We start from the raw sequence: 54,884 nt of genomic DNA on the forward strand, positions 1-54,884 counted from the left end.
ATCTTTGCAAATCTGCCTGAAGCCCTGGAAAATGTGTAGCAGCTAAAGCCTCCCACTAAAGTGGGTAGTTTTGACTAGCGTGCTGGGACAATAAAGCAATACGATGAAATTAAAGCTGGTGGTAGCCATACTAATAAACTAAATTTAGTTGACATCCCAAAACTGTTTTTCCCCCTTCCTCCCCTTGCTGAACAACGTCGCATTGTCGCCAAAATCGATCGCCTCATGGCTCGTTGTGATGAACTGGAAAAGTTGCGGGCAGAACGCAACCAAAAACGAATCACCATCCACACCGCTGCCCTCAACCGTTTGCTTTCGTCGCCCTCGTCCTCTGCTTCGTCACTCCCGTCCTCGTCTGCTTCGTCACTCCCGCGCAGGCGGGAGTCTAGTTCCCTGGATTCTCGCCTGCGCGGGAATGACGCGAAATTTGCGGGGTCTAGTCCCCTGGATTCCCGCCTGCGTGAGAATGACGCGAAATTTGCGGGGTCTAGTCCCCTGGATTCTCGCCTGCGTGAGAATGACGCGGAATTTGCAGAGTCTAGTCCTCTGGATTCCCGCCTGCGCGGGAATGACGCGGAATTTGCGGGGTCTAGTCCGCTGGATTCCCGCCTGCGCGGGAATGACGTGGAATTTGCTGAGGCTTGGCGCTTTATCACGCAACACTTTGGCGAACTCTACTCGGTCAAAGAGAATGTGGCTGAACTGCGTAAGGCGATTCTGCAACTGGCTGTTATGGGTAAGCTGGTGCCGCAAGATCCAAATGATGAGCCTGCTAGTGAGTTGTTGAGGGCGATCGAGCTTGAGAAACAACAACTGGTGAAAGAAGGGAAAATCAAACAGACTAAGCCATTGCCGGGAATTAAACCGGAAGAAATCCCTTATGAGTTGCCTAAGGGGTGGGTATGGGTACGATTGGGAAGCCTAGCTAAATCAATAGACTATGGCACGTCAATCAAATCGAATGATGACTCTTCAAAAGTTCCTGTTTACCGAATGGGAAATATAGTTAATGGACAACTTATAAATACTGGCTTCAAATATGTTGATCGTGAAATTGACGATTTACCAAGGCTTTACCTAAAGAAGAATGACATACTGTTCAACCGGACAAATAGTTATGAGTTGGTTGGGAAAACGGCTATTTATCTTGAAAAAGATGATGATGCCACTTTTGCGTCGTATTTAATTAGGGTCAGATTCACTGAGAAGTATTTAGTACCTACCTACTTAAATATAGCGATGAACGCGTCATATTTTCGTAGAACACAAATCGAACCAGAGATCGTTCAGCAGTGCGGTCAAGCTAACTTTAATGGTTCAAAGCTATCGGTAACTTTAATTCCTTTTCCTCCCCTTACCGAGCAACATCGCATCGTTGCCAAAATTGACCAGTTCATGGCTCTTTGTGATCATCTAGACCAGCAAATCGATGCTGCCACCAGCAAACAAACCACCCTGCTCAATGCGGTGATGGCTCAGGTGTAACGGAAAAACCATGTGCCTGAAATTGGTTTACATCAGCCAGTACAAACACTTCAAAGACTTCAGCCTGAACTTTGACGGCAGTAGCTTTATCGATGTCTCGGTTGGCAATGGGGTACTTTGAGTGGAGGAGTTCTTTCAGCTTGTTGAATGTGGAATTGTCTGGCTTTGGATTGGGCTGCTTCATTACAACAATCAGTGCTACACAACAGCGCCTTCCAAAAAAAGGAGAACAATCGCTGAAGTGCCTGTTACACAACAATTACAAGTCAAGGACAAGAACTTGTCACGACAACATTTAATTCGTCACTGTACACCTGTTGTACAGCAACTAAAACAACCCTTTCCTCTCAGGATCCCAGGCTAACTGGCGACAGCTTTACTTGGTGCGGTCAAGATGCTTGATATTGCCCTGAATCGCTGGGCAGCATTTGTCCCCGATAGCCTGTAATAATCCGGCTACCATCTCTAAGAATGTGGATTTCAACCTGGTCGCTTGCCCAGGTGATTTGATCTTGGAATGCCGGGTTGAAAATATGAATACGCTGATTACTGGATGAAACAGGCGATTCGGGAGAGTGGATTGCCAGCCTTTCGATGTAAGGACCATCAATCAAAATATCCAGTTGCTCTAGCAAATCCCTGGCACCTGCTGGAGCGTAGCTCTCCTCAAGTTGCTCCAGGGTGAAGCCTGTGAAAGACATGACGCTTAAGCCTGCTGCTTTTAGCTTCCGTGCCAGGGCTGCCAGGGCAGGCGCTTGCCAGAACGGTTCGCCCCCAGAAAAAGTGACTCCTTCGTTCCGGGGATTGTCTAGGATTCGTTCAACCAGACTATCGACATCCACCAGTTCGTTGATCTCAAACGACCAGGATGCCTCGTTAAAACACCCCCCGCATTCTCTCAGGCAGCCTTGAACCCAAATCACCGCCCGACAGCCGGGACCGTTGACCTCAGATTCATCCACATAGCCCATGATATTGAGGTATCCGGGAGGAATTTCTAGCAGGGAGAGGTAGGGGTTGACGTGAGACATAGGGAGACTCCTTACAGCATGACGACAGCGATCGCCTTGCCTTTAAGAAATACCACCCAAATTTGAGAATCCTGTGAGGATCAGGTTTGAGGAGTTTCCGGCGGTTCGATACAACCAATGGTAATCTCAGCGGTACGTGGATATGCTTGCAACAGAGACATAAACCGGGAAACCTGGAAACTACGCGGATCCATGCGGGAGGATGAACGATCCACGGCTTTATGGGTTGTAATGCGGTCATCCATAACGCCAGTTTTGGCAACCAGCCATGCTAAGGACTGATATTGCGCCTGGGTGTAACCACTGTGGCTACTGCGATTATTGTTACCATCGCGAGGGGTTTCCAGGGAAACGTGGTAGGCAAAGTTGTTGATCGATCCTGCGAGAGCAGGGTTAGTTTTTACGGTTTGCCCATTAAAGGAGGAGTTGCCCGCCCCAAATGCCCGTTTATCCGGCGGAACCAGGTACACAATCGTGCCATTCAGGCGGATTAGCGTGTGATAGCTTGCCTGGTCTTGATCCCTGGGGTGGGGGGTGCGGAAAAAGTTGATCGCACTGTTGGCAGAACCAACCGTTTCATGGACCACAATCATTGGTTCAAACAGGGCGGGATTGCCGTTAAAATCCCTCAAATAGCGATCGCCATAGTTGGTCGGGTCAATTAAGGCAATCTCCTCTTTAGGCGTATAAGTAGTTAGATGATTCAACAAATTAGCTAAAGGTGCCTTTGTCTCAGTCTCCGTTTTGCTCTTTTCTTGCCGGAAGCGACTCAATGTAATTGCATTGGGGGCAATTCCTAATGCCTCAGCCGTGGACCTGATTTGAGGTTTTTTCTTCTTTTCCGGTTGAATGGCACACATTCTGGAAACCACAGACTCCGATGGTTGAATTTCTACCTGGGGTTTCAGTACAGCACTTCCTGGAGACTCAAATCCAGCTTCGTTAAGAAGCTGGGCAAGACCCGAATTCATCGTCACCGTCAAGGTGATGACACAGAGCGCCACCAGCGCCACAACTGCGAAAAACTTTCGTTTCATATTGCTGCCCAACACTGTCCATCCGTCACGCCACACCCGTCTGAAGAAAAATTCTTCGATGTAATCCTACCCCAAACTGAAAACTCAAACTCAAAATTTCGTTACAAAATGGTCGCTATTTTACCCATCCATTGCGCCTATCGCCTTTAAGGTATCTTTTGGAGCGACAGTCCTACCTCTAACATCAGGGATATTTGGGCTTTGATAGCAGCAAGAGTGGATGATGCATTAGTTAAGGATCTCTGCTAGTTAAGAGGATCTCTGCTAGTTAAGTTAAGTAAACAGACCCCCATCCAACCCTTGAGTCAGGGGATTATAGCCACTAGATATTCTTCCTTTGGTTACTGCGGCAATGGTTTTGGTGGTTCTGCTCATGGTTTGCAGCGATCGCCCCGTGAACCTTATCCCTCACAAGTCTTATATAGCCGTTTCCCCTTGCATAGGCCCCATACCCATCCACTCATCCATCCCTCTCTCCCTTTCCCATCTCACCCAGTTGTGGTTGACTCATCTTAAAATCGCTGCAAAAACCCCAATTTGAATCCCTAATTGGTTTCCCTCTGCAACCATCCCCTCATTCACAAAGTTTGTCGAACTGTTAAATCGTCACATTTAGCACATTCGGTTGGCGTGTTTTCCCATAGGCTGACAAACATCTTCGCAAAATTCCAAGTTGGGTGAATATTACTGGTGCCGTGTGGCTTTTCCCCCATAAGCTTCTAAGGAGAATTGACCGTGAGTACAAGAAGACCTATATATATTCCCCGACGTCAGGTGGTTCGGGGTCTTTTGGCAACCGCTGCCTTTGGGGCAACCTCCAAACTCTGGACTGGTTGCTCGTCTACCCCCTCAGAAACGCAGGCGGGTACAGGTGGGGAAGCCAGCCCAGTTTCCGATAAACCTCTGGTCATGGGTTTTATCTACGTCGGCGCAAAGGATGACTATGGCTGGAATCAGGCGCAGGCAATGGGTGCCACCGCAGCTTCTCAACTTCCTGGAGTCAAAATTATTGAGCAGGCAAGCGTTCCTGAAACCAAGGAGGTGCAGGAAGTCATGCGTAACATGATTGAGCAGGATGGGGCAACGGTTGTGTTTCCCACCTCCTTTGGCTATTTTGACCCCCACATTCTGGAAGTGGCAAAAGATTTTCCAGAAGTGCAGTTTTTCCATGCTGGAACCCTCTGGAAAGAGGGATTGCCGGATAACATTGGCAGCTATTTTGCGCTGGTGGACGAGGGGCAGTATCTCGCTGGGCGCGTTGCGGCTATGGCTTCTAAGTCGGGTAAGTTAGGATTTGTCGCCGCCAAACCGATTAATCCGGTTTTACGCAATATCAACCCATTTATTTTGGGTGCCCGCAGTGTCAACCCTGATATTAAAATGCAGGTTATTTTCACAGGAGACTGGTCAATGCCTGTGAAAGAGGCGGAAGCCACCAACTCTTTAGCAGACCAGGGAGTAGACGTGGTCGCTATGCACGTTGACAGTCCCAAGGTTGTGATTGAAACTGCCGAGAAACGCGGAATTTACTCCAGTGGGTTCCATGCCGCCCAAAATGATTTGGCACCGAAGGGTTACCTGACAGGAACCGCCTACAAGTGGGGCACTATTTTCAAGAGCTACGTTGAAATGATTCGGGGCGGCAAAACGTTGATGAATGGCGGCATTCCCCATCAGGTTATCGGTAGCTTGAAGGAGGACTTCATTGAGCTGGCACCCTTTGGTCCCGCTGTATCCGCTGATGCGAAGAAGGATGTAGAGGAGGCAAAAACCAAAATTGTGGATGGCTCAATGATGGTCTATACCGGGGCAATTGAAGACAATTCCGGCTCGGTCAAGATTCCGGCAGGCACGACCTATAAGATCACAGATTCCCAACTGACCCAAATTGACTGGCTGGCTGAAGGCGTGATTGGTAAGGCAAGTTAAACGTTATGGTACTAAGTCGTTCTAACTGGCGCTCGATGGCGGAGTCGATCGTCATCCCGATTGGCGCAATTCTATTTGCAATGGTTTTGTTTGGGATCTTCTGCGCCTTCTACGGTAAAAATCCATTTGAGATTTACGCAGCAATTTATAAGTCAGCCTTTAGCAACTGGCGAACCTTCCAGGGTTCCCTGCTACGGGCAGCTCCCCTGATGTTGACAGCCCTTTGTACTGCCCTGCCTGCCCGTCTGGGTTTGATGATTATTGGCAACGAAGGGGCACTAGTCATGGGTGCTCTGGGGGCAATCACGGCGGGACTGTTACTCTCCTACGGCGCTATTTTGCCCTCTCCTGAGCAGGTGCAAAATCTGTTGGGGTTTCCTCCGGCGGTGGTCATTATTGGCATGGCACTGGGAGGAATGGTTGCTGGTGGCATCTGGATCGGGATTGCGGGCGCACTGCGGCACTATCGGGCAGTGAATGAAACTATTAGTAGTTTGCTGATGAACTACATTGCGATCGCCCTGCTGAATCACCTGGTCGAAGGTCCCATGAAGGACCCAGCTTCCCTGAATAAACCCTCAACCTTTCCCCTACCTGATATTTACAAGCTGGGCAGCATTCCCTCCAGCCGCATTCACTATGGGTTGATTTTTGGGTTGATTGCCTGTGCGATCGCCTATTTCCTGATCCAGCACACTACTTTTGGGTTTGCCGCCCGCACCGCCGGAGGCAACGTCAAGGCAGCCCGCATCGCCGGTCTGCCAGTTGGTCAACTGACAGTAACTATCTGTTTCCTGGCAGGTGCCTGCGCTGGTTTGGCAGGTATGGTTGAAGTCGCCGCCGTCCAGGGACAGGCAAACGCCTCCATCGTCGCGGGCTACGGCTACGCCGGCATTCTAGTTGCCTTCGTTTCCCGCTATAACCCGCTGGCTGCTATTCTCGTCTCGATTTTGCTAGGCGGCATTGTTGCCAGTGGTGGGGCATTGCAACGCACTTTTGGAATGCCAGATGCCACCGTGTTATTGTTCCAGGGATTAGTTTTCCTCGTGGTTCTTTACAGTGAGTCCCTTTACGGGCGCTTCCAGATCTTTAAAGACAGACCACCCACAGTGGCTGCTCCACCATCAACATCAACAGCAGTACCCATTTAGCGGCTATGGGGGCGTGCATTCGTTGTTAGCTGTTAGATTAACCCTCTAATCCCCTAACACCTGGCATCTCACACCTGCCCCCCTAGCACCTCATACCTAATCTATTCAGGAGGAAAACAACACAATGGCAGCAGAAGCATTGGGATGGTGGGGGGTTCCTTTAGGAATCTTTGCTGGAACCCTGCGGGGAAGTGCCCCTTTCCTGTTTGTCAGTTTAGGGGAGTGTTTAACCGAGAAGAGCGGCAAAATCAACCTGGGATTGGAGGGGACTTTATTGACTGGGGCGATGAGTGCCTATGCGGTTTCCTACCTGGGTGTTAGCCAGTGGGGGTTACCTGCAACCGTATCTCCCTGGTTGGGGGTGCTGGTCGCGGGATGTGCAGGTATGGTTTTGGGCTTTATCCATGCCTGGTTGTCTCAACAGCCAAAGGTGAATGACATTGCGGTTGGCATTGCTATGATTATCTTTGGTAGCGGGGTTGCCTTCTTTTTTGGCAAACCTTTCATTCAACCCCAGGCTCCTGCCCTGCCCACAATCGACCTTGGTGGATGGAGTTCAATTCCGGCGGTTGAGTCCGCTCTCAAGATCAGCCCTTTATTCGTTTTGGGAATTCTGATTGCCCCTTTGATGGCGTGGTTCTTTAAGTCCACCCGCTGGGGTTTATTTGTTCGTGCGGTGGGTGACAGCCCGGATGCCGCTCTGGCGATGGGAGTTTCGATCAAAAGGGTACGGATGCTTTGCATCATTGCAGGTAGTTTCCTGGCAGGCATTGGCGGTGCTTGCCTCTCGCTCTACTACCCTGGTATCTGGTCGGAAAGTATTTCTAGCGGACAGGGTTTAATGGCAGTCGCATTGGTGATTTTTGCCCGTTGGAACCCAATCCAGTGTCTATGGGCATCCCTCTTTTTTGGGGGGGCGCAGGCGATCGGTCCGGCGCTGCAAGCCGTGGGAATTGAGCAGGGACGCTATTTGTTCAACGCTGCCCCTTACGTTTTGACCTTGCTAATTATGATCATTACCTGCTCACCCAAGAAAACCCTCTCTGGCGCACCTGGGGCATTAGGAACGATTAGTGGGTAGTAGGAAGGGGAGTTAAGAGTTGAGAGTTGAGAGTTTTAGTCCACTGGCCGCTTCTAATAACCCACCACTTTTGACTACTGATTCCCCTACTCCCTATCCCTTGCCTCGACTCAAGAGCCAATGACCATGACCGATGACTCCCTTTTTTATATCTTTGTACTGGTTTGAAATCTTTAATCTAGAATTCCTACTCAGGAGGCAGAATGGCAGAAGTTGCACATCCCGTCACTCAAGAAATGAACGATATGCATAGTGCTATCGCACCTCCTGATCTGGAAGTGGTCAACATAAGCAAGCACTTTGGCTCGTTGATTGCTTTAGACACGGTCTCCATGAAGCTGCAGCCAGCAACCTTTCATGCCCTGTTGGGTGAAAATGGGGCAGGAAAAAGCACCCTGGTCAAATGCATCATGGGATTCTACAAGCCTACCTCTGGGCAGGTCCTAATTGATGGGCAGGTTTGTCAAATTGACAGTCCCCGCAATGCTCAACGCTACGGCATTGGCATGGTGTATCAGCACTTCACCTCCGTTCCTTCAATGACCGTTGCCGAAAATTTGGTGTTGTCTCGCTACGACAGCCCCAATCTGGTGAATTGGAAGCAAGAGTACGAGGAACTCGCGGCATTCATGGAAGCGGCACCATTTAAGGTTCCCCTGGATGCCACGATCGCCCAACTGGCTGCCGGTCAAAAGCAAAAGTTAGAAATCCTCAAACAGCTTTATCTCAGAAGCAAAATCCTGATTCTGGACGAACCCACCTCAGTTTTGACCCCTGCTGAAGCGGACGAAGTGCTGGGCTTAATCCGGCAGCAGGTGACAGAAGGCAAAATCAGTGTGCTGATGATCAGCCACAAATTCCGAGAAATCATGGCATTTGCCGATGAGATTACAGTGCTACGCAAAGGCAAGTTTGCCGGTTCCGGTCAGGTAAAAGACATGACGATCTCAGAAATGGCTGAGATGATGATGGGCGAAAAACGGGAACCCCAGCCAGTTGAAAAAGTCACCCACCCTGATCCGATTCCTGTACTTGAGATTAAGGGCATTCACGCCAATAAAGACAACGGCTTAGAAGCGGTGGGTGGAGTCAATTTAAACGTCCACAGTGGTGAAATCGTCGGTATTGCAGGCATTTCTGGCAATGGTCAGCGAGAGTTAGTCGAGGTTTTGGCGGGTCAGCGTCCAGCGACCGCAGGTGAGGTTCGGGTCAATGGCGAAACCTATACTATGACTCGTGCTGAGATGTATAAGCACCGGCTCTTTGTGTTACCAGAAGAGCCTCTCCGTAACGCCTGTGTTGCCCATATGAGTGTGGCAGAAAATCTGGCACTTCGTACTTTCGATCGCCCCCCCCAGGCAAAAGGTTTCCTTGTGATCTTCAAAGCGATTCGTGAGATGGCAGTCGGTTTGATTGCTAGCTTTAAAATTAAAACTCCGTCGCCTGAAACACCCGTTGGCAATCTCTCTGGCGGCAATGTTCAGCGAACCGTGCTGGCACGTGAACTTCACGCAGACCATATCAAGCTCCTGATTGCAGCTAACCCCTGCTTTGGTCTTGATTTTGCGATGGTTGATTACATCCATAGCCAAATTTTGGAAGCTCGCAATCGTGGGGTTGCGGTTTTACTCGTCAGTGAAGATCTGGACGAATTACTCAAACTATCCGATCGCATCCTGGTGATCAGCGGCGGAAAATTTGCCTACGAAAGCCCCATCGAAGAAGCTGATTTTGCCCAAATCGGTCAAAGCATGGCGGGGCACTAGGGAAGGATGAAGGATGAAGGATGAAATTTAACGATTCAGCCTTCATCCTTCAGCTTTTATCCTTTATTCTTGAGCTTGGTTTTGGTTTTGCCTTTGCCTTTTTGGCACAGGCGGTGAAAATAGCAGTTAGCTCGTTGGCTTCCTGTAAAGACTAATTAACTTAGGTTGCTGGATTATGTTTAGTTCTACTAGAAGTTCTAGCCAGTAATTCGTCTCCTCAAGTTCCTGAAGCCCAAGCTCTATTTTGCTAATGAATTCAGCTTTAGATCCGCTACGACTAGCTTCTTTGTAATGATCACCTAATAGATGTGCCACTTCTTAAAAACTGCTTCCCAATCACCTGAGCTTCGGTAGTTTCTGGCAAAGCTGTATACAACCTGACAATTCGGATCGCAAACTTTTTTGTCCTTTGCTTTAAATCCTCATTCTTTCACCTTTCGTCCTAATTCTCATTCTTCCTATTCACTCTTTTTCATCCCTCATCCCTCATCCTTCCCTATGCCTACTATCTCTGCTCTGCCCTATGAATACGAACTGCCGCAATCGAGCAATGTTGCTTTGATTGTGATTGACATGCAACGAGACTTTTTGGAGCCAGGTGGATTTGGTGATGCCTTAAAAAATGATGTGGCTCGGTTGCAGGCAATTGTGCCAACCCTGAAGCGATTGATTGAAGGGTTTAGGGCAATGGAGTTGCCAATTATTCATACGATCGAATGCCATCAGCCAGATATGTCTGATTGTCCGCCATCGAAAGTTAAGCGGGGCAAAGGAACGCTTAAAATTGGTGATCCAGGACCGATGGGCCGGATTTTGATTAAGGGTGAACCTGGAAATGGCATTATTCCTGAACTGGCTCCTATCCCCGGAGAATTTGTGATTTATAAACCGGGCAAGGGGGCGTTTTATGCCACCAATCTAGAGTTAATTCTAAAGGAACAAAATATTACTCATCTGTTCATTACTGGAGTGACCACCGAGGTCTGCGTCCAGACAACCATGCGAGAGGCAAACGATCGCGGCTATGAATGCCTCATGGTCGAAGACTGCACCGAAAGTTACTTCCCTGATTTCAAGCAGTCCACCCTGGAAATGGTTCGTGCCCAGGGTGGCATTGTGGGGTGGACCAGCACAGCCGATGAAGTACTTAAGGGATTGGAAGCCTGGAAACCCTCCAAAGCATTGGTTTAAATATCAAGGCGACTACTCTCTCGCTGGATGGGTGATCAACCCATCCTTTTTTTTGACAATAAAAAACTATGCTCTTCTCACTTCAGCCTGACCCCTGACCCCTGATACCTGACACTGTGAATTCGACGAACCCTTCCCTTGACCTATCTACCCCAACCAAACTGCTTCAGCGAGCCGTTCTGGTCCACGATCGCCTCTGTGCTGAATATGGTTGCCCGATTCCCTATTTCCATAGCTTAGATCCGTTGAGTGAACTGGTTTCCTCCCTCCTCTCCCACCGCACCCGGAATCAGGCTTCCGGCAAAGCATACAAGCAATTGCGAACACGTTTTCCGACCTGGGAGATGGTACGAGACGCCCCTGTAGAGGAGGTGCAACAGGCGATCGCCCCCTGTACCTATCCCGAAGTTAAAGCCCCCCGGCTAAAGCAAATTTTGCAATTAATTACCCAGCAACGGGGCGAGTTGAACCTGAATTTTCTGGTAGATCTCTCTGTTTCAGAAGCCAGGGCATGGCTGGAAACCTTTCCCGGTGTGGGTCCTAAAACCAGTGCAGCGGTGCTCTGTTTCAGTAACCTGCGTCGTCGTGCTCTGCCGGTAGATAGCCACCACCATCGAGTTGCTGTGCGATTAGGCTTGATTGCTCCCAATGTGGCAGTCGGTCCTGCCCACAGATTCCTGGAGGCACAGCTTCCCCAGGATTGGGATGCTCAACAAATTTACGATAACCATGAGGTTCTGATGCTGCATGGTCAGCGGTGTTGTTTTTACCGGGAACCTGCCTGCGATCGCTGCCCCATCCTCGACCTTTGCCCATTTGGTCAAGCCCGGATGAATTGACCATCAGTTCAGCCTTAACCCCATAATCACCAGATCCCGTTCAACCATGCCAAACTCTGCCACCTTGGGTAAGTAGCCCCACCGATGAAAGCCAAACTGTTCAAACAGGCGTAAACTGGGACAATTTTCAGCAAAAATGAACCCCAACAAAGTCTTGATGCCGTAGGTGGGACTATGGGCGATCGCCCGCTGCAACAGCATTTTACCAGCTCCCTTCTGGCGGTAATCTGGCGACACATAAATGCTCAGTTCAGCGGTCGTTTCATAGGCAGGACGACCATAAAACGACTGAAATCCTAACCAGGCAACGACTTCTCCTTCCACCTCCAATACCCACAGGGGTCTCTTTTCCGGTGTATGGGCAAGAAACCAGCCTAGACGACTCTCCACCGTCACTGGCTCCAGATCTGCCGTCACCACTTGAGCGGGAATCGTTGCGTTGTAGATGCCTACAATGGCAGGCAAATCTGCCTCTACTGCATTTCGGACGTTCATGCCACCCAGTCCTTCACCTGGCTGAACCGTATCACAAAGAGTTGTTAGCATTCGTTTCTGGAAATCATAGTCGAAAGATAATCGCAACTTACAATTCTCGTAATCCCTGACACAAAATTCGGTGGCACAGGATACGGGAATGAGATCTACACGATGTATAGCAGGTGTCAGGTGTTAGGTTCCAGGGGAGCAAGGACGACAGGATAAGGTTTTGTGCTTGCTAATTTGTCCTGACTCTGACGGTTGCCGCTATATAACTTAGTCAGATCCGCGGTGTCTGGGAAAATTGTTCGGTCAATCAGAATAACCTCAATGAGACACCGCGGATCTTGGGAATGAGGATTGAATTAAACCAAAATCTTTTGTACGGGCGGGTTTAGCTCAAAGCTTGAGGTCCAAAGGCTGAACTCCTGCCAAAACCCGCCCCTACCGTTACACCTTATTTAATCCATAATCCTTAGGGTTGCACCAAACAGTTGATTTCACCTGCTCAGTTCAGCGACATTCCAAAAAATATTTGACAAAAGTACCAGCGATCGCGAGAATGAAGATCGCCTCTTATGAGGGACTGTAGTTCAATTGGTTAGAGCACCGCCCTGTCACGGCGGAAGTTGCGGGTTCGAGCCCCGTCAGTCCCGTAGAAAACCGTTCTGTAAAAATCATTTCTGTAGAAGTAACTGTTTAGCCCTTTGCCCATCCACAGGCAGAATGGAAAGCGTGTTCTGAACTGACATTTGCCATCAACCGTTAGAATTTTAGGGTAAATTTGCATTTTTTCCCTTATGCCTGTTCGCGTTCGGATTGCTCCCAGTCCTACTGGAAACCTGCACATTGGTACAGCCAGAACTGCTGTATTCAACTGGCTGTTTGCTCGTCACAATGGTGGGCAGTTCATTTTACGGATTGAGGACACTGACCTGGAGCGATCGCGTCCCGAATTTACCCAAAACATTCTGGATGGCTTAACCTGGTTGGGCTTGACCTGGGATGAAGGTCCTTTCTTCCAGTCCAAGCGAATGGATTTGTACCAGCAGAAAGTTCAGGCATTACTGGAACAGGGCTTGGCTTACCGTGCCTACGACACTCCAGAAGAACTGGATGCTATGCGGGAGTCCCAAAAAGCCAGGGGGGAAGCACCCCGCTACGATAACCGCCATCGTCACCTGACCCCAGAACAACGCACTGCGTTTGAAGCAGAAGGGCGGACTTCGGTAATCCGGTTCATCATCAACGATGACCAGGAAATTAGTTGGAATGACCTGGTACGGGGTAAAGTCACCTGGAAAGGGCGGGATCTGGGGGGCGACATGGTGATTGCCCGTGCTGCCTCAGGGAACGAGGTAGGTCAGCCCCTCTACAATTTTGTCGTCGTCGTGGATGACATTGATATGAGCATCAGCCACATCATTCGAGGGGAAGACCACATCGGTAATACGCCAAAGCAGATTTTGTTGTACCAGGCATTGAAAGCCAAAACGCCTGAGTTTGGTCACACCCCGCTGATTTTGAATGAGAAAGGGGCAAAGCTGTCCAAACGGGATGGGGTCACGTCGATTTCAGAGTTTCAGCAAATGGGTTACACGGCAGAGGCGATCGCCAACTACATGACCCTGCTTGGCTGGTCACCCCCGGAAGGCATGAATGAAATTTTTAACCTGGAAGATGCCGCCAAAGTATTTGGCTTTGAACGGGTGAACAAGGCAGGGGCAAAGTTCGACTGGGACAAGCTCAACTGGATTAATAGTCAGTACCTCCATGCCATGCCTGCCGATCACCTGACGGATCTGCTGATTCCCCACTGGCAGTTGGCAGGGTACGAATTTGATTGGACAGAAAATCGCCCCTGGTTGGAGCAGGTGACTGCGTTAGTTGGTCCCAGCCTCGCTCGATTAGATGAAGCGGTTGCCATGACCCGCTATTTGTTTATTGAGACCGTAGGCTTTACAGAGGAAGCAACTAAAAAGCTGCGTCAGGATGGTTCGGCGGCGATCGTCCAGGGGGTTGCGGATGCCCTGGCTACCGCTGAACCGCTCTCAGAAACCAGTGCCCCAGAACTGGTGAAGCAAGTCGCTGCCCAATTAGGGCGTAAAGAAGGACAACTCAAGCCGATTCTGCGGGTCGCTTTGACTGGGGATACACGCGGTCCCGATTTGATCCAGTCCTGGTTACTTCTAAACCAACGGGGATGGGACAAAACCCGGTTACAAACAGCACTGGAGGTGGCGCAGGCTTAAGCGGTCAGGAACTCTCTGCCTCTCCTATCGTCCCCCTCAATTAGGACCGTTAACGTCTAGGATCATGCTTGAGAAACATCACCTGAAACAAACGTTAGGAATTGGGCTGCTGGCGGCGATCGCAAACGTGCTGATCAGTCAGCCAATCTTCTCCAGGGGGTTCTTTCTTTTGCCTGCCCTGGCTCAAGCTCCTCCCAATCTGGACAACATTACCATTGGTCCCCGGTTTTCTCCCAATCCCCTAGAGGTTCGAGGGCAGGCGGGGGGAGCCACTTCGATGAAGGAGGTGGTCAGTCTCTCAGAAACACCCACCGGTCCCTGTGCCGGTTTTGCCTCTGCTAACCCAAATCACACCCTGGTGCTGACTTCATTTTTCGACTCGCTCAGTCTGCAAGTCCAGGCATCAGAAGATACTGCCCTGGCGATTAAAGGACCTGGCGGCGTTTGGTGTAACGATGATTACCAGGGGCATAATCCTGGAGTCGCTGGTCAGTGGCTACCCGGCACATACCGCATCTGGGTTTCCTCCCACGAAAAAACCCGTCGTCCTGGCTACGTTCTTCGCATTGGTGAAGGTCGATAAGGGGCGTTGCTGATTTTGGGTATGAATTAGAAGTTGTATGAATTGAAACTTCGTTCCAATTCATACGGCTATTCAGCACCACCCGATAAGTGTAGAAGGTGAGGAGGGTTTTTCCCTCATCCCTTAAGTTGCTTCGATCCTGATAATTACGTTAAATTTAATTAACAATTGTTTTTCACTTAAAGTTACTGTCTTAACCGGACTGGCAGCTTGTGAAAGGTCATTCATGTACGGAAATCGATGGTTTGGGTCCTTTGCACCTTTACCGAAGGTTTAAGGTTTCTGGTACTGATGTTCAGATGGCTGTATCAAGAGGGCGCTAATTTATGAAATTTTCTTGGAGAACAGTTTTACTGTGGGCGTTGCCCGCATTGGTGATTGGGTTTTTCATCTGGCAAAGTTCGATGGCTCCATCGCCGATGAATATGGGGCGCAATGCCGCCAGCACCCGGATGACCTATGGTCGGTTTTTGGAATACCTGGATGCAAATCGGGTTACAAGTGTTGATTTCTACGATGGCGGGCGAACAGCAATTGTGGAAGCGGTTGACCCAGAACTGGATAACCGCCTGCAACATCTGCGGGTAGACCTACCGGGCAATGCCCCAGAACTCATCTCCAGGCTACGGGAATCCAAGATTAGCTTTGACTCTCACCCGATGCGCAACGATGGGGCGATTTGGGGTTTGTTGGGCAATTTAATCTTCCCAATTCTGCTGATTGGTGGTTTGTTTTTTCTGTTCCGTCGTTCTGGCAATGTTCCCGGCGGTCCTGGGCAGGCGATGAATTTTGGTAAGTCTCGCGCTCGCTTCCAGATGGAGGCAAAAACGGGCATCATGTTTGATGATGTTGCCGGGATTGAAGAGGCGAAAGAAGAGCTTCAGGAAGTGGTGACTTTCCTCAAGAAGCCAGAGCGGTTTACGGCGGTAGGTGCCCGCATTCCCAAGGGGGTGTTGTTGATTGGTCCTCCAGGGACGGGGAAAACGCTCCTGGCAAAGGCGATCGCCGGGGAAGCTGGGGTTCCGTTCTTTAGCATCTCTGGCTCTGAGTTTGTAGAAATGTTTGTCGGGGTCGGTGCGTCTCGTGTGCGTGACCTGTTTAAGAAAGCGAAGGAAAACGCGCCCTGCATCATCTTTATTGATGAAATTGATGCCGTGGGTCGGCAGCGGGGTGCAGGCATCGGTGGCGGTAACGACGAGCGCGAGCAAACCCTCAACCAGTTGTTGACCGAAATGGATGGCTTTGAGGGCAATACGGGCATTATCATCATCGCTGCGACCAACCGCCCTGATGTGCTGGACTCAGCCCTGCTGCGTCCCGGTCGGTTTGACCGTCAGGTTTCGGTGGATCCCCCCGACATCAAAGGTCGCCTGGAAATTCTGAAAGTTCACGCTCGGAACAAGAAACTGGCTCCCGAAATTTCACTGGATGCGATCGCTCGCCGCACTCCTGGCTTTACAGGTGCCGATCTGGCGAACCTGCTGAACGAGGCAGCCATTCTGACTGCCCGCCGCCGTAAAGAAGCCATCGCCATGGTGGAGATTGATGACGCGGTGGATCGGGTAGTTGCAGGGATGGAAGGCACTCCGCTGGTGGATAGCAAGAGTAAGCGCTTGATTGCCTACCACGAAATTGGTCATGCCATTATTGGGACACTGGTTAAAGACCACGACCCAGTGCAGAAGGTAACTTTAGTGCCTCGCGGTCAGGCACGCGGTCTGACCTGGTTTACTCCCGGTGATGACCAAAGTCTGATTTCCCGTGCCCAAATCCTGGCACGAATCACGGGTGCTCTGGGTGGTCGTGCGGCTGAGGAAGTCATCTTTGGCGATGCCGAAGTAACCACCGGCGCAGGAAATGACCTGCAACAGATTACCGGAATGGCGCGGCAAATGGTAACCCGCTTTGGTATGTCCGATCTGGGTCCAATGTCTCTGGAAAGCCAGACGGGTGAGGTATTTTTGGGACGGGACTGGATGACCCGTTCGGAATACTCCGAAGAAATTGCTTCCCGAATTGATGCCCAGGTGCGCTCTATTGTTGAACACTGCTATGACGATGCGCGTCGCCTGATCCGGGATAACCGGGCAGTGATTGACCGCCTGGTTGATCTGCTAATTGAACGCGAAACGATTGATGGCGAGGAGTTTCGCCAGATCGTTGCTGAGTATACAGATATACCTCAGAAGGAGCAGTATACTCCACAGTTATAATCTCGAAACTCTCAGTAAGTAGCTGAACGGGGATGATGGTTTTCATCCCTGTTTTTGTGTTTATGGGAACTTTGTAGAGAGAGTATACCTTAAAATTTCTCCAGGTCAAGGGGTGAGAATAAGTTGAAAGTTCAGAGTATTCACTGACCAGTGACCAGTGACTATTGCCTCCTGCCCCTGCGTCCCTCTAAGACCTCCTCCCTCCGTCTGCCATCTATCACTCTCACAACTGATGGGATACAGGCAAACACCGTTGCGCCCGCCCGTCCTTGGAAAATTTAACCGAGATGCCGGGGTCTTCCTGGCGCAGGATCTGGTTATCTGATCCCAAAATTCGCACTTCACAGACCCCCGTTGCACCGGGTGCAATTAGAGCAAAAACGCCATTGTTGCTGCGATCGCGTAGAATTAGCCCGTTATTAAAGGTGGCTTCTACCACCGCCACTTTGGGTTTTAAGACCTGTCCATACAAAATGGTGTAGCGATCTCCATTCTTTTTTTCAGATCGGCTGATATTGTAATCAATTAACTTTTCAGGTTTCCCTTGGAAATTTTTGGGACTATAACTGTCACTGCCGCTTACCTGCCAGCCAATTCCATTTCGCTTAACCAGCTTATGCCCGAAGATGCGTTTCATGGCAGCTTTACGGGTATCTCCAGGACAGAGTCCACTAAAAAGAACCACTACCCCCTTGGACCAGCGTTGGGTACTGAGCACCTGAAACCCCTCAGCCCTAACTTTGCTATCCGTAGGGCAGAAAACACTCTGCTGAATCAAATCTTTCGGCAGGGCGGTTGCCAGGATAGAAAGGGCACAGCTAGAAGTGGTTAAGCCGACAAGTCCAGTGATGCTAATCAGCAACCGTTTCATGGGTAATTGTTGAAAGAGTAAAGCCTATACTCCTCAAGTCTGCCCTAGTCATGAAACGATTTTGCTGATCTTTGGATATAGTTTATAAAGCTTTAACTCCCTGGGTGAGGGAATCCTAACAATCTCATCTAAGCGTTTGGCGGGCTTATTGTACCCTATCATACTGAAATTCTACACCTTTGGAATTACCAAGTTTTTGAATTTTATGCAACTGCTTGTGGAAGTGGTATAAAGTCTTTACACAGATTTAAAGACACCCTGAAGGAGTAGATAAAATGCCGCTTTCAAAACGTTGTCTTGCAGAATTTATTGGCACTTTCTGGCTCGTCTTTGGTGGCTGCGGAAGTGCTGTGATCGCCGCTTCGTTCCCCTACACCACCGATACTGCCCAGGGTGGTAATTATTTTGGACTGGGTTTTCTGGGCGTATCGTTAGCGTTTGGTTTGACGGTATTAACAATGGCCTATGCGATCGGGCATATCTCCGGTTGCCACCTCAATCCCGCCGTTTCATTTGGCTTGTTTGCTGCTAAACGGTTTCCTGGGTCTGAGTTGCTGCCCTATATTGTGGCTCAAGTGTTAGGCGGTATTGCCGCTGGCGGACTTTTGTTATTGATTGCAGGTGGTCGTGAAGGCGGTTATGTACTCGAAGGGACGAACCCTCTGGCAACGAATGGATTTGGAGCGCATTCTCCAGGTGGTTATTCTTTGCTGGCTTGCTTTATCGCTGAGGTTCTGCTGACCTTCTTTTTCCTGCTGATTATTTTAGGTGCAACCGATCGCCGTGCCCCTGAAGCGCTGGCTCCCGTTGCGATTGGCTTTGCCTTGACCTTGATTCACCTGATTAGTATTCCGATCACCAATACCTCGGTCAATCCAGCTCGTAGTACGGGTCCGGCATTGTTTGCGGGGATTGAACTCATCGGTCAACTCTGGCTATTCTGGGTTGCGCCCATTCTGGGAGCAATTCTGGCAGGGCTGCTTTACTACTCTGTGTTTGAAACACCCCTCCGGGAAGAGGATCGCGAAACGGCTGCCGTTTAGACGAATAGTATTGATTTGAGCAAAAAACTCTACCCAGACCTCCGAGGTTTTCAAAAACCTCGGAGGTCTTAGCGCTGCTAATCAGAGCAATAACGTCACCATTCAACTCTCAGTCTGCTTCTCAAACTGAATCCGAAGCCGATAGATCTCGTGCTTTCCAGTAGCCTTTAAAGTTGCTACGAACTCTTTTAACTCCGCGATGGCTGCCTCATCAAGGGCTTTGTCGCCAGTTTTGACTTCAAATGATGGATTAATCATCTTCCCATCTGGATTCACTACGATCAAGAAGGCTGGCGTCGCTGGCAGCTTTGAAACTTTCTCATCACAGGCTTCAATCGGGCAGGAAACAGCTAGATCCTTCTTATTGGACTTTTCGAGGGCTTCATAAAGGACAGTGGGAGCAACAGCTTCTGCCTTTGCAATCTGATCCAACCAGGGAATAAGTTTACCGGATGCCTCTGCTGGAGTTTTTGCCTCTACTGCCTCTTGTTCAGAAGGCTGTTGAGCAACTTTCTGCTCCTCAAGTTGCTTCTGAAGTGCTCTTAAACGCTCGATCGCCTCCGGCGGAATTGTCGCAGTACGGGTAGGAGTTGTTGTATCGTCCTTCGGTGTTTCAGCCGCCTCGGATGGTTCAGGAGTGGGTTTGGCAGGCGCTTCTGGTTGCTTTTGTGCTGGTTTTTGAATAGGGGGAGTGGGGCGGGAGCGGGCGGGAGCATCCTGGATGGGTGGCAAACCAAAATCAGGCAGGATCGTGATTGGCGGTGGTGGGGACAGGAACGGCAGGTTGTAGATAGAGGAGTTGTCAAATATTGAAGGAGGGGAAGATTTCTTGGGGTTTGACCGGGAAGGGGACGGCGATCGCGGCTGGGTGGCAGTGGGAGGCAGGGTAATCTGGGGATTCGCAAAGTCCGGCAATCGTAATTGTTCCGTTGGGCTTAGCTCGATCACTCCCACCGTCTGCTGAGGATCGATTTCCCTGGGGTTAGCAGAAGGCAACATCGGCAACACAGCAAACAGCGCTCCATGAATTCCGACGGAAGCCAGAGCTGCGATCGTCAGCGGATTGCGCAGGATCTCTAAAGCCCTCTCTTGGGTTTTGGGGTTAAAGAATTCTGGCAGTTTTTTGGGAGAGAAGGAGTCAGTCATGGCAGGTAGGTTCTCAGTCGTGGAGGCTGCGGTTGAAGAGTTTTGGAGTTGTTCTGGCGGTGAATGAAGATATAGCGTTTCCTTTCTGGGTGAGGTACATCTCATCTGTTTGACTCAAGGATTCTACGGCTACCCATGTACCTCACTGGATTCAAAAACGCTATAAGCTGACTTCTAGTTTAGTAATACCTTGTCTAGTTATATCGAATCTGGGGGAGGGGAGGGTTGAGAGGGGAGGGTTGGAAAGAAAGGGGTAGGTCCGGATGTTTCGGGTAAGAAACAGGTGGTCGATGGTAGAGGGGAGGGGCGATCGCGATATTCCTAAGCCCAGTAGAAAAGGCTGCATCACCATGACTCTGAAACGAGCAAAAAAGTTGCCTCCATCCTGGACAAACCAAATCCACGTTGAGAACCGTAGTTCTACGCCCTCACCCCCAGCCCCTCTCCCAGTGGACGAGGGGATCCGGAAGAACCATTCAAAGTCCCTCTCCACTCGGGAGAAGGATTTAGGGTGAGAGCTAACCTGGCACACTCCAGGTTTCAAGTTGGACGGGGTTTAGTAGGGAATATGGGACAGGGGACAGAGTGAAAATGCCTGTTTGACAATGGTTTACCCTTGCTGGCTTGCCCTAGCCCTCATGGCTATAGCTACAGTGAAACTCACCCCTCTAACAACCAACAACCAACAACCAACAACTAACAACCCCACCCTACGGGAACGCCAAAGGCGAACACTCCTCACTCCTCACCCCTCACTCCTCACCCTCCGAGGCTGTCCCCAAATGACCTGTTCATGCTTATAAACTGTTATTCCAGGCTTTGCGCCTTTTGGTTTATAAACGTTTTTGGGTTCGGTGTAAATGACAGGGACCTGTTCACTCTGACGGGCGCGGCTGTGGTAGGCGGCAACATTGGCAGCAAATTGCAGGTCGCTAGAGTCGGGGGGTTCTCCGGGTCGCAGCCTCAGCAGGACGTGGCTACCGGGGATCTCCTGGGTGTGGAACCAGAGGTCATAATCTCCAGCGGTGCGGAAGGTTAGCTGGTCATTCTGACGATTGTTGCGCCCCACTAAAATATCAAGACCGTTAGCGGTTTGATAGTGATAAGGCTCGGTGACGGAGTCTTTCTGGCTGGAACTGGCGCGATCGCGATATTCTGAGTTCTGCAAATAGCCCTGCTGAATTAGCTCATCCCGGATTTCCTGTAACGTTTCCAGATCTCCTGCTGCCTGGTAGGCAGTGAGTTCTGAAAGGGACGCTTCAACCTGCTCCAGATAGTGTAGTTCCGTCTCAACTTCTGCCAACAGAGGGGCGATCGCTGCCCGTGCCCGTTTTAATTTCTGATGCTGCTTATAGAGTGACTGAGCATTTTGAACCGCATTTCTTTCTGGATTGAGGGGAATGGTGACGGCTTCTCCCGTGGTGAAATCGGGCAGGTCAATCGATTTCATTCCTGGCTGCCACTGGTGCAGATGCGCCATTAGCAGATCTGCCTGTTCCCGGTAAGTGTCTGCCTGGTCGGACTGCCGGAGGCGATCTCGAAATCCCCTCGCCTTCACCTGGAGCTTTTCCAGGGAATGATTCAGCTTCTGGCTGATCTGGTGGCGAAGTTGAACGAACTCCTGGCGATCGAGTTGGGCAGTGTAGTAGAGATTGACCATTTCCTGCACACGGCTGACAGGATGAGTCATGCCCCAGCCCATCACGGTGTAGCCCTGCTCAGTCCAACCGGGATGGAAATCCTCTTTCTCCAGGGCATGGAGCCATTCTTGCCAGCGTTGAAATAGGGTTTGCCATTCCGATTCGAGCAAGCGTTCAGTCGGCTGATCCGGCTCCAGTTTGGCTGCCCAAATCATTGAATTGACCATTGCCGAACTTAATCCCCGATAGCTTTTCAGTAAATTCTTTCGGAGTGGACCAGGCACCAGGCTGACCCGTTCCTGCCAGCGCTCCAGGGATTCGCTCAACATGGGGGTTGGATCGGTAAGGGCAGGCGGAACTTCGTAGGGTTGCCCGGTCAAAATGGGACGGACACTCGACTGCTGGGCACTGACCTGGTGAGCCGCTGTCACAATCTGGTTATCCTGGTTTGCCAGAATGACATTACTGTATTTCCCCATGATCTCAATATAGAGATGCCAGAGAGCAGGCTCACCCGGACGACGGGCAAATTGCAGGTCGATCGCTCGCTCCCAGGGAGCAACCGCTTCGATTGCCACCAGTGCCAGCCCCCCCAACTGGTGCCTGAGTTGCTGACTAAAGGTAAAGGTATCTGGAACACGGGGCGGCGGTTCGCTGATGCAGAGATGGGCTGCCTGGGGATGCCAGGAGATTTTTAGCCATCCCCGATTATCCATAGTTCGCAGTGCCAGGTAGAGCGTGAAGCGATCGCGTTGAAAAGCCTGCTCAAACCGGGCAGGCAACCAATTTGCCCGCAGTTCAGCACAAATAGCAGTAAGGGTCGTGAAGTCAAGAGGTTGCAAAACAGCAAAAGTTCGCCTTGTTACGCAGAATTTTTCCAGATACGATCGAAAGACTAAGCCTTACACCTAAACACGCAATCAGCCCCCATGGACATTAAGCTGATCAACATCGGTTTTGGTAATATTGTGTCCGCTAACCGGGTGATTGCTATCGTTAGCCCAGAGTCTGCCCCCATCAAGCGTATCATTACCGATGCCAAAGAGAGCAAGCAGCTCATTGACGCTACCTATGGTCGTCGCACCCGGGCAGTCATCATTACCGACTCCGGACACGTCATTCTCTCAGCTATCCAACCGGAAACGGTTGCGAATCGGTTTATTACAAGGGATGAGGGATGAAAGGGGAAGGATAAGGAATGAAGGATAAAGGAGGAAGGATGAGGGAGGAAGGAGGAAGGCTAACAGCCAACAGCTCTCAACCAAAAACTAACAACTAACAACCCCTTACCCCTCACTCCTCACCCAACTTCTCTACTAGACTTAGCGTTAAGAGATTGTTAAATTATTTACAATTCAAGGAATGGGAAGCGCGGAATGGGTAAGGGTAAACTGATTGTCTTAACGGGACCCAGTGGAGTGGGAAAAGGTACTCTGCTGCGATCGCTGCTGAAGCGGCATCCCGATTTGTACCTGTCGATTTCGGTGACTACCCGAAGTCCTCGTCCAGGTGAGGTGAATGGAAAGGACTATTACTTCGTTACACGCCCTGAATTTGAGCGAATGGCGACTAATGGCGAACTATTAGAGTGGGCAGAATTTGCGGGTAATTACTATGGCACTCCACGGACTCCGGTGCTTGACCAGATCAATCAGGGTAAATGGGTGATTCTGGAAATTGAACTCCAGGGTGCCCGCCAGATCCGCCAAAACTTTTCCGAGGCACTGCGAATTTTTATCCTGCCGCCTTCTATGCTGGAACTGGAAGACCGCATTCGCAAGCGGGGACAGGATGCCGAAGATGCTATCTCTCGTCGCCTCAGTCGGGCACGGGAAGAAATTGTGGCGGCAAAGGAATTTGACATTCAAATTGTGAATGACAATTTTGATAAAGCCTTAGAGCGAATAGAAGAGACCCTGTTTGCGACAGCCGCCTGTTAGCCGATCGCGTCTCATTCTCACCAGGATTGAGGACGGCTAGATTGGCTCAGACTAAACTCTAAAATTCCAGGTTGGACTGAGGGTGGTGCGATCGCGCCCGTGTTTCTTTGATTCATAGAGAGCTTTGTCTGCTGCCAATACGAGTTCATCCACGCTCATGTCCAGCTTGGGAATTGTTGTAGCAACTCCCAAGCTGATCGAAACCGATGAATTCGGTAGCCCCATGTACTTGGAGGTGCTAAAAGGAAGGGCAATCTCTTTGATCGCCAGTCGAATATTTTCAGCAATTTGCATAGCACCTGTGGTATTGGTTTGAGGCAGAATAATCGCAAACTCTTCGCCACCATACCGGGCTGCTAAATCACCAGGACGTTTCAATGCTGCTTGAATGGTCTGAGCTACTTGTTGTAAACAATCATCACCTGCCTGATGCCCAAAAGCATCATTGTAAATTTTGAAATAATCAATGTCACACAGGATCAACGATAAGGGAGACTGCTGACGGAGCATTCGGGTCCATTCTTTGTAAAGGCAACTGTCAAAGTAACGGCGATTGGCAATTTGGGTCAGGGCATCTGTATTGACTAAATCCTGAAGTCTCTGGTTCTCCTGCTCTAACTGGCCAATCCGAAGGATATTCATCGGATCGTCCGCTAAATCTTTTTCTTGAAAGAAGAGGCGGTATAGCTCACAGGAAAATTGACACTCGTATCCCTTGAGTCTGACTAGTCCTAAACTGTTTAACTGATAAGTCAAAAGTGGTTCTAAACAAACACTCCCCTGAATGACTAGCTGATTCAGAGCAGCTATCAGTTCGGCTTTTCCTTGTAAAACTGCCCAGCAATCCTGGAGATGATTTCTATAAATACTGCTAAGGGTTGGAGCCTCTTGCAGTAATTGCTCCAGCGTTAACGTTTGCTGCGCCAGGTGGTAAAGGGCTAAATGGACTAAATAAGGATGCCCTCCAACCATTTGCATTAAGGATGCGGCATTGATTCCGTTATTCCAATTTAATCCGTAGCGTTGGGCTAAATCTTGAACTTGCTCCAGGGTAAATTCTGGCAATTGAAGGGGTAAACCGACATTAAACGGAGACTGATTTGCATTTAAAGGAACCTGAATTTCCGTCGAATGGGCAATCACCAATCGGAGTTTTTGCCATACCGGAATATATCTTGCTTTTTCATACCAGACTCGCAGCAATGAAAGAAAATCTTGGGCAATGGCGGCATGCTGGAATATACGATTAATTTCATTCAGAATCAAAACAACCGGGCTATCCAATTGCTCTAACAAATAACTTTCAAAATAACTGGTGCAACTGACCTTATTCCCGATCGTGCTATCCCAAAATTCATCCAACTGGGATTTGAGTTTTAGTTGATATGAAACAACGTTGCAAAACCAGCGCAAAAAGGTATCCAGGTTCTCAAAGCAAGTCGAATCAGCTTCTTGAAAATCGATTTCAATCGTTGAGTACCCCAGAGTCCTTGCCTGGTGCTGAATGCGGAGCAACAAAGAACTTTTCCCCATTTTTTTGGGCGCTTTGATGCGAACCAGACTACCGGGTTTGCCAATCTCAGCATAGGCGTGGGATTCAACAGCCGCTCGCTCGATGTAAAATTTAGAGCCAAGCGCGAGGGGACCATCAGGAAACAGGAGTGTTTTAGCTCCACTGACTGCGGTTGGAGGGCAGGAGGAGATTGGGTTTATGTTGGCTTCTGATTGATACCGTCTCAGGGCTGTTTTAAGCGTGACGTTTAAATCCTGCTCCTTAATCGGCTTTAGCACATAGCCAAAGGGTTCAGTCGCCATTGCCCGCTCAATAGTGGCGTTATCGGAATAGCCGGTTGAATAAATCACGGGAATATTCAGGTCTTGCCAAATGCGTTGAGCTGCCTGGATCCCATCAATTTCTCCTTCCAGATGAATATCCATGAGAACGATGTCGGGATGGATGGCGGTTGCTTGTTCAATCGCTTCTATCCCCGACACTGCAATTGCCGGAACGCCATACCCCAGGTTTTCTAAGCAACCTTTGAGGTCTCTAGCAATCACTCTCTCATTTTCAACTACCAGGACCTGAACCCGCTTGGGTGAATCATGTTCTGATTTTGCTGTTGCTGCCATTGTTCACCCCTGGAAACGCACTCTGGAAGTTAAGCTCCTGAATAAATTTGGATCAATTGAATCATTTGCTGGAAATCAGGGGTAGCTCAACCATGAAATCTGTCTGTCCTGCTCCACTTTTAGCCCAGAGAGAACCATTAAGATGATTTGCCAATTTTTTTATTAATGCCAATCCTAAGCCGGTGCCACCGTGTCCCCAGCGATCGCTGGCTGGAATTCGGTAGAATTTGTCGAAAATGCGAGATAACTCTGGTTCTGGAATTTCAATCCCAGTATTGCTGATGCTAATTTGAAAAAACTGGCGAGAGCTAGAACTGGAAGCGGTCACGGTAGCATCCTCCGTTGCTCTGGTTGCCTCACTCCCAATCATTTGAACCGTGACCGTAATGTGTTCATTAGGAGGAGTATATTTACAAGCATTGGTCAGCAACTCCGTAATAATACGGGTCAAAATTGAGCGATCGGTGACTAACAGCGGCAAATTAGGGGAAAGGACGGCTTGTAATTGCTGTTGATGGCTGGCTGCCCGTTCCTGAAAATTCTCCAATATCTGGGGAATCCAGTTTGTCAGGTCAAGTTCTGCTGGCTCTAGCAGATGGGTGCCTGCTTCAATTTCCTGGAGTTCCAGTAAGTCATTGACGAGATTCAGTTCCTGGTTGCATTGGTCTTTCAGGATATTCAAGTAACGATTCATCTGCGCAGAGGAGCGGGCAGGATCTAAATCTGGCAGATTTTGCTGCTCCAGGGTGATTTCTAGCATCTGAATTGCCATTTTGATATTTGCCAGCGGCGTTCTCATTTCATGGGAAACCGTACTGAGAAAATCTTCCTTGAGTCGGTTTAAGCGTTGCAGTTCTGCCATCTGGCGTTCTAATAGTTGAGCGCGTTGAACGGTTAAGTGTTGTTCCTCTGCCAGTCGTCGCTCAGTAATATCTCGAAAGACCAGAACGGCTCCAGTGATTTGCCCTGCTCGATTGCTGAAAGGGGCTGCACTGTCGGCGATCGGGATTGTTTGACGGTTCTTGGTCATCAATAGGGTATGGTCTGCCAGATAGAGAATGGTACCAGATTGGAGAACCTCTGTAACTGGGTTTGGCAGCGGTTGTTGAGTCTGCTCATGAACCAGGGGCAATACCTCCGAGAGCGGTTGATTGATCGCCTCTTCCTGCTGCCAGCCGGTCAGCACTTCCGCTGCGAGGTTGAGAAACCGGACTCGACTTTGAAGATCCACTACAATCACGCCATCCCCGATCGCCCTCAAAATAGTGGTCAGCCATTGCTCCCGTTCTTTGAGTTGGGTTTCCAGATGATGGCGCTGGAGTGCGGTTTTAACCGCGACATAAAGATCCTGCTCTTTGATCGGCTTGAGGATATAGCCAAAGGGTTCGGTTGCCGTTGCCCGCTCTACGGTGGCGTGATCGGAATATCCAGTTGAGTAAATCACGGGGATATGCAGATCTTCCCGAATTTGCTGGGCTGCCTCAGTCCCATCCATTTCTCCTTCCAACCGGATATCCATCAGCACAACATCCGGGTGGAGAGCTTTAGCTTTTTCAATCGCTTCTGACCCAGAGCAAGCGATCGCAGGAACGCAGTAGCCCAGGTTTTCTAAACAAGCTTTGATGTCTCTGGCGACTACTCGCTCATCTTCAACCACCAGGATTTGAACCGTTTTCGATTCGTCCGACTCTGGATGCACACGACGATTCATTTTTTGGTACCAGGGAAAATAACTTTAAAGGTTGTTCCGACTGAGCTATCAATCGCTATTGTTCCCTTTAGCTGGGCGACAAAATCCTGAACTAACTGAAGCCCTAGAGAATTGGTTTGAGCCAGATCAAATTTCTCAGGTAATCCAATTCCATTGTCGCTCACCATCAATTTGATATTAGAATCCTTATCGGCATCAAGCTCAACCTGTAGGTGCCCAATTACCTCCTGCGGAAAAGCATATTTTAAGGCATTAGAGATTAATTCGTTAATAATTAGCCCCCAGGGAATTGCTTTATCAATATCTAAGCAAACATGACCGACTTTTGTTTTAACCGTAACTTTTTGATGACCGATGCTGTAGGAACTCCATAAGTTCCTGATCAGGCTGAGAATATATTCACTGAAGTCAATTTGTGCCAGGTTATCAGTCCGGTATAGCTTTTCATGGATCAGGGCGATCGACTCAATCCGATTCTGGCTATCCAATAGGCTGGCGGCTGCCTGGGGATCTTTGAGCGATCGCTGTTGCAGGCGCAGCAAGCTATAAATAATCTGCAAATTGTTTTTCACCCGATGGTGAATTTCCTTCAGCAGCACCTCTTTTTCCTTCAGGTCTTTTTCCTTCAGGGAAACCTGAAGTGCCTGTTCCATTTGGTTGTGTTCTCTAATTATTGGCACCCGCTTCTAAACCAGCCACGATCGCTTCCACCTGGTTTTTGGCACTGAGTAAAATAATCCGCGAGTTGATCGGACGGATAGCGTTGACGAATGGTGCGAGTGACTTCATATTTTACCCAGGGTATAGTCGATCGCTCGTTTAAAGATAGGAGATAGCACTAATTTTTTCATCACGTTTGACTTCCTGGAAACGTGATTTTGAATTGGGTTCCCTGGTTGCGATCAATATGGATTAGCCCCTTCAACTGATTCACAAAATCCTGGACTAGCTGAAGCCCCAAGGACTTGGCTTCAAATAAATTAAAGTTTTCCGACAAACCGATACCGTTATCTCTCACAAGCAGTTGAATGTTGAAGTCATCATCTGCATGTAGTTCAATATTAAGCTGGTTCACCGCTGTTGCAACAGGAAAGGCATACTTCAGTGCATTGGAAATTAATTCATTAATAATCAGTCCGCAGGGAATTGCCCGATCAATATCTAGAAAAATAGGTTCGACTTCGATATTGATGGCAACATTTCTGGACTGTGAGGAGTAGGCGCTGACTAAGTTGGATACCACACTGGAAATGTATTCAGCGACATCGATCCGGGCTAAATTGCCTGTCCGGTAAAGCTTCTCGTGAATTAGGGCGATCGACTCAATCCGATTCTGGCTATCCAATAAACTGGCGGCGGCTTGGGGGTCTTTCAGCGATCGCCGTTGCAACCGCAGCAGGCTATAAATAATCTGCAAATTGTTCTTGACTCGATGGTGAATTTCCTTGAGCAAAATCTCTTTCTCTTTCAAGGAAGCTTTAATCTGTTTTTCGGCTCGTTTGCGCTCTGTAATATCAATGGCAATTCCCCCCACTAAACATTGTCCATGCAAGTCTAGAGTTGGAAATTTATAGACTAAAAATTCGCCAATGCTATCATCTGAAAGCAGACCCGGTTCAATCGCCTCCAGCACTTCCTTTGTTTCAGCCACTAAACGGATGTTTTTGAGATACTCTTGGGCAAATTCATCCGGGTAAATGCTGAAATCAATTTCTCCAGGAACGTAATTTTCTGGCAGCTTAAACAGGCGGGAATAGGTCGGGTTGATATAGAGTAAGCGTCCATCGGCATCGGAAATCCAGCAAGCCGCCGGGTTATGGTTCATAAATGCCTGGAAGCGTTGCTCACTTTCCCGCAGAGAAGCTTCAATTTGTTCGCGCTCAACGATTTCACGGGCAAGTTCCTGGTTGGTCTGTTGCAGAGCGGCTTCTACCCGCTTTCGGTCGGTAATGTCAGAAAATGAGGTCACGACCTCATAGGGAAGGGATTCACCGATGCGAAACAAGGGTTGGGAGTTAATTGAAATCCAGGTGAGGCTACCATCTGGTTTGTAGATACCCATGACCACGTTAGAGCAAGGGTTGCCAGTTCGGAGAGTGACCATCACAGGATACTCGTCTGGGGGGAAGGGTAAGCCATTTTCATGCACGACTCGCCAACCGGACTTGACTGGGGCTTTGTCCTGCATTTGAGCCAGGGATAGACCAAGGATCTGCTCAGCACTGGCATTACAGGTCTGGATCACCCCGTTGGCATTGTGCACCAGAATGCCCTCTGCCATGACCGTGATAACGGAGCGGTAGCGTTGTTCACTTTCCTGTAAGGCCAGTTCGGCTTGTTTGCGATCGTGAACGTCATAGCAGGAACCAATGTAGCCAGCAAAATTGCCATCCAAATCATGGAACGGTCTACCCACATCAACAATCCAGCGATACTCACCGTCACAATGGCGCAGACGATATTCCATCTCAAACGGTTGGCGGGTTTCAAATGCCTGGGTATAGGTTTTGTTGCAAAATTCCCTGTTATCTGGATGAACCCCTGCAAACCAACCACCATTCAACTCCTGTTCCAGCGTTCGACCTGTGAAATTGAGCCAGGCTGAATTGAAGTAGTTGCATCTACCATCCAGTCCTGCCTGCCAGATGAGAGTAGGAAAAACCTCAAATAACGACAGGTAGAAATCTCGTGACCGGGCAATCATCTCTTCTGCCTGTTTGAGTTCTGTAATGTCTCGCCCGACGGCTTGGATTTCAACGATTTGACCCTGGGGATTGCAAATTGCCTGGGTAATCCACTGTTGCGTGCGAACTCCATTGGGGCGAATGACCTGACTGGTTATAGTTGCCACGGGGTTAGCTTGACTCAGCCGGGCAAGGTGCCCTTCCATTTTTGCCAGGTCTTCTTCAAGCACCACAGGTAGGTAGCTCTGCTGAAGCAACTCCTCCTGCGATCGCTCAAAGTAGCAACTGTAAGCATGGTTAGCAAACGTCAGCGTCCCATCCGGCAAAAAGCGGCAAATTAGCTCCGTTTGCTCTTCTACAATGGCACGATAGCGGGCTTCGCTTTGTTGCAATGCCGCTTCACTCTGCCGCAGCCGTACTTCCGTTTGCTGCCGCTCAATAATTTCCCGCTGCAATTCTTGATTGGCTATCCTTAACTGAGCGGGGCTGGGAAGTGCCAGTGCTTTTGGCACCAGCGAAACCAGCATGACGGCTGTGTATAGGGAAGCGATCGCCGCTACCGCTTTCACACTTCCCGATAACCAGTAGGTCGGATACCACAGCGTCCAAACTTCTAAAAGGTGGCTTGTACCACAGGCAGTGATGAATACGGCAAATAACAGAAATACCCAGTTGAAGGGTAAGTCTTGCCGCTTGCGGACGAAGTAGAACAACGTCAACGGGATAGAGTAGTAGGCAAGGGAGATAAACGAGTCTGATAGAACATGAAGCCAGACCAATCCAGGTTTCCAGAGGTAACAGTGCCCATGGGGAATAAACGCTCCAGAACTAAAGAAATCCCTGATGAGGTCTATCATGAATTTGGCTTGAATTAGGACTGACGTAGGGTGTAGAACTTCGACGTGAGCTTTTGCCCTAACTACTCAGCCGAACGGCAGGAGTTATAGGGCATATGCCTTAATCGGTATCGTTTACATAGCATTCCTAAATTATTTGTGAGATCAACGACTCTGTGAGAAAGGATTTCCTGATTCTAAATTAGTTTGTGTTGTGTCAGGGGAATGCGCTCGTTGTCGTAACGTGTTGTTGAAGCGTTTGCAAAAGCTTCCAGCGGTTTTCTATTTTTGACAGTGTGGTTTTATACGCGAAGTCTGAGATGGAACGGGCACAAGGGTTTCAGAATTCGCTAAAACTCTGGTGAATAATCCAGGCTAGGCACCCGTTGGAGGGGCGATCGCCATTTTGGAAGTGCCAGGACTAATTGTATGGATAGGGTAGCCCTACAGCCAATTGCCCACCAGAACATAGGGTGCCCAATAGCTGGGACGACTGTATTGGGGATACTCCTTTAACAGCATCAGTTGGGCGCGGCGGAGTGCTTCGGCTTTGGTGACTTTTGCGGTTGCCAGTTCCCGGTAAAATTTGCCAATGAAGATAGCCGTCGAGCGATCGTCAATATGCCAGAGGGATGCCAGTGTACTGCGTGCCCCGGCTCGGATGGCAACCCCTGCCAGTCCTAAGGTCGCCCGATTATCTCCAGCGGCGGTTTGGCAAGCGCTGAGAACGAGTAACTCCACCGCTTCCGAGGCAGATTGGGAACGACTGCGAAGGAGGTTATCTAGTTGGCTGACGTTGATGGCTCCGTCTGCTGCCAGGATGTAGGTGTCTTTTGCCTGGGAACTGAACTGACCGTGGGTTGCCAGATGCACAACCTTAAAGGGCACTGCATTGATTTGCTGCTCCAGGGCTTTACTGGTAAAGCTTTGATCCAGGAGAGTGGTCGTGTTCACCCCTGCCTGCTCAATCAGATTAAGTTCTGCTTTGACTTCCGGTAGGGGCGCAAACTGGGCATAGTCTGGCGGCGGCTGGGTCAGTCCTGCGGTGAGAGCTGTCAGTTTTGTGGGAGCCAGCGCGCGCGGGGTAAAAAGTTGTAGACCAGGGCTGAGCGCCACCGCGTACTTTTCAACCAGGTATTGATTGCCGTCATAAAGAGCTGCCATTGGAAGATTACGAAGCAATCCGTCCTGCACGAAAACCAGGGTATCCACCTTCGTTTGTTTCAAATCAGCTTCAACTGGTTGGATCAGCCAGCCATAGACCTGTTGGGAGAGCGATCGCACTTCCCTGGCTGTATCCGGTTCTTTCATTGCCTGCTGTAACCGAGCTAAAACGCTTTCCACCTCTGCTTGCGGTAACAGAACGGCATAGTAGCGTAGCGGTTGCCGGGGAGCTTTGAGAATCACAGCTAACTGGTTTTCCAGAATGATCGGGTAAAAGATAGCTGCCGTAGGGTTATCCTGATCCACCACCTGATCGAGCAAAACAGACTGGGCATTCAGGCAGGCTTCTCGGAAGAAGTTATCCAGTTCGGCAAGTTGGAGGGACTCAATCAAACGGCGGGCTTTGTCCAGAGTTTGTTGACTCGGCTTTCCCTGATTGGAAGTGAGCAGCAATTCCACAGTTTGGCGATAAACAGGTTCAACGCTGTCTCGAAAGGTGAACTGCACATCTCGGTTAACGGCAACCAGGTCACTCCGGAGGGACTGGAGGGTGGTTACAGCCGCTTCATAGGTGGTAGTAGCGCGTACCAGGTCTCCCTGTTGCTTGAGCAATCGCCCAAGCTGCCACTGCCAGCGATAGGAAATATCCAAGGCGTTGACCGTCTGGGATAGCAGTAATGCCTGCTCTGTCAACCTTTGCGCCTCTGACCACTGGCGCGTTTGCTCATACAGTCCGCCTAAACTGCCGAGGGCAAAGGATTCAGCACGACGATCGCCCAAACTCTGGGCTTGCTGGACTGCGATCGCAAGTTGTTTTGCCATCAGCTGATTCACTAGAACTGGGTTCGCTCCCCGATTCCAGCTTTTGCTTACGGTTTCTGCCAGGTTAATCCGGGCGTAGATTGCAGGGCGGCTGGGAGGGAGGGCTTCCACCAGTGCCCAAACCTGGGGCAGCAAGCTTTCTGCGTCTCCGCGGCGATTGGTTTCTAGCAGCAGACTGAGCCAGTTGAGGCGCGCCTGTGCCGCCAGGATCGGGGCAGGAGAAAGTTTCGCCGCCTGCTGATAAAAAGCGATCGCCGCTTCTCCTTTCTGCTGGGCACGGGCAGTATTGCCCAGGCTAAACAGAGCGGCACTCTCTTCAGAGACAGATTGCAGTTTGCGGGAGACTGCCAGACTTTGTTCCAAAACCTGACGGGACTGGTCCAGATCACCCACCAGTTGTAGAGCATCCCCCAGAGATCGCAATCCCACCGCTTTCACCGGGGAATCCGGTTGAGGTTGCAAAATTCGGTTGAGCGCCGTTAGTGCCTCCAGCGATCGCCGGTAGAACCCCATTGCCTGCAAAGCCTGTGCCTGATTGAGACGGCTACGCACTTCTCCCGCCCGATCTTCCGCCTTAAGATACACTTCCGTTGCCCGCTTCCAGGTTGCTAAAGCCTGTTCTGCCTGTCCCATTTCCAGTTGCAGCCGTCCCTGAATGTCCAGGGTTTGAGCCAGAACTTTCACCTGCCGCCGGTTGCCGGTTGCTGGTTGCCCACCCCACAACGATAAACTTTCCTCCATTGCCCGACTCGCCTCTTCCCAGGCACCCAACTGCTGGTATGCCAGGGAAAGATTGCTCAAAGCCGCTGCCTGTCTGAGTTCATCTCCCTGCGATCGATAGTCCTGAACTGCCTGCTGTAAAAGCTGAACGGCTTCTGCATACCGTCCGGCATTGTAAAGCGCCTGCCCCTGATCAACACGCTCCTGGGACGCGGCGAAGGGAGCAGCAGATGGCTGAGGAACTTGAGTCAAAAGGGTTTGATTCGATTGCTGAGATTCCTGCGCCAGCACTGCGCTACTCACCAGTGGCAAACCCACCACACTGATCAAAACTGAGATGACCGTCGAAGAAGGGAGCATGGTTCAAACTCCTGGGGGCGAGGAGGGGGAGGGATCAGACGGGAAGAGGAGAGTTGAGAATCAAAGCTAATCCAAATTCACGTTGAGAACCGTAGTTCTAAGCCCTCACCCCCAGCCCCTCTCCCAGCGGGTGAGGGGAGCCGGAAGAATCCTTCAAAGTCCCTCTTCCTTCGGGAGAGGGATTTAGGGTGAGGGCTAACTTGGCAAGCTCCAGGTTTCAAGTTGGATGGGGTTTAACAACTAGTAGCGCAATATTGGTCGTCAGGTTTAGACCTCGGAGGTTTTCAAAACCTCTGCGGTCTGGGAGGCTTTGCGTCCTTGACAAACCAGCTTGATCCTTAACCGTTTAAAGTTGCCTCAGACTTCAGACCTACATACACTCTCCGCTTCCTCTTTTCCTAATTCTGGATAAGAATCTCAAAAGGGACTGCCGACAATGGAGAAGTACAATCCTTTTTCCTGCAAGGTGTTCTTATCTCCGGGAACATTGATCAGGGGAATGCCCCAATCAAATCGGGCAGTGACGCGATCGCTGATCTGCAACCGTAGTCCCACCCCCAAGGACACCAACGTTCTGGGGTCGGGGTCCGCAAAGCCAGAGCGGTTCCAGCCAGTACCGAGATCAAAGAAGGGGGCAATCTGCAACAGCCCATTGATTTGAGGTAAGCGCCAGATGGGAATCCGAACTTCAGCCGAGGCGAACAGCCCGCTATCGGTCAGCAGTGCATCCTGACGGTAGCCCCGCACACTGTCAATCCCACCCAGGGAAAACTGCTCGAAGGGTAACAGCGCCCGGTTAGCAATCTGCATGTCGCCGCGCAGCAGAAATAGCGTATCGGGAGCCAGCAACCGCACCCACTGCGCCTGTCCCCGCCATGCAAAAAAGCGGCTATCGGGGGGTTCTTCGTTGATGGTGGAACCCAGGGCATTCAACCCAACACTAAACTGGGAACGCAAGGCAATCACTTCAACTCCACTGCGCCAGGTGGCTTCCTGGAAGAAGCGGAGAGCAGTCAGGCGAGTCCGCCCGTCCTCATCGGCACCCCGTGCTGGAAAGGGAATTTCCCCATCCAACAGGCTAGCTTGACTTTGTTGCTGGGTGCCGGTGATGCCCAGGGCAATTTCCCGGTTGGGAGTTTGCAAAATGGGTTGCCGGAAGCTCAGTTCCAGGTAACGAGATTGGGACTGAATATCGAGAATGTTAAAGGGTTCCTCAATCACCCGGTTATAGGAGATACCTGTGCTAAACCGGATGGTGCCATTGTAGGGATTGACGGGAAACGTGTAACTGAAATCAAAGGCATTACTACCATCGGTGTTGGAATAGGAACCCGTGAGGCGATCGCCAAACCCCAGCAAGTTCGCTTCACTCAGTTGCAACTGGCGCTGAAAACTGCCTACACTGGGCACCCGCCCGTTGTTGAGCAGAACCTGGGCATCAAACGTCCTGGCTTCCGTGACTCGCACCTCCAGCAGACTTTCTCCCGGACGCGACCCGGCAGATAACTCCGCTGAAATCGTCTCAATCAGTGGGTTCAGTTGCAGTAGTTGGAGTGCTTCCAGCAACTGGTTTCGGTTTAGAGGGGGACGGGTGGCAATCCCAAGCCGCGATTCGATATAGCTGGGCTTCAGCCTGCGGGTCCCTGTCACTTGAATCGCTTCTAAGCTGCCCTCCACGACCCGAATTTCGATCGCTCCATCTTGCAAGCGCTGGGGTGGAATGTAGGCACCTGAAGTGATGTAGCCATTATCTAGATAAAGCTGAGTCACCGCCGATCTCGCCTGAAACAGTTCTGCGATCGAAATCGGACGTTTGGTGTAGGGTTGCGTGACTCGGTCAAAGTCTGCCTGACTAAATACGGTACTCCCCGTCACCCGAAACTGCTCAATGGTAATTGTTTGGGGAATATCACCCGGCGGTGCTTCGCCCGGTGGCGTAGGCAGGCTGGGGGCTGGCAGGAGTTGTTCTGGGGGAGGCAGGGGAGCCGGTGGGGCTGGTTCTGGTTGGGGCTGGACGGAAGGCGGTTGGGGTTCGCGCTGAAGTCGGTTGTCGATGGTGGGTAGGGTGGGAACCTGTGCCTGAAGGGGGCGCGCGTTCGCCCCAGCAATGAACACGATGGAACTCAGCTTCAGCAAAAACATCCAGAACCTGGCAGAATCTGGAAGCCGATGTTGCTTTGGCGGGATCGTATAACCCATTTTCCCCACACCCTCTCTTGACGCAGCCACATGACCGATCGATTTTTCCAGCTCAAAATGTTTAATCGGTTTCATTGTAGTAGGGATTGCCAACAATAAAACCGATTAATCAACCAGCCAATGGAAACTATCGATGCAGGCTCAGAGAAGCCACTGGTGATAGCGGTTCTTACTCAAATCCTGGCTTGATCGAGGATGAGGGCGATGGGAGTGAAATGGCGGAATAGGCGGGAATCAAATTTTGAGCGATCGCCATCCATGAATAACGCGATTTTGCCAGTTGCCTGCCGTTTTCGCCCAGGGTTTGCCGTAGTTGAGGGGAAGTCAGCAGTTGGGCGATCGCGTTTGCCAAGAGCATCCACTCACCTTCTACAACCAATCCTGCTTTCACTACCGCAACTTCTGGAGCAATTTGAATTCCTGGGGTGATAATGACGGGCAAGCCAGAAATCAATGCCTCTGCAACTGCAATCCCAAAGTTTTCGGAGTAGGACGGCAGAACAAATAAATCAGAACCTTGCAACAACAAATCCTTTGCTGTACCCGTCACCAGCCCAGGAAATGTCACCCATTCAGCGAGACCCAGAGCGGCAACCAGTTCTTGCAATTCAGCCAGGTAGTCGGGTTCACCAGAACCCGCCATGATCAGATGAAAATGATGCCCCTGTCTGTTTAACTGGGCGAGGGATTTGAGCAACAAATCTGGGCGCTTTTTGTAATGAAGCCGCGACAAAAACAAGATAACGGGAACACCCGCTGCAATGTTGTACTGCTGCCTCAGTTGCATCTGGGGCTGATCTAAAATGACGGGTGGTGTCACCCCCAGGGGCAGAGTAATGGTTGGCGTTTGCAGCCCAAAATGGCGCACATCTTCTGCTTCAGCAGGGGTGGTACAGTGTATAGCCGCCGCCCGATTCAGGTTATGGCGTTCGATCAAGTTGGTATAAATCTGTTTTTTTAAGCGACTTTGATTCAGTGCCCAGGGAGTGAGTTGCCCCATCGTGCGAACCGTGTAGGGGACGCGCTTGAAGCGGGCGATCGCTGCCGCACAGGTGGGAGCGAAAGAAAACAAGTAGTGATTATCCAGCACATCGTAGTCCTGCACATGCTGCCATAACCAGCCAGCCAGGGCAGGGGAAAAAATAAACTCCTTCAGGGCAGGCGGTTGAAATGGCAAAAACCAGACGGGCACGGCAGCTTTTTCATTGGCATTCAATGGGTAATCAACCCTCTGATTCAATGGCACATTCATCGGTGTAGAGCCATTGAAATTGGTTGTCACAATTTCAGCCTCAACCCCACACTTTCTTAATGAATGAACCAGATTAAGAGCGACCTGGGGTGGTCCTCCCATGACTGGACTGATGGATGGAATAACGTGTAGAACCTTCATAGGATTCGGTGGATGGGTGAGTGGGTGAGTGGGAGACGAAGGGGAAAGGGAGGGGGGAGGGAAGCCAAGTTCATCGACTCATTCACTCATTGACTCATCCCCTCAAGCACTAGAACAATTAAGGTAGTGGACTCACTTTCTTTAAGCGGATTAGACCTGTTTTTTTCAAACCAAGCAGCATCACAATTGGCAAGATCATCGTTGTCAGCCAAAACATGCTACGCATAGTAATTCCAGCCGCGGCAAAGCCCAAAGCATAGGTCATCATGGCGTAGGCGGATTGTCGTTGCAGTGCCATGCGGTTCCACCAGGCTGCCAGGGCACCAAAAAAAAGTGAGATGAGAATTACCCCTACCATGCCCGCTGTCATGTAAGCTTCGCCCAGATAGGTCGCGGCTACAGTCCAGCCCTCAGCACCTGCAATTTCCTCAATACTGACGCTTAAACCTTCTGGCTTACCGGGAAACAGAACCCTGGGAATCGGTCTGATCAATGCCCAGTAGATGACTTCAAATCCGAGGAAATCATGTTTTTCAGGTAAAGCATCGGCGATTAAGCCAATCGACCACAAATTGTAGTCAACTGATAGCGTATCTCGCAGTGTATCCCCAGCATAGACCTGATTTTCAAGATAACTTTTTAAGCCAATGGTTCTAAACTCAAGCATGTGATAAGAAGCAAACACGGTTAGAATAGCTGCTCCTAAGATTGGAATGATGGTATTTCTAAAGTTATGTTTGGGCAGAGTCACCAGATAACTCACCAAAAAAATCGATAGATAGGCAACAAAGATATTTCGAGTTCCACCTGAAAATCCAAAAAACACCGTAAATAGAAACAGAACTGCCACAATACTCAGTTGAACTGCCGAAAACGAACGGCGACGGTTCCAAACTACTCCAGCTAAGGCAGGAATGAGATAGAGTAGCAGGCTAAGTTCCGAAATAAACGATCGCCAGCCTCCGAGTCTACCGCGACCCCAGGGTTGGGTAAATCGGGGTGCCAGCATGGCATCGATCATTTTGGGAAGGTCAAAATCAACGGAAAGCAACATATCCAGGTAGCCCAGAAATGCTGCGACAATCAAAACCCAAATCAATAAGGAATTGGAAATATCTCCAAAGTTTAACTGGCTAGACCGGGCAGGTTTTTGTGAAACCAGATGACGACCGATCGCCAGACTTGCCATCCCCACTAAAACCATCACCAGGGCTTTAGAGGTTTGCTCTACGGTCAGTAAATCATTGAAATTTTCCTGGGGAAACAGGAACTCCACCAGGGTGAGGAAATAAAGCCCAACCAGGCAGAGTAAGTCAGCTCGAAACAGGTTTTGCAATCCTTTTCGACTATCAAAAAACATACTGATTGCCAAAGCTCCGGCGGTAATAATGGCAACGGTTCTTGCCATTTCCGAGGGAGGAGCAGAGGGAGGAATTAAAACATAAGCTGCCACCAACCCAATCAAAAAAACAAACGTACCTTCCACAGAAGCACCGGGAGGATAGTACTTTTTCTCCGGGTAGTAGTAGAGTGATGGGTCATCGGAATAATCGGACATTGACACGGAGATACCCCTGCTGGCTAAACGACTTCTCAAACGAATTAAACGATCGCCGCATATTGCGGTTGCCCTGAAACCGCTTGCTCAAGTAAATCCAATAGTTCCTTTGCCTTTGCCTCCCAGGTCAATTTTTGATGGATTAACTGGTTGGCACGAACTCCCATTTCAGTCCGCCTGGTATCATCCGTTAACATTCGATCCAGGGCAGCCGCCGTAGCCCCAATATTTTTAGGCGGGACGGTGAAGCCGTGAACCCCAGGCTGAATCACATCATTGATGCCGCCATCGCTACAGCAGATGATGGGCAGCCCCGCCGCCATTGCTTCCAGATAGACTGTCGCGAACGGTTCATCCCAACCCACCAGGGCAAAACAGTCTGCCCACACCATTTCTTGCAGCACTTCAGCGTGGGGCTTTTTACCCAGCAGTTGGATGCGATCGCCCAGGTTCAACCGCTCAACCATACTTTGAACCTTCTCTGCATCAGCACCAGAGCCAATAATTCGCAAAACAGCATCGGGATGGGCGGATGCGATTTGATAGAACGCCTCAATCAAGAGAGGAATCCCTTTACGTTCAGCAAATAACGCACAAGTCAGAATAATTTTTTTGTGGTTTAAGCTTGGGGGACGCGGGTTATCCAATAGGGATGGAGGAAATGGATCAATTCCGTTGTGATGCGTCAAAACATGCGCCTGCGGAAATAACTGCTGGATATCCTGCTCCATTCGGTTGGCAACCGCCAGCATTGCCCAGGCACCGTCTACAACCGTTTGATAAGCTACTTTGCGATCGGGGTAGGTGTGGCAATCTGCAATCTCATTAAAGTCGTGATCCAGGGTCAGAAAGGGACGACGGAAACGAGGCGGAAGTTGCGCCACAAGCCATCCATTGGGCAAACTGTGGTGGCAAAAGATCACATCCGGTTGAAATTCTTCGATTAGCTTACATAGTTCCTGTCTGGCTGACCACCACGCCAGTTTGAGATAAGGAACAGGATGGGTATATGCCCACCGCTTGAAGGGATTCACCGGGTAATACAGCCAGCGGGGGTAACGGGTATTTACCAATCCTGACCAGGTATATTGTTGGGGACAGTGGGCATAAGCCTTCGCGCCAGGAGTGAGAGCAAAACTGGCAGGTACCCAGGCGGTGAAAGACGCGACCAGTAAATCAATATCCTGGCGGGCAAGCGCCTGTGCCTGAGACAGTGCCCAGGTGCCCATCAGGGGATTATCTGGTTTAGGAAAGTAGAATGCCAGGAACAGGACTCGCAGGCGGCGGGAGGGCATGGGGGTTTCGGCGATAACTCTAAACCCTATTTCTGAACTATTTGCCCTTATCCGTAAACTTTTCAAAAACTTCAAGCCAGCGTTTTGCCCCGACTTCCGGAGACCAGGCGGCTGCTTTCTGTAAAGATGCCTGACTGGCGGCTCGAATCCGTTCAGGATGTTGCAGGTAATGGGTGAGTGCCTGCCAGATTCCATCGGCATCGCCATTCTGGAAAATCAATCCGTTCACCCCTGGTTCTACCAAATCTGGCGCAGCACCCACCGCATCGGAACAAATGATGGGTAAACCCGCTCCCAAAGCTTGATTGACCACCACGCCCCAACCGTCATATCGACTGGGCAGCACAAATAGATCTGCCTGGCGAAAGAAGTGGGGTAAATGTTCTGGTTCCTGAAATCCAGCATATTCAATCTGTTGCTTCGTTTTGGGAGAAAGGGGTTCCAGCATTTGGGGCAGTTCTGCCTCCCGCCCAACCAGCAATAAACGAGCAGTGTAGCCCGATTGAATTAATCGATTAAAGGCATTTAGCAATAGATCGATTCCCTTGCGGGCGATCATCTGCCCACACAACAGAATTGTGATCGGTTCCCGTGGACGGGGGGGAATATCGATGCTGAAGGGGGACAGATCGCAGTAGTAGGGAATGTTGAAAATAGGTTTATTGGGAAAGCGTTGTTGGTAATCTTCCACAGCTCTGGAGCCGATCGCCGCGATCGCCCCACACTGGTGTAACCCCTGGGCAAATGCCTGCTGCAATCGTCCTTTTACCCCCTGAGAGGAACCAACCATCTTTTCCCCCCAGAAAATACAAGGGATTCGTTTGGTAATCCTGTGGAGGATAATTTGGGCGGTTAAATTCTGGTAGCCATTCAACACCACAATATCCGTTTGGTTGAGGTTGGGCAGGTGCCAGTTGAGATGAAACCGAGCCAGCCCCCAGGAGAGGTAAGCCCCTGGCAGGATAGTTTCGTAGAGTTGTAAGGGTTTCATGCCCCAGGGTGAATCGGGAGGGGTGGACTCCAGATAATTGACTGTAAGGTGGATTTCGGGGCATTGGGAAAGCGCATAGAACAGATCCCGCTGGTAGGGGGAGGGCGCAATCGAGTAGAAGGTAACACGAAACTGGGTAGTAGGTTCCATTACGCCACAGGATATAGAAGCTGGTTGGCTAATGATGACAAGCTGAATTGGCTAAGTTGGATTGAACTCTGGGCAAAATTTGAGAGTTGTTTGGGGTTCTCTAAACAGGATTGAATGATGGCCGCGATCGCCCTTCCCGTCACTTCTGGTAACACCCTTCCATTCACCTGTTCTGTGACCACTTTTCCACAAAATTGGGAGGCGATAACGGGTAATTTCCAGGCTTGTGCTTCCAGTTGGGTCAGCCCAAATCCATCGGAAAGCGTAGGAAACAGAAACACATCCGCCTCTTGGTAGTAGCGAGCTGTTTCATTGCGGGGCACCTGTCCGATCCAGCGAATTTGGGGATGGTTCTGATACTGGGCAGGAATACTAATTTGTTGAGACCCGACCATCCAGAACTCCACTGGCTTTCCCTGCAATAAGCTAACGGCTTCTAATAACGCAGCAACTCCTTTGCGCAGGGTCACAATTCCTAAAAATAAAACTCGTAACGGACGCTCCTGAGTAAATTTGGGCGGATAGAAGCGGGTGAAGGCGGTTGCCTCTGCCGGTGGTTCATACACCAGGGGCACCACGCGAATTTTGTCCGGGTCGGTACCTGTTTGCTCTAGCAATTGGTTTGACCAATGGGAATTAACCACGATCGCATCTGCCAGATCACATTCCTGCTGCCAGGTTGTCCAATAACTTTGTGGTACAGGCTGCCAGCCCGGTTCCAGGGTGGGATGGTTTGCCTGTTCCTCTGCAACCAGCTTTTCTTCCAGGGGACCCGGATCGATTTGTCCCAGAACGGTTTGCCAACCCTGTGCTTTGGCAAAGCGAAACAGATGCAGTGCCGTGTAGCTGTAGGAAAACAGGATGGTGGATGGACTCCGGTGGGGAGCGATCGCCTTCAGATATACCAAAGCTTGCCGCTGAAACCAATCGTTACGGGCAATCATCCGATCCCAACCGGACGTTTTTTTTAATTTATGCGTAAGCTCAAATGGTAATAGGGATGAATTAAATGCCCGAACAGGAGCCTCCGCTAAATCAGGGTGAAACCGCCCTTTTAGGGAAGCAGAGACCTTTCCTGGCAGCCGGTTCAATGGCGACTGCGGCGATACCCACGTATCTGTAATCAAATAGGCTAATTGATTTGCCTGATATAAAGCACGGGGAATGGCATAATGCTCTCTCGCCCCAAGTTGGCAGCAGATCCAGGTCGAAAAACCTTCCATGCCTATTTCTAGTATTTGCAGAACCCAATTCCTTATTCGTAACCAGGACAATGCATCCGGATGGGTTAAACTTTTCCATCAAAAATTCAAAGGAGTGAACCCCTAGAATTGAGGCAGGCTTTGCCAGTGGCGAAAGCTTTCAGGAGACATGGTTGCCCGGTAGTGTTGATATTGTGCGATCGCTCTAAACCCGGCGAGTTCTCCTTCTAGTTGCCCAATGCGACCTACTTTTAAAGAGAGTAGCAATCGAGAAAACAGGGTGCGGCTCTGTTTCAGGTACTTTAGCCGTATGGGAACAAACCAATCATTCCACAACACATTATTACGAGCACCATAGAAGTCCATGCGATGCCAGTTTCGCCCTGCATTGGAAGCAATGTGGTGAATTTCAAAATCGGGAAAGTGATAGCAGTATAAGCCCTGTTGAAACGCCCTGGCAGCCAGTTCCATTTCTTCGCCCTGGTGAATCAGTTCTTCCCGGTAACCGTTAAGGCGTAAAAAATTAGCCCGGTGGATGAGATGACCACAACCAATGAATGAACGAACTTGATAGGGAGTTTTTTGTTGTGACTGACTTTGATATTCCCCTAACACCGGGTTATAGATTGGAAAGGCAAGGCACAAAAGATCAGTGTGCGACTCTGCAAACTCGACGGCGGCTTGCAAAGAACCCGATACTGGAAAGGAATCATCATCAAGGCTGAGATAGTATTTCGTTTTAATTGCCTTAGCTAATTGATTGCGCCGGACAATCAGACCTTTGGATGTCGGGAACCGTTGCAGTTCGATTGGAAAAAGAAAACTAGCAAGATTAAACGGGCAATCTTCATCGGAACCATCATCCATAATCCAAATGGGGAGCATTCCCAAACCAGATTTCCCAATTTGAGTCAGTGTGGTTTTGAGGTCGTGCCAGCGATTTTTAGTGGTAATTCCAATCGAAACCAGTTCTGCTAGAGGGTGGTTTGTCATTATGGTTTGTCTAGCGGTTTTTTAAGCGACAGTGCCGACTCAAAGCTAAGGATTGTGGATTGGATAAAGTGCCGGTTTCAGCCCTCACCCCCGTCCCCTCTCCTTAGGGCTACCGTGTATACATAAGTCCCCAAAGTTAAATCGACAGGCGATCGCAGCATTGACAGTGGGTAGCAGAATCCTGCTTGGGGGGCAGCCCCCCAAACCCCCCGTAGCGGGTGACGGTTGCGTCCCCCGCACCCCCTCCAAAACGATGCGATCTCGTCGTCAATGGCAACATTCATTCCATTGGGGCTTCAAGCAAGGGCATACGGGTGGCAAGGGGAGCGGTTGGTTTTTGAAGTTTGAGGCATTTTTGACCGATTCTCGTCACGCTAGACTTGAAGCCCCAACGCTAGACACTTTCGGGGGGTTTGGGGGAGTTAGGACCCCAAGCGGCGGGGGACTGGGGGGAAGTCCCCCAGAGCCAGTTTCAAACGAAGCCGAGATCTGTATACACCGTAGCCCTAGCGAGAGGGGTGCCGGAGGCGGAGTGAGGGAAAATTGCAAATTCCATCTTATTTAATTCCTATTCCTAATTAGGTGTTCTTGAACCAGTCGGTTCTGTCCGGAGAGATTGAAAGGAGATTGGTAAAAGCCTATCTACTACCATAGATTTTGCAGTACGATTGAACTATTCTTGCAGGGCTATTTAATGCCAGTATCGATACCCCAATCCGATCAGGACTCGCCCTGGAAAGAAATCCTGCGTCAGTATTTCAGGGAAGCGATCGCCTTTTTCTTTCCCCAAACAGCCGATCAGGTTGATTGGAACCGTCCCTATGAGTTCCTCGACAAAGAATTTCAGCAAATTGCACCGGAGGCAAAAATTGGGAAACGCTACGCGGATCAATTGGTCAAAGTCTGGCTGAAGCGGGGACAGGAGCTATGGTTGCTCGTTCATATTGAGATCCAGGCTAAACCAGAAACCCATTTCCCAGAGCGAATGCTGGTCTATCATCTGCGAATCTTTGACCGATTCCATAGCCATGCAGCAAGTCTGGCTGTCCTCTGTGATAGCAATACCAAATGGCGACCAAATCAGTATCACTTTAGCCATTTTGATACAGAGCTAATCTTTCGATTTAGTGCAGTTAAGCTGCTGGATTATCGTGAGCATTGGGCGGATCTGGAACAAAGCCGTAATCCATTTGCAGTGGTTGTGATGGCACACTTAAAGGCACAGGAAACGCGACGGAAATCGCAGCAACGCAAAGCCTGGAAATTGAGCTTAATTCGGCAACTCTACGAGAAAGGCTTTGAGCGTCAGGAGATTTTGAACCTGTTCCGCTTTATAGACTGGGTTATGATTTTACCAGAAGAACTAGATCAAGAGTTTTGGCGGGAGTTAAAGGTCTACGAGGAGGAACGCCGAATGCCCTATATCAGCAGTGTGGAGAGGATTGGCTTTCAGGAGGGACTCAAGAAAGGTCTTCAACAGGGGCTTGAGCAGGGGCTTGAGCAGGGACTTGAGCAGGGACTTGAGCAGGGACTTGAGCAGGGGCTTGAGCAGGGGCTTGAGCAAGGACTTGAACAGGGACTTGAACAGGGTTCCCTGCAAGAAGCCCGATCGCTAGTTCTGCGGTTACTTACCCGTCGGGTAGGAGAATTGCCTCATGGGGTGAGATTACAAATTGATCACCTTTCTCTGCCCCAACTGGAGTCATTGGGTGAGGCGCTATTAGACTTTACTAATCTGGCTGATTTAGAACTTTATTTAGCCAGTTTGCGCCAGAACAAAGAACCTGCAAGCAACCAGTAGCCTGCCAGGTACCGTATTCGTCCCAGGTAAAGATGCCATGGCAGGGTTGCCTGGTAGAGTTGCCAGCTTTCGCGCAACCAACCACGTCGAAGGCATTCCAGACTAACCGGGCGAATATGGCGGGTTAGCAGTTCAAGTCGCTCTCGCTGGCGGGGGTGGGTTCCTGGATAGTGTCCTGCGGTCTCTTGCTGAATCAGGTAATCCATTCCTTCAACGGATTTTGCGAGGTTAGAAATAGCGGTAGCCCCGTGGCGGCGGTAGGCAAGGACGGGTGGGGATTGAATGGAGACAAATCCGTCTGCTGTGCCCAATTTCAGCCACAGATCAGAGTCTTCCCCGTTGATCCACTGTGGGGTGAAACCGCCTGCTTCCTGTAAAGCATCAGCCCGAATTGCAACATTTCCAGGTAAAAGCTGAAGGGGTTGGCTCCAAGCAGCGTAGTAGTCTTTGAAGGGTTGCGCCTGTAAGGGTTCTGGTTGAATGTTCAGGGATTCAGGCTGATCCTGAAATTCGATGGTGGCTCCTGTGATGAAGCAGGGTAAGTGGTACTGGACGATCGCCCGTTTGTAAGTCGCCAGTGTCCAGGGAAACCAGAGATCGTCGCTGTCGAGAAAGGTGATGTAGGTTCCCTTTGCCTGGTGGATGCCTGAATTGCGGGCGGCACCGGGTCCCTGGTTGGGTTGCTGTAAGACGGTGATGCGATCGCCAAACTGCTGCAAAACATCCAGTGTGTGATCCGTTGAGCCATCATCCACCACAATCACCTCGTAGTCAGCAAAAGTCTGGTTCAAAACCGACTCCAGGGTGGCGGCAATCAAATTAGCTCGATTGTAAACGGGAATAATGGTTGAAAAAAAAGGCATTGGGGTCGGGGGTCAGGCAACAAATTTGGTGGGCAGGTATTCTTTAAGTGGATTCTGGATGAGTTGGTATTTGGCATAGGATTTGCAATACTGCTTCAATATCTGTGCTTTGCTGATGACATTAAATTCATAACTTGTATATAAAGCGTCCACTAAGGACAATTCAAAGTTGTAGACCTTATCCAGATTATGAGCAATCATTTTGGCTTGTTTGATAATGTTGCGATCGCAGGTTTGGATTAAGTTCATTCTGATTGCCTGGGTACCTCTCCCAAATACACGATTGGTGGCAGGATTCCGCAGGGAAAGGTTTATCGGCATTTCTGACCAGCAGCAGAGGGGTTTTGGCTCAAACTGTAAGGGGTCTTGAATTTGTAAGGTGCGGCAGTATTCCTGCAATCCAGCATCGGTTACGCTGGGTCCTACTTGAAGTTGGGATTGAATAGAAGTTTCCCAAAATAGTCCGCCATTGGAAATGCCTTCAAAGAAGAAGAGATGGGCATGAAGTTCTAAGGGCCTATAGGTTTTGGCGGTGAACCAATCTCCGCGGGTGGTTCGGTCAGTTGGTTGGGAGGTTGATTGGGTTTGGAGCCAGATCGCTTGATTCCGCAGGAGTAGCCTGTTGTGGCTTGTTTGCAGGCAGGCAATATTTTCTGACAGGAAGGTGGGCAACAGCCAGTTGTCATCTTCTAATACACAGGCGTAGGTGCCTCCCAGCAGGCTATGGGTGGTGAAAGCGCGATCCAGATTGCCTGCGCTGCCCAGATTGGTAGGGTTGGGACTGTAGAGGAGGCGATCGTCAGCAAAGGATTCAACTACAGATTTGGCTTCCTGGGTTGGGGAATCATCCATCACGATCCCCTGCCAGTGGGGATAGTCCTGATTAATCAGGCTGCTGATGGCACGTTTTAATAGATCGGGACGCTTGTAGGTGGGGATTCTGACTTCGCACTTCATAGCCACAGGTTGCCAAAGGCGTAATTATTTCCAGACTTTCCGTTTTACTTCTGCAACGTACTCTGCTCCGGCAAAGCCGATCGCCTGATAGAGGGTGCGGTAAAAGCCAGGGGCGACCTGATTCGATGGCATGAAGCTGGGATTTTGGCGTTTGACGGTTGCAGCGACTTGAGTTGCCAATGGTTTATCCCACAGGTAGATTCGGCGGGCATATTCAAAGCGCGCCTGGTTGAGGGCATCTTTTCTAATCGGGGACAGTTGCCCGATGGCAGATAAATGAGTTTCGATCGCATCCTGAATGCCCAGGCGATCGCGGTAAATTTCCCGAATATTTCTGTGGGTGACGGTGCCACTGCACCACCAGCGGTAGATGGCTCCTGCCTGGTTGAAGTAAGCAAAGCGTTTGTTTGCTTTCAAAAGGCGCACATAGAGGTCATAGTCCTGGCAGTGTTTCAGGTCTGTGCGCCAACCGTTGATATCGATGAGTGCCTGTCTGCGGAGGAGGAGACCGCCTGTTTGGGGTAATTGCCATTGGATCGCCAGCAACCACAGATCGTGGGGAAGGGGGCGATCGGTGATGGCGGGTGGGGTATGAAATAGGCCGTTTTCGCCCAGTTCTTCAGTGATGTGGGGGCTATAGATCACCTCTGCATCGGGATTTTGGGTCAGAAATTGGATTTGGTTGGCAACTTTATCGGGTAGGAGGTAATCATCGGCATCGAGGTATTGAATCCATTCGCTGGTACTGAGTTGCAGTAAACGGTTCCTTGTGGCATTACCACCCCGATTGGGTCCGGTTTCCCAGTGAATTTTGTCGCTATATTGTTTAATCACTTCCAGGCTGTTGTCGGTAGAGCCATCATCAACGACTATCACTTCTATGTGAGGGTAGGTCTGACTGAGGGCGCTTTCAATTGCCTGGGCAATCCAGCGATCGGTGTTGTAGCAGGGGATGAGAATACTGACAGTGGGTGTTTGATGCATGGGTGATGGCTCTCAAACTTTGATTTAACGAACTCGTAACTCAGTCCATTCTCCGGAGGCAACCTGGCGAATGTGATTGGTATAGTTACTGCGCTCAAGAAAAATGCGTTGAACCGCACCCATGCACTCTACTCTGTCTCTCCAGTTGTTGAACTGGCACTCATCATGAGAACTTCCTAAGTTTCTGGGAAAAAAAATAAATTTCATATAACATTTTAACTTCGCAGCAAGTTGCCACTGCCATGTCCACTGGATATGCCATCGGTCGCCTCTGTATTTGTAAGTAAATATAAAGGGATCAATACCAACAAAACCTGCCCCAATTGTTTTACAAAGAATTTTACAATGTTCAAGATTCAGGCGATCTGCTTTGATTGCATGGCGAACTTTTATATATGGGCTGTAGGCAAATTGATAGCCGAGACAATGCAATAACCAACAAAGTTCGGTATCTTCACCTGTTACGCGCATTTTACTTCCCCGCTGAGTGTCGTTGAAAAATTCATATCCTTTTTCTAAACACTTCAGAAGTGGCTTTACACAAAAGGTTGATCCAGCTCCAGCAACAATTCCACCATGTCCTACGACAACACCGTCTGAGTCTTCTTTCTCAATTTCTGGAAACCACGGTTGAGAACAACCATAGCTTGCTTTTGCCCACTTAAACCATGCTGGAACAGGTTGATCAGTGTAAATTTGATTAGTTGAACCAACCATACCAACTTCTGGATAACGATTGAATACTTCAAGAGTATGATAAATAAACTCAGATTCTATATAGTTATCGTCATCAATAATGCTGATCAGTTCCCCTCTAGCCTCATAAACACCCTTCAAAAAAGCATTGATTTTGCCTAACTTGGGTTCTCGTAACACCCGTCCATCCAACCCTAATCTTTGTAATTCATTCAGTGCAATTTCAAAGGTATTATCTGTAGAAGCATTATCAACAATCAAGATTTCATAAAGTCCTTTAGAAATATACTTTTGATATGCAATGGCTTCTAAAACTTGCGGCATGGTACTCGATCCATTATGGGTGCAGGTTAGAAGGGTAAGTTTAGGCTGTTGCATAAGCTAAAAATAGCGCTACTTCTTGAATTTCAACGAACTCGAAGCTCAGTCCACTTCCCAGTAGCAACTTGACGAATGTGCTTAGTATAATTACCACGCTCAGAAAGTATTCGTTGAATTGCTCCCATACACTCTACTTTTGCAACCCAATTTCTAAACTTCCTTTCCTCGTCAGAATTCCCTAAGTTTTCAGGAAAAAACACAAAGCGAATATATCGCTTTAGCTTTGATAGCAACTGCCATTGCCATGTCCATTGAAGAAACCATTGCTCACCATCATGTTTGTGGGTGAATATGAAAGGGTCTACACCAAGGCAACCTGCACCAATTGTTTTGCAGAGAACTTTAAAGTGTTCAAGATTCAAGCGTTCTGGCTTAATTGCATGGCGGATTTGAATTCGAGAATCATAAGCGAAATGATAACCAAGGCTTCGCATTAACCAGCAGAGTTCAGTATCTTCACCAGTTACTTTCATCTTTTTTCCACGCTGGGTATCGTTGAAAAAACTATACCCTTTATCCAAACAGTTCAGTAGGGGTTTGGCTCGGAAGGTTGAACCAGCACCGGCAATAATGCCATCTTTAGCAATAACTTTGCCCTTTATCTCTTGCTTGTCAATACCACTTAATATTGGTTGAGAGCAGCCATACCGTCCACTTATCCATGTAAACCAGATTGGGAGGGGTTGATCTGTAAAAATTTGGTTTTTAGAACCAACTATCCCAACGTTTGGATATTGCTCAAAAATCTCAATTGTGTAACGAATAAATCCAGGTTCGATTAAATTGTCATCATCAATAATACTGATTAGTTCGCCTTTTGCTTCAGAAACCCCTTTCAGAAATGCATTGATTTTTCCGAGACGAGGCTCCAGTAAAACTCGCCCATTCAAATCCAGGTATTTTATGGTATCAGTCGCAATTTTAGATGTGCGATCACTAGAGGCGTTGTCGATAACCAAAACTTCAAATACTTCCTTTGAAACATCATTTTGGTTTGCTATAGTCTCTAGAACCTGTTGGATGGTTTCTCCACCGTTGTGAGTACAGGTCAAAAGGGTGATTTTGGGCTGTTTCATAGAGAGTGAAGTTTAAGAAAGAAGCGATTTTCTAACAAAAAGTGCATTTCCGTAGTAAAGATGTTTTTGGAGCCAAAATGCTTGGTTGTAAATACCGACACAATTGATTCCATAGTCTTTTAAGAACAGAGATATTTCAGAAATTGATATTTTGCCGGGAAATGTGTTGGCAGATACTTCAACAAGAATTAAATCAATTTTGTTACTTTCCAGCAAAGCAGTTGCACCCTTGAGAACTTCCAGGTCATATCCCTCGGTATCAATTTTTAAGAGATTGATTTTATTAATGGAGTGTAAAGTACAAAATTCATCAATAGTGGCTATTTTTACTGGCTCATATTTAGTAGTTGCAGTATCTAAGGCTTTATCTCCAATATCGGGGTTAATAGAAACATAGTGATCTAAAGTTGCAAGTCGAGAATCCCAAAATACTTTAATTGTGGCTTCTTGAGACTCGGCACCCAAAGCCAGGTTGAAAGCTTCAGTATTAGGCAAAGTTTTTAAGGTTTCTACTAGACTGGTGAATGTATCTTTCACCGGCTCAAAGCTGAAGATTTTTGCATTGGACCATTCCCTATGAAAATCTAGAGCCGTCTGACCAATATTTGCTCCAACATCAAAGATGACTTGTGGCGACCAACCAGGAACTAATCGCGAGATGTCGTTATAGAGGTTAACACCCCAAGGAGTATTTTTGCGATAAATAGTAAAGCCAGTTAAATCTTCAATCAAGTGTTTGACCTTAAGATACATCACTCATCTCCTATTGTTTGGTGAACTGCTCCAGAATTTTTCGACGAAGAAGAGTGGTGTTGTAGTTGGAAATAAGCATAATGGCGTTGAATGAGAAATTGTATAAGAGCAGCCTGAGTAATAAGAGAGCGCTGCACATGAATTTCCCTATTGAGGAATGACAGATCGATAAAGCTCAAAGGTTTTTTGTCCGATCGCCCCCCAATCCAGCCGATCGCACTCCTGCGTAACCAACTGGCTCAATGCACCCAAATCAACCTGAGTACTTTCCTTCAACGCATACAGCAAACCCTCTTCATCCTGTGGGTCATACAGCAACCAGTCTGCTGCCCCCAGCGTTTCAACAATGGTGTCTGTCCGGGGTGCAATGACCGGCTTACCGTAGGACATTGCTAGAATCAGACTGCCAGAAGTCAGAATGGATTTGAACGGCAACACCACCACATCGGCTGCACTGAAATAGAGAGGAATCCGATCGCTCTCCACAAACCCAGAATGCAGCACAACATTTGCGATCGCCTCCGCCTGCCTGACTAATGACTGCCCATAGTCCTCATCCAGGGGCTTTCCAGCAATCACCAGCGTATTTCCCTTCAGAGCAGACTTTTGTTCTTGCCAGACCTGTAGCAATCGCTCAATCCCCTTATAAGGGCGCAACATCCCCAGGTGCAGGTACAACCGCCCCATCACAGGCAAATTCAGCGCCCTACGTGCCTCCACCGGGTCGATCGCCGCCCCATAAGCACCGCGATAGTGCCCGTGGGGAATCACAGCAATCCTGGAAGGGGCAAGCTCATAGCATTGCACCAATTCATCCAAAGCAGACGGGTGGTGAACAATCAGGCGATCGACCAGGCGAGTTAACATCCGTTGTGTCCATCGTTCCAGGCGAGGAAAGCGCGTTTCGTGGGAAATCCGATTGTGGACTGTCCACACCACTCTTACACCGCTCAGGCGAACCATCAGGATATCCAGCAAAAACTTGATGGCATAAACCAGTCGGGTCAGCCAGTCACTCCCCTTGAGATAGGGATTAGACCAGTGCAAATGCAACACCGCGATCGCCCCTGGCTGCTGCCGAATTGCCCGCCAGAGCGGCAACACTCGCTTATAGCCCTGGGGAAAATAAACTATTACCCCTTCTGCCTGCAATGCATTTGCCAGCAGAGTTTGATAGGGATTATCAACCCGGTAATCCGGCATCATCAGGACATTCATACCTGTCCTAACTCCTGCAAAAAACCGTTTTGCACCAGATGTTGAATGCCCTCGCTATACATTAACTGACGAATCTTACCAACATAGTGACGGCAGGGAGCGCCATTAATGCCTCCTTCAAGATGTACGTCATATTCCGCTGGTAATAACTCTGCCCCATAACGGGAACTAAACAGGGCATAAAGCGTCTGCTCGATTCGCCAGAAATGTCCCAGGATATCTGGCAATCCCAGAAACTCCTCGATCCAATCCAGGCGCATGGATGGTTTGTGAATCAACCCCAAACCAGAATTAAACCGATCAATCACTTCAAATCCTAATTGAGTCTTGACCACTTCCGGTTGTACCGTGTAAGCACTGGCAACATCCCCATTCACCGTATTGAAACAATAGGTAGAATCTTCAATACGATTCAATAACACCGATGGTTCTTGATAGAACAAAACATCACTGTCAAGCAACAACATGCGATCGCTCTCCAGATACTCCCGAAAATCAAACACCTTTGGTGACAGATGATTCGTTTGGCGAAACTCCAGACAGCGGGGATAGGATTGCAGTGTCTCTAAAACACAGCGATCGGCACTGCCTCGGTCAATGAGCCGGGCATCGGGAAAGTGATGTCGTAGCGTGGCTCGATGGTCATCTGTAAGCGTACCGTCATCATGAATACAGAGCGCATAGCGACGACCCGAGTAGTGATAAAAAGTCTTCAATGCCCAGATCAGATTCAGCCAGTCTTTTTCATAGGTCAGGACATGAATTTCACAGGTGCGATCGCTAGTGTGTGCGATCGGTCGAGTATGTAAGATACGCTGCCTCACCGTATCCCGGTAATAAGCAGTACTAAACCCATGCTGGTATTTCTGTCGAACTTTCAGGACCAGAGAGCCAAGAGACATGGTGCTAATCCTTGATGGGTTGCTTGGGCGATCGCTCACTGAAAAATAGAGAATCGGCTAATATGCCTGATCGTTCAGACCTTGTGTTTGAAGACAAAACCTGTTCCTCTTTTCTGGTGTTGCCTACCTGTTTCAGGACAAATACTAGAAAATGATCGATTCCCCATCCTCACCAAACTACTGTCAGCCCTTGCAATGGTAGGATGACCAGATATTATCTGGATGTCTCTGCCCATGACTCGCATCCGGTTCGACCAACTGGCAAAACAATACTTGGAAGGCTTTCTAGAACCATTAGGCACCGTCCAACGAAACCTGGAAGTGCCGGGGGAATCCAAGTTTGTCGATGTCTGGTTTACCCCCACATCGGTCGCGATAGACCCCCCGCTTGACCTGGGCTTACTCAGTCGCATCGTCATGACACCGTGTTTGCTAGAACCCTTTCGCAATGCCCCCACCCGGCAAGACATCCGAAGCTGTTTGCTGAAATTACTCTGGATTCAGGAAGACCAGCGACGCAAAACCGAACAGAGCGGAGCTACCCAGAGTGAACAGAACTTGCCCCGGCTATGGATTCTGGCAGCGACCGTGACTCAACCTGTGAGGGCTGAGTTTAGTGGGCAACTTCGACCAGACTGGCTACCAGGCGTGTACTTCCTGCCAGAAGGGTTGAAGACTGCCGTAGTTGCGATTGATCAGTTGCCCCAGTTGGAGGAAACCTTATGGCTCCGCATTCTGGGACGGAATGCCACCCAACAACAGGCGATTGCTGACGTGATTGCGCTGCCAAAGGATGACCCAAGACGGGATCGAGTTCTACAATTATTGGTAAACTGGCGAGTTACGCTGGAACTCAGCGATGTCATTGACACAACGGAGGGCGACCTGATGGCAAGTTTATCTCAGGCTTACCTGGAATGGGAGCAGAAGACTAGTGGACTGTCAAGGTTGAAATGATGGGTAAAGTCGTTTGAGTTTAACCCGTGCATCTTCAGTGGTAAATCGCCAAACTATTGTTCGCAAATGGGTATTTCTGCGCTGCTCCCAACCCAAAGTTTCTTGGTGCACAGAGGCTTGGTCAGGAATGCGACGGTATAGACAATGACGGGCGAAAACACTGAATTAAGTTTTATAGCCATTCATTGTATTGACGTTCGCTTTCCTGACCAAGCCTCTTTGCAACAAGAAAATTTGGATTGGTAGCAGCGCAGAAATACCCAAGTGCTAACAATAGATTGGCGATTTACCACTCAAGATGCACGGGTTAAACTCAAACGACTTTACCCATCATTTCAACCTTGACAGTCCACTAGTCTTCTGCTCCCATTCCAGGTAAGCCTGAGATAAACTTGCCATCAGGTCGCCCTCCG

At 49.4% G+C, this 54,884-nt stretch carries 45 protein-coding genes, 1 tRNA gene and 1 pseudogene; 17 read left to right on the plus strand and 30 right to left on the minus strand.

Translation table 11 applies throughout. From position 1 onward, the window contains the following. Positions 1-108: 108 nt before the first annotated feature. Positions 109-1,485, plus strand: a complete 1,377-nt coding sequence (locus AC1S52_RS02300) for a restriction endonuclease subunit S (RefSeq protein WP_482027470.1) — start codon at positions 109-111, stop codon at positions 1,483-1,485. Between the two features lie 389 nt (positions 1,486-1,874). On the opposite strand, the gene AC1S52_RS02305 is transcribed toward AC1S52_RS02300, so the two are convergent. Continuing rightward, on the minus strand, positions 1,875-2,516 hold the full coding sequence (locus tag AC1S52_RS02305) for a 4Fe-4S single cluster domain-containing protein (protein ID WP_482027427.1): 642 nt from the start codon (positions 2,514-2,516) through the stop codon (positions 1,875-1,877). Between the two features lie 80 nt (positions 2,517-2,596). After that, positions 2,597-3,553, minus strand: coding sequence for a peptidoglycan recognition protein family protein (locus AC1S52_RS02310; protein ID WP_482027428.1), 957 nt, complete (start codon positions 3,551-3,553; stop codon positions 2,597-2,599). Between the two features lie 735 nt (positions 3,554-4,288). Here AC1S52_RS02310 and AC1S52_RS02315 point away from each other — a divergent pair. From AC1S52_RS02315 to AC1S52_RS02335, 5 genes are all read left to right on the plus strand, one after another. After that, positions 4,289-5,482 carry a BMP family ABC transporter substrate-binding protein gene (locus AC1S52_RS02315; protein WP_482027429.1) on the plus strand — a complete coding sequence of 398 codons (1,194 nt, stop codon included), beginning with the start codon at positions 4,289-4,291 and terminating at the stop codon, positions 5,480-5,482. A gap of 5 nt (positions 5,483-5,487) precedes the next feature. Beyond that, a complete protein-coding gene (locus AC1S52_RS02320) occupies positions 5,488-6,633 on the plus strand; it encodes an ABC transporter permease (RefSeq protein WP_482027430.1) in 1,146 nt (381 codons plus the stop codon). Between the two features lie 124 nt (positions 6,634-6,757). After that, positions 6,758-7,714 carry an ABC transporter permease gene (locus AC1S52_RS02325; protein ID WP_482027431.1) on the plus strand — a complete coding sequence of 319 codons (957 nt, stop codon included), beginning with the start codon at positions 6,758-6,760 and terminating at the stop codon, positions 7,712-7,714. Positions 7,715-7,917: 203 nt separating this feature from the next. Continuing rightward, positions 7,918-9,480 carry an ABC transporter ATP-binding protein gene (locus tag AC1S52_RS02330; RefSeq protein WP_482027432.1) on the plus strand — a complete coding sequence of 521 codons (1,563 nt, stop codon included), beginning with the start codon at positions 7,918-7,920 and terminating at the stop codon, positions 9,478-9,480. A gap of 20 nt (positions 9,481-9,500) precedes the next feature. Continuing rightward, on the plus strand, positions 9,501-9,635 hold the full coding sequence (locus AC1S52_RS02335; RefSeq protein WP_482027471.1) for a hypothetical protein: 135 nt from the start codon (positions 9,501-9,503) through the stop codon (positions 9,633-9,635). Here the strand turns inward: AC1S52_RS02335 and AC1S52_RS02340 are convergent. Both AC1S52_RS02340 and AC1S52_RS02345 read right to left on the minus strand, forming a co-directional pair. Next, complete coding sequence (locus AC1S52_RS02340; RefSeq protein ID WP_482027433.1) at positions 9,607-9,795, minus strand: four helix bundle protein; 189 nt, start codon at positions 9,793-9,795, stop codon at positions 9,607-9,609. The genes AC1S52_RS02335 and AC1S52_RS02340 overlap by 29 nt on opposite strands. Further along, positions 9,776-9,883: pseudogene (locus AC1S52_RS02345) on the minus strand (four helix bundle protein); the annotation flags it as partial. The pseudogene AC1S52_RS02345 and the gene AC1S52_RS02340, both read right to left, overlap by 20 nt. A 95-nt stretch (positions 9,884-9,978) precedes the next feature. Here AC1S52_RS02345 and AC1S52_RS02350 point away from each other — a divergent pair. Next, a complete protein-coding gene (locus AC1S52_RS02350) occupies positions 9,979-10,671 on the plus strand; it encodes a cysteine hydrolase family protein (protein WP_482027434.1) in 693 nt (230 codons plus the stop codon). Between the two features lie 116 nt (positions 10,672-10,787). Then, entirely contained in the window at positions 10,788-11,510 is a 723-nt protein-coding gene (locus AC1S52_RS02355) for an endonuclease III domain-containing protein (RefSeq protein WP_482027435.1), read from the plus strand. Positions 11,511-11,513: 3 nt separating this feature from the next. Here AC1S52_RS02355 and AC1S52_RS02360 read toward each other — a convergent pair whose 3' ends face one another. Continuing rightward, positions 11,514-12,056 carry an N-acetyltransferase family protein gene (locus AC1S52_RS02360; protein WP_482027436.1) on the minus strand — a complete coding sequence of 181 codons (543 nt, stop codon included), beginning with the start codon at positions 12,054-12,056 and terminating at the stop codon, positions 11,514-11,516. Between the two features lie 513 nt (positions 12,057-12,569). Here AC1S52_RS02360 and AC1S52_RS02365 point away from each other — a divergent pair. The 4 genes from AC1S52_RS02365 (at position 12,570) to ftsH2 (ending at position 17,035) form a co-directional block, all read left to right on the plus strand. Next, positions 12,570-12,643: transfer RNA gene (locus tag AC1S52_RS02365), tRNA-Asp, on the plus strand. 144 nt (positions 12,644-12,787) lie between these two features. Continuing rightward, the gene (gltX, locus tag AC1S52_RS02370) at positions 12,788-14,239 is read left to right on the plus strand and encodes a glutamate--tRNA ligase (protein ID WP_482027437.1); all 1,452 of its coding nucleotides are present in this window, start codon (positions 12,788-12,790) and stop codon (positions 14,237-14,239) included. Between the two features lie 64 nt (positions 14,240-14,303). Further along, positions 14,304-14,822 (plus strand): hypothetical protein, encoded by a 519-nt coding sequence (locus AC1S52_RS02375; protein ID WP_482027438.1) that lies wholly within the window; start codon positions 14,304-14,306, stop codon positions 14,820-14,822. 326 nt (positions 14,823-15,148) lie between these two features. Further along, positions 15,149-17,035 carry an ATP-dependent zinc metalloprotease FtsH2 gene (gene ftsH2 / locus AC1S52_RS02380; RefSeq protein ID WP_482027439.1) on the plus strand — a complete coding sequence of 629 codons (1,887 nt, stop codon included), beginning with the start codon at positions 15,149-15,151 and terminating at the stop codon, positions 17,033-17,035. A 223-nt stretch (positions 17,036-17,258) separates the two neighbouring features. Here the strand turns inward: ftsH2 and AC1S52_RS02385 are convergent, their stop codons facing one another. After that, positions 17,259-17,906, minus strand: coding sequence for a hypothetical protein (locus AC1S52_RS02385; protein ID WP_482027440.1), 648 nt, complete (start codon positions 17,904-17,906; stop codon positions 17,259-17,261). A gap of 275 nt (positions 17,907-18,181) precedes the next feature. Here AC1S52_RS02385 and aqpZ point away from each other — a divergent pair, with 275 nt between their 5' ends. Next, entirely contained in the window at positions 18,182-18,949 is a 768-nt protein-coding gene (aqpZ, locus tag AC1S52_RS02390) for an aquaporin Z (RefSeq protein ID WP_482027441.1), read from the plus strand. Between the two features lie 102 nt (positions 18,950-19,051). On the opposite strand, the gene AC1S52_RS02395 is transcribed toward aqpZ, so the two are convergent. Beyond that, on the minus strand, positions 19,052-20,200 hold the full coding sequence (locus tag AC1S52_RS02395) for a hypothetical protein (RefSeq protein ID WP_482027442.1): 1,149 nt from the start codon (positions 20,198-20,200) through the stop codon (positions 19,052-19,054). A gap of 640 nt (positions 20,201-20,840) precedes the next feature. Further along, on the minus strand, positions 20,841-22,577 hold the full coding sequence (locus tag AC1S52_RS02400; protein ID WP_482027443.1) for an Rqc2 family fibronectin-binding protein: 1,737 nt from the start codon (positions 22,575-22,577) through the stop codon (positions 20,841-20,843). An 87-nt stretch (positions 22,578-22,664) separates the two neighbouring features. On the opposite strand from AC1S52_RS02400, the gene remA reads away from it, so the two are divergent. Further along, positions 22,665-22,916: an extracellular matrix/biofilm regulator RemA gene (gene remA, locus AC1S52_RS02405; protein ID WP_482027444.1), complete on the plus strand. Its 252-nt coding sequence runs from the start codon at positions 22,665-22,667 to the stop codon at positions 22,914-22,916. A gap of 195 nt (positions 22,917-23,111) precedes the next feature. Continuing rightward, complete coding sequence (gene gmk, locus AC1S52_RS02410; RefSeq protein WP_482027445.1) at positions 23,112-23,675, plus strand: guanylate kinase; 564 nt, start codon at positions 23,112-23,114, stop codon at positions 23,673-23,675. Between the two features lie 51 nt (positions 23,676-23,726). Here the strand turns inward: gmk and AC1S52_RS02415 are convergent, their stop codons facing one another. The 14 genes from AC1S52_RS02415 to AC1S52_RS02480 all read right to left on the minus strand — a co-directional run bounded on the left by AC1S52_RS02415 (position 23,727) and on the right by AC1S52_RS02480 (position 44,163). Further along, entirely contained in the window at positions 23,727-25,805 is a 2,079-nt protein-coding gene (locus AC1S52_RS02415) for an AAA-like domain-containing protein (RefSeq protein WP_482027446.1), read from the minus strand. Between the two features lie 61 nt (positions 25,806-25,866). Then, positions 25,867-27,516, minus strand: coding sequence for a hybrid sensor histidine kinase/response regulator (locus AC1S52_RS02420; protein WP_482027447.1), 1,650 nt, complete (start codon positions 27,514-27,516; stop codon positions 25,867-25,869). Next, on the minus strand, positions 27,513-28,169 hold the full coding sequence (locus AC1S52_RS02425) for a sensor histidine kinase (protein ID WP_482027448.1): 657 nt from the start codon (positions 28,167-28,169) through the stop codon (positions 27,513-27,515). Before AC1S52_RS02425 ends, AC1S52_RS02420 begins: the two co-directional genes overlap by 4 nt. Positions 28,170-28,182: 13 nt before the next feature. Further along, positions 28,183-28,305: a hypothetical protein gene (locus AC1S52_RS02430; RefSeq protein WP_482027449.1), complete on the minus strand. Its 123-nt coding sequence runs from the start codon at positions 28,303-28,305 to the stop codon at positions 28,183-28,185. A gap of 61 nt (positions 28,306-28,366) precedes the next feature. Beyond that, entirely contained in the window at positions 28,367-31,057 is a 2,691-nt protein-coding gene (locus tag AC1S52_RS02435) for a PAS domain S-box protein (protein ID WP_482027450.1), read from the minus strand. A 423-nt stretch (positions 31,058-31,480) separates the two neighbouring features. Beyond that, the gene (locus AC1S52_RS02440; RefSeq protein WP_482027451.1) at positions 31,481-34,102 is read right to left on the minus strand and encodes a CHAT domain-containing protein; all 2,622 of its coding nucleotides are present in this window, start codon (positions 34,100-34,102) and stop codon (positions 31,481-31,483) included. Between the two features lie 417 nt (positions 34,103-34,519). Then, entirely contained in the window at positions 34,520-36,301 is a 1,782-nt protein-coding gene (locus AC1S52_RS02445; RefSeq protein WP_482027452.1) for a ShlB/FhaC/HecB family hemolysin secretion/activation protein, read from the minus strand. Positions 36,302-36,470: 169 nt separating this feature from the next. Then, positions 36,471-37,694 (minus strand): glycosyltransferase, encoded by a 1,224-nt coding sequence (locus AC1S52_RS02450; protein ID WP_482027453.1) that lies wholly within the window; start codon positions 37,692-37,694, stop codon positions 36,471-36,473. Between the two features lie 118 nt (positions 37,695-37,812). Next, the gene (locus AC1S52_RS02455) at positions 37,813-39,252 is read right to left on the minus strand and encodes an O-antigen polymerase (RefSeq protein WP_482027454.1); all 1,440 of its coding nucleotides are present in this window, start codon (positions 39,250-39,252) and stop codon (positions 37,813-37,815) included. A 44-nt stretch (positions 39,253-39,296) separates the two neighbouring features. Beyond that, positions 39,297-40,547 (minus strand): glycosyltransferase family 4 protein, encoded by a 1,251-nt coding sequence (locus AC1S52_RS02460; RefSeq protein ID WP_482027455.1) that lies wholly within the window; start codon positions 40,545-40,547, stop codon positions 39,297-39,299. 37 nt (positions 40,548-40,584) lie between these two features. Next, positions 40,585-41,688, minus strand: coding sequence for a glycosyltransferase family 4 protein (locus tag AC1S52_RS02465; RefSeq protein WP_482027456.1), 1,104 nt, complete (start codon positions 41,686-41,688; stop codon positions 40,585-40,587). Then, the gene (locus tag AC1S52_RS02470; RefSeq protein WP_482027457.1) at positions 41,688-42,911 is read right to left on the minus strand and encodes a glycosyltransferase family 4 protein; all 1,224 of its coding nucleotides are present in this window, start codon (positions 42,909-42,911) and stop codon (positions 41,688-41,690) included. The genes AC1S52_RS02465 and AC1S52_RS02470 overlap by 1 nt, the downstream gene beginning before the upstream one ends. 102 nt (positions 42,912-43,013) lie before the next feature. Next, a complete protein-coding gene (locus tag AC1S52_RS02475; RefSeq protein WP_482027458.1) occupies positions 43,014-43,883 on the minus strand; it encodes a glycosyltransferase family 2 protein in 870 nt (289 codons plus the stop codon). Between the two features lie 136 nt (positions 43,884-44,019). Next, complete coding sequence (locus tag AC1S52_RS02480; RefSeq protein WP_482027459.1) at positions 44,020-44,163, minus strand: hypothetical protein; 144 nt, start codon at positions 44,161-44,163, stop codon at positions 44,020-44,022. 414 nt (positions 44,164-44,577) lie between these two features. Between AC1S52_RS02480 and AC1S52_RS02485 the strand changes: the two genes are divergently transcribed. After that, entirely contained in the window at positions 44,578-45,684 is a 1,107-nt protein-coding gene (locus AC1S52_RS02485; protein ID WP_482027460.1) for an Rpn family recombination-promoting nuclease/putative transposase, read from the plus strand. Here the strand turns inward: AC1S52_RS02485 and AC1S52_RS02490 are convergent. The 8 genes from AC1S52_RS02490 to AC1S52_RS02525 all read right to left on the minus strand — a co-directional run bounded on the left by AC1S52_RS02490 (position 45,636) and on the right by AC1S52_RS02525 (position 53,514). Then, positions 45,636-46,547 (minus strand): glycosyltransferase family 2 protein, encoded by a 912-nt coding sequence (locus tag AC1S52_RS02490; protein ID WP_482027461.1) that lies wholly within the window; start codon positions 46,545-46,547, stop codon positions 45,636-45,638. The genes AC1S52_RS02485 and AC1S52_RS02490 overlap by 49 nt on opposite strands. Positions 46,548-46,559: 12 nt before the next feature. Beyond that, positions 46,560-47,504: a glycosyltransferase family 2 protein gene (locus tag AC1S52_RS02495; protein ID WP_482027462.1), complete on the minus strand. Its 945-nt coding sequence runs from the start codon at positions 47,502-47,504 to the stop codon at positions 46,560-46,562. Between the two features lie 24 nt (positions 47,505-47,528). Further along, positions 47,529-48,488 carry a glycosyltransferase gene (locus AC1S52_RS02500; protein WP_482027463.1) on the minus strand — a complete coding sequence of 320 codons (960 nt, stop codon included), beginning with the start codon at positions 48,486-48,488 and terminating at the stop codon, positions 47,529-47,531. A gap of 24 nt (positions 48,489-48,512) precedes the next feature. Continuing rightward, complete coding sequence (locus AC1S52_RS02505) at positions 48,513-49,562, minus strand: glycosyltransferase family A protein (RefSeq protein WP_482027464.1); 1,050 nt, start codon at positions 49,560-49,562, stop codon at positions 48,513-48,515. A gap of 29 nt (positions 49,563-49,591) precedes the next feature. Continuing rightward, a complete protein-coding gene (locus AC1S52_RS02510) occupies positions 49,592-50,641 on the minus strand; it encodes a glycosyltransferase family 2 protein (protein WP_482027465.1) in 1,050 nt (349 codons plus the stop codon). Between the two features lie 12 nt (positions 50,642-50,653). Further along, the gene (locus AC1S52_RS02515; RefSeq protein WP_482027466.1) at positions 50,654-51,394 is read right to left on the minus strand and encodes an FkbM family methyltransferase; all 741 of its coding nucleotides are present in this window, start codon (positions 51,392-51,394) and stop codon (positions 50,654-50,656) included. 147 nt (positions 51,395-51,541) lie between these two features. Continuing rightward, on the minus strand, positions 51,542-52,612 hold the full coding sequence (locus tag AC1S52_RS02520; protein ID WP_482027467.1) for a glycosyltransferase: 1,071 nt from the start codon (positions 52,610-52,612) through the stop codon (positions 51,542-51,544). After that, positions 52,609-53,514: a hypothetical protein gene (locus AC1S52_RS02525; RefSeq protein WP_482027468.1), complete on the minus strand. Its 906-nt coding sequence runs from the start codon at positions 53,512-53,514 to the stop codon at positions 52,609-52,611. The genes AC1S52_RS02520 and AC1S52_RS02525 overlap by 4 nt, the downstream gene beginning before the upstream one ends. A 222-nt stretch (positions 53,515-53,736) precedes the next feature. Here AC1S52_RS02525 and AC1S52_RS02530 point away from each other — a divergent pair, with 222 nt between their 5' ends. Beyond that, positions 53,737-54,471 (plus strand): flagellar assembly protein H, encoded by a 735-nt coding sequence (locus AC1S52_RS02530; RefSeq protein ID WP_482027469.1) that lies wholly within the window; start codon positions 53,737-53,739, stop codon positions 54,469-54,471. Positions 54,472-54,884 lie beyond the last annotated feature (413 nt).

The sequence above is a fragment of the Kovacikia sp. CALU 1929 genome, assembly GCF_056784235.1.

Coding starts and splice junctions, on each gene's coding strand:
- AC1S52_RS02305 (WP_482027427.1), bottom strand. CDS start 2,516: ATGTCTCACGTCAACCCCTACCTCTCCCTGCTAGAAATTCCTCCCGGA.
- AC1S52_RS02310 (WP_482027428.1), bottom strand. CDS start 3,553: ATGAAACGAAAGTTTTTCGCAGTTGTGGCGCTGGTGGCGCTCTGTGTC.
- AC1S52_RS02320 (WP_482027430.1), top strand. CDS start 5,488: ATGGTACTAAGTCGTTCTAACTGGCGCTCGATGGCGGAGTCGATCGTC.
- AC1S52_RS02325 (WP_482027431.1), top strand. CDS start 6,758: ATGGCAGCAGAAGCATTGGGATGGTGGGGGGTTCCTTTAGGAATCTTT.
- AC1S52_RS02330 (WP_482027432.1), top strand. CDS start 7,918: ATGGCAGAAGTTGCACATCCCGTCACTCAAGAAATGAACGATATGCAT.
- AC1S52_RS02335 (WP_482027471.1), top strand. CDS start 9,501: ATGAAATTTAACGATTCAGCCTTCATCCTTCAGCTTTTATCCTTTATT.
- AC1S52_RS02350 (WP_482027434.1), top strand. CDS start 9,979: ATGCCTACTATCTCTGCTCTGCCCTATGAATACGAACTGCCGCAATCG.
- AC1S52_RS02360 (WP_482027436.1), bottom strand. CDS start 12,056: ATGCTAACAACTCTTTGTGATACGGTTCAGCCAGGTGAAGGACTGGGT.
- gltX (WP_482027437.1), top strand. CDS start 12,788: ATGCCTGTTCGCGTTCGGATTGCTCCCAGTCCTACTGGAAACCTGCAC.
- AC1S52_RS02375 (WP_482027438.1), top strand. CDS start 14,304: ATGCTTGAGAAACATCACCTGAAACAAACGTTAGGAATTGGGCTGCTG.
- ftsH2 (WP_482027439.1), top strand. CDS start 15,149: ATGAAATTTTCTTGGAGAACAGTTTTACTGTGGGCGTTGCCCGCATTG.
- AC1S52_RS02385 (WP_482027440.1), bottom strand. CDS start 17,906: ATGAAACGGTTGCTGATTAGCATCACTGGACTTGTCGGCTTAACCACT.
- aqpZ (WP_482027441.1), top strand. CDS start 18,182: ATGCCGCTTTCAAAACGTTGTCTTGCAGAATTTATTGGCACTTTCTGG.
- AC1S52_RS02395 (WP_482027442.1), bottom strand. CDS start 20,200: ATGAGATGTACCTCACCCAGAAAGGAAACGCTATATCTTCATTCACCG.
- remA (WP_482027444.1), top strand. CDS start 22,665: ATGGACATTAAGCTGATCAACATCGGTTTTGGTAATATTGTGTCCGCT.
- gmk (WP_482027445.1), top strand. CDS start 23,112: ATGGGTAAGGGTAAACTGATTGTCTTAACGGGACCCAGTGGAGTGGGA.
- AC1S52_RS02415 (WP_482027446.1), bottom strand. CDS start 25,805: ATGGCAGCAACAGCAAAATCAGAACATGATTCACCCAAGCGGGTTCAG.
- AC1S52_RS02420 (WP_482027447.1), bottom strand. CDS start 27,516: ATGAATCGTCGTGTGCATCCAGAGTCGGACGAATCGAAAACGGTTCAA.
- AC1S52_RS02425 (WP_482027448.1), bottom strand. CDS start 28,169: ATGGAACAGGCACTTCAGGTTTCCCTGAAGGAAAAAGACCTGAAGGAA.
- AC1S52_RS02430 (WP_482027449.1), bottom strand. CDS start 28,305: ATGAAGTCACTCGCACCATTCGTCAACGCTATCCGTCCGATCAACTCG.
- AC1S52_RS02435 (WP_482027450.1), bottom strand. CDS start 31,057: ATGATAGACCTCATCAGGGATTTCTTTAGTTCTGGAGCGTTTATTCCC.
- AC1S52_RS02440 (WP_482027451.1), bottom strand. CDS start 34,102: ATGCTCCCTTCTTCGACGGTCATCTCAGTTTTGATCAGTGTGGTGGGT.
- AC1S52_RS02445 (WP_482027452.1), bottom strand. CDS start 36,301: ATGGGTTATACGATCCCGCCAAAGCAACATCGGCTTCCAGATTCTGCC.
- AC1S52_RS02450 (WP_482027453.1), bottom strand. CDS start 37,694: ATGAAGGTTCTACACGTTATTCCATCCATCAGTCCAGTCATGGGAGGA.
- AC1S52_RS02455 (WP_482027454.1), bottom strand. CDS start 39,252: ATGTCCGATTATTCCGATGACCCATCACTCTACTACTACCCGGAGAAA.
- AC1S52_RS02460 (WP_482027455.1), bottom strand. CDS start 40,547: ATGCCCTCCCGCCGCCTGCGAGTCCTGTTCCTGGCATTCTACTTTCCT.
- AC1S52_RS02465 (WP_482027456.1), bottom strand. CDS start 41,688: ATGGAACCTACTACCCAGTTTCGTGTTACCTTCTACTCGATTGCGCCC.
- AC1S52_RS02470 (WP_482027457.1), bottom strand. CDS start 42,911: ATGGAAGGTTTTTCGACCTGGATCTGCTGCCAACTTGGGGCGAGAGAG.
- AC1S52_RS02475 (WP_482027458.1), bottom strand. CDS start 43,883: ATGACAAACCACCCTCTAGCAGAACTGGTTTCGATTGGAATTACCACT.
- AC1S52_RS02480 (WP_482027459.1), bottom strand. CDS start 44,163: ATGTTGCCATTGACGACGAGATCGCATCGTTTTGGAGGGGGTGCGGGG.
- AC1S52_RS02485 (WP_482027460.1), top strand. CDS start 44,578: ATGCCAGTATCGATACCCCAATCCGATCAGGACTCGCCCTGGAAAGAA.
- AC1S52_RS02490 (WP_482027461.1), bottom strand. CDS start 46,547: ATGCCTTTTTTTTCAACCATTATTCCCGTTTACAATCGAGCTAATTTG.
- AC1S52_RS02495 (WP_482027462.1), bottom strand. CDS start 47,504: ATGAAGTGCGAAGTCAGAATCCCCACCTACAAGCGTCCCGATCTATTA.
- AC1S52_RS02500 (WP_482027463.1), bottom strand. CDS start 48,488: ATGCATCAAACACCCACTGTCAGTATTCTCATCCCCTGCTACAACACC.
- AC1S52_RS02505 (WP_482027464.1), bottom strand. CDS start 49,562: ATGCAACAGCCTAAACTTACCCTTCTAACCTGCACCCATAATGGATCG.
- AC1S52_RS02510 (WP_482027465.1), bottom strand. CDS start 50,641: ATGAAACAGCCCAAAATCACCCTTTTGACCTGTACTCACAACGGTGGA.
- AC1S52_RS02515 (WP_482027466.1), bottom strand. CDS start 51,394: ATGTATCTTAAGGTCAAACACTTGATTGAAGATTTAACTGGCTTTACT.
- AC1S52_RS02520 (WP_482027467.1), bottom strand. CDS start 52,612: ATGAATGTCCTGATGATGCCGGATTACCGGGTTGATAATCCCTATCAA.
- AC1S52_RS02525 (WP_482027468.1), bottom strand. CDS start 53,514: ATGTCTCTTGGCTCTCTGGTCCTGAAAGTTCGACAGAAATACCAGCAT.
- AC1S52_RS02530 (WP_482027469.1), top strand. CDS start 53,737: ATGTCTCTGCCCATGACTCGCATCCGGTTCGACCAACTGGCAAAACAA.